This window comes from Bacillus sp. DX3.1 (genome assembly GCF_030292155.1).
Taxonomy (GTDB): Bacteria; Bacillota; Bacilli; order Bacillales; family Bacillaceae_G; genus Bacillus_A.
Genome location: NZ_CP128153.1, coordinates 3,767,308 through 3,824,978 on the forward strand (window position 1 = coordinate 3,767,308; position 57,671 = coordinate 3,824,978).

A 57,671-nucleotide genomic window follows, 5' to 3' on the forward strand; every position below is an offset into this window, starting at 1 on the left:
TATTGCATTATTGTACATTCTAACCATAAGTGTTTTATAGACTCCCGGCCTATAGGCTACACCATCCACCTCTGGACAGCTTTCGTATCTTTTCGATTTACGGTAGCTCTCAGCCGACTTCTTCGAACTTCATACGATTTGGTTCTTGCTAACTTCGTCGCATGTCGAAGGTTTAGAGAAAGCCCTTCAAGGCGTTACCCTATCATTTGACTTTTCAGAATGACAGTTCACTGTTGAACTGTTGTTCGACAGTGCCTAAGCTTTTCACTTAGGAACGTGTCGTACCTCCCCATGGATCAATAATAAGAGAGTGACCAGCAAACACATTATTCGGATCTTGCCCAGCTCTATTACACGCAACAACATAACATTGATTTTCAACTGCTCTCGCTTGAAGAAGTAAACGCCAATGTGCTAAACGCACAAGCGGCCATTCTGCTACAACGAATAATACATTTGTTCCTCTTGCGGTATGAACACGCATCCATTCTGGAAAACGAATATCATAACAAATTACACCTGCACACTGCACACCATCAAGTGTAAACTCTCCCGTTCCATCACCAGCTATTAAATAGTTGGGCTCATCCATCAATTGAAACAAATGCACTTTACTATACTCATGTTGCAGTTGCCCCTCACGATTGACTGTATACATTGTATTGGTAATACCTTGATCAGTCTGTTTCGCAATGGAGCCACCAACAATATTTACACCATATTGCTTCGCCCATTCTGAAAGAAGTTGTTTTGTTTGCACTCCGGCTTGATCAGCAATTTCGGTAAGTCTTTGTAAATCATATCCCGTTGTCCAAAGTTCCGGTAATACAATCACATCTGGATTTTCTTTCATCGCTTCTTCTATTTTCTTCTTTGCATTTTTAATATTTTTTTCCACAGAACCAAAAGCAATGTCCATTTGAACACAAGCTACTTTCATTTTGTCCGCCCCATTCTCTTTTATTTTTTTCTTTACAAAAAGTTGGAAAGGTTATATCATTTGTCACTAGAATTGTAACAACTTTCAAAAGAGGTGGAAAGTATGAAACATTTTCAACCTTCCGAGATTGTAACATCATTACCAACACAATTTTTTGCTTCACTCGTTGCTAAAGTAAATAAAGTGGTGCAAGCAGGACACGATGTTATTAATCTAGGACAAGGAAATCCAGATCAACCAACACCGCAACATATCGTAACAGCTTTGCAACATGCGGCAGAAAAAGCAATTCATCATAAATATCCACCATTTCGTGGACATGAAAGCTTAAAAGAGGCTGTCGCTACGTTCTATAAACGCGAATATGGTGTGGAAGTAAACCCAAAAACAGAAGTAGCTATTTTATTTGGTGGTAAAGCAGGACTCGTCGAATTACCACTTTGTTTCACAAATCCTGGAGATACGATTCTCGTGCCTGATCCCGGATACCCTGACTATTTATCAGGCGTCGCTTTAGCGAAAGCACAATTTGAAACCATGCCATTATTAGCAGAAAATGATTTTTTACCAGACTATACAAAAATCGACCACAACACTGCTGATAGAGCAAAATTAATGTTTTTAAATTATCCAAACAACCCGACTGGTGTTACTGCATCAAAAGAATTTTTTGAAGAAACGATTTCTTTTGCAAATGAGCATGATATTTTAGTTGTACATGACTTTGCTTACGGAGCAATTGGTTTTGACGGTAAAAAACCAACGAGTTTCCTACAAGCAAAAGGTGCGAAGGATGTTGGGATCGAGATTTATACATTATCAAAAACATTTAATATGGCTGGCTGGCGTATCGCTTTTGCCATCGGTAACGAAAGTGTAATTGAAACTATTAATTTACTACAAGACCATATGTATGTCAGTATTTTCGGTGCGGTGCAAGAAGCAGCTTGTGAAGCACTATTAAGCTCGCAAACTTGCGTGAATGAACTGGTAGAACGCTATGAATCACGAAGAAATGCACTCATTACAGCTTGCCGCTCTATTGGCTGGAATGTTGTCGCACCAAATGGATCGTTTTTTGTATGGCTTCCCGTTCCTGATGGATTTACATCGGCACAATTTGCTGACTTATTGTTAGAAAAGGCACACGTAGCAGTTGCTCCTGGCATTGGATTTGGTGAATATGGAGAAGGCTATGTACGCGTTGGATTATTACATACAGAAGAGCGGCTGCAAGAAGCTGTCCAACGCATCCAAAAATTAAAAATTTTTAAAAACCCATTGACAAATTAAATGCGATGTGAAAAAATTCAGATATCGAAAAAATTTAAACATTTCTAAATACTTCTTATCAAGAGCAGGTGGAGGGACGAGCCCGACGAAACCCGGCAACCGATCTACAATTGTAGACACGGTGCTAATTCTCGCAGCATTATGCTGACAGATAAGGAGCTGGTTGTAAAAAAACCTCTCCTTAGCTGAGAGGTTTTTTTATTTAACTAGGAGGTTATGAAAATGAGCGGAATAACAGCAACATATTTAATCCATGATGATTCTCACAATTTAATGCAAAAAGCAGAGCAAATTGCACTCGGTTTAACGATTGGTTCATGGACACATTTACCACATTTATTACAAGAACAATTAAAACAACATAAAGGCACTGTCATTGGTGTCGAAGAATTAGAAGAACAAGAACATGTTAATACTTATCTTGGTAAAAGAATTACACGTGGACTGATTAAAATTCATTATCCAGCGCTAAATTTCAGTCCTGATTTACCAGCAATTTTAACAACAGTATTTGGAAAATTATCACTAGATGGCGAAGTAAAACTTATCGATTTAACGTTTTCAGATGACTTAAAAGCGACATTCCCTGGTCCAAAGTTCGGTATTGAAGGAATCCGAAATCTTTTACAAGTTCATGATCGTCCTCTTCTTATGAGCATTTTTAAAGGTATGATTGGTCGCAACATCGGATATTTAAAAACACAATTACGTGATCAAGCAAACGGTGGTGTAGATATCGTAAAAGATGATGAAATTTTATTTGAAAATTCATTAACGCCACTCACACAGCGGATTGAGTCAGGAAAAGAAGTGTTACAGTCTGTATATGAAACATATGGTCATAGGACGTTATATGCGGTTAACTTATCAGGACGCACATACGATTTAAAAGATAACGCGAAACGTGCTGCCCTGGCTGGTGCAGATGTTCTTCTATTCAATGTATTCTCTTATGGATTAGACGTACTTCAATCACTTGCAGAAGATGATGATATATCAATCCCCATTATGGCTCATCCTGCCGTAAGCGGTGCTTATACTTCATCAAAATTATACGGATTCTCTTCTCCGTTACTACTTGGAAAACTACTTCGTTATGCTGGTGCAGATTTCTCTTTATTCCCATCTCCATATGGCAGTGTTGCACTGGAGAAAGAAGAAGCGCTTCTTGTCTCAAAAACACTCGTTGATGAGAATGAACCGTTGAAGAGTAGTTTCCCTGTCCCATCAGCCGGTATTCATCCTGGCTTTGTTCCCTTTATCCTTCGTGATTTTGGCACAGATGTTGTCATTAACGCAGGTGGCGGTATTCATGGTCATCTAGCTGGTGCACAGGGTGGCGGAAAAGCATTTCGAGCAGCTATCCGTGCAACATTACAAGGAACGCCACTACATGAAGTGGACGATACTGATTTACATGCAGCATTGCGATTATGGGGCAATCCATCTGACGAGGTGAAATCATGAACATTCGAATCTTTTGTGATTTTGATGGCACAATTACAAATAACGATAATATCATTGCCATTATGGAGAAATTTGCTCCACCAGAAGCGGAAACAATTAAACAAAAAATTTTATCACAAGAGATTTCTATTCAAGAAGGTGTAGGGCAACTATTTTCTCTCTTACCTTCTAATTTACGAGATGATATAACTACTTTCATAAAAGAAACCGCAGTTATTCGAGCTGGCTTTCAAGAGTTTGTACAGTTTGTCCAAATAAACCATATTTCATTTCATATTATATCAGGAGGAATGGATTTTTTCGTCCACCCTCTTCTTGAAGGACTAATTGCTTCAAATCACATTTATTGTAATACGACTGATTTTTCAGGTGAAACAATTAAGGTGAACTGGCCACATCCGTGTGATGAGCATTGTAAAAACGAATGTGGTCTTTGTAAGTCAACACTTATTCATCAACTCGGTTCACAAGGTGATTTTAACATTGTAATCGGTGATTCGATTACAGATTTACAAGCAGCAAAACTTGCTAACAAAGTATTTGCTCGTGATTTTCTCACTGCAAAATGTAAAGAACATCATATTCCCTATACATACTTTGAAACATTTTATGACGTACAAACAGAAATCCAGCAATTGTTGGAGGTGGTAAAATGAAACAACTTTTTCGTCAATGGCAAGAACTGAGTGAATTAAAAAAGGAATTAACTGATCGTAACTGGTTTCCCGCTACAAGTGGAAACATTTCAATAAAAGTGAGTGACACCCCGCTTACCTTTCTTATTACAGCAAGCGGTAGAGATAAAACAAAAACAACACCTGATGATTTTCTACTAGTTGATCACACTGGAAATGCTGTTTTAGAAACAGATCTACGACCTTCGGCAGAAACATTACTACACACTCACATTTACAACTATACAAAAGCTGGATGTGTCTTGCACGTCCATACGACTGATAACAATGTGATTACAAACGTATATGACAAAGAAGTCTTACTTTCTAATCAGGAAATTATTAAAGCACTCAACATTTGGGAAGAAAAAGCCTCTATCCGGATCCCAATTATTGAAAATCACGCTCACATTCCAACCTTAGGGGAGGAATTCCATAAACATATCCATGAAGATACAGGAGCTATATTAATTCGCAACCATGGCATTACAGTTTGGGGGAAGGATAGCTTTGATGCTAAAAAAAGATTAGAAGCATATGAGTTTTTATTCCAATTTCATATCAAACTATTATCAATTCAAGGAGGCGTTTCTAATGGCGCAAATTCGTATTCATGAAATCAACACTCGTATTGAAAATGAAGTGGAAGTTGAGCAATTTTTACAAGGAGAAGGTATTTTATATGAGAAATGGGATATTTCAAAGCTTCCAGCTCATTTAAAAGAAAACTACACCTTAACAGATGAAAACAAAGAAGAAATTTTAACAACGTTTTCTGAGGAAATTGCTGATGTTTCAGGGCGTCGCGGTTATAAAGCGCATGATGTCATTTCACTCTCAAGCGCGACGCCAAATCTTAATGAGTTATTAATCAACTTTAAGCAAGAGCACCATCATACAGATGATGAAGTTCGCTTCATCGTTTGCGGACATGGCATCTTTGCCATTGAAGACAAGGATGGTCGCTTCTTTGATGTTGAACTTGAGCCTGGTGATCTTATCTCTGTACCTGAAAATGCAAGACATTATTTTACATTGCAAGATGATCGCCAAGTTGTAGCAGTTCGTATTTTTGTTACAGCAGAAGGCTGGGTTCCTATTTACTAAGGTAGTTAGTTGAATAGAAGGAATTGGTACCCCTTTTCCAACCTTTTATTCACTCTACATATATATACATCCTCCTATAGAACAGGCTTATTTCACTGTAGTGAAATAAGCCTAATTTTTTGTTCTTTTCTTCGAAATAAAACATTTCTCTCACTTTTAATTTTATCAAGTGTATTTATCAAAAAAATTTGAACATTCTTTGAACTTTTTCTGAAAATTCTGTTTAAAATGTGCTATAATACAAATAATAGAAAAAGAAACTAAAATTGCAAATAGAGGGGGAAAAACATGAGTTTAATTATGGCACTTATAATCGGTGTTACTTGTGGTGCTGTTCCTGCAATTCTGGGGGCGATTATGGAGGAATTAGAAATCGGTATGATGGGTTTTGTCGCATCTTCTGTAAGCGCTTTACTTTTTGGTTTGTACGGTGCTATTCCTGTTGGTATACTCTTTGCATTTTATATATTACGCCACGCTCGCACAAAACAATTTAGCCGCAATCATATGGGCAAAATTATTCCATTTCCAATTGAAAGATCTCGCCGTGCTTCAAGCTTATAATAAACTGAAACTTTCACTGCTATTTTTCATATCCTCACAAATAATCTATCCTATAAATCCTACTATGACAAATCATTATCTTCCACCTATATGTAACGGTTACTGAGACCAAAATAAAAAGTCCTCAAACGAGGACTTTTTATTTATTCTCTTCTAAAAACTGAAATAGCTCTTGTAAATGAAGCGCGTCCTCTCCATAACTAACGGATACATAACACGTTTCCTCAATTTCAGCATGCATATATAAATCAATACTCTCACGATCGTACTTTAAAGCTAAATAAAATTCCATTTCTTCTAGCATTTTCTTTATTGTGCGAATTACATAACGTCTTGTCTCATCACGTCCATATTCAAATGATGGCTCAAAATCATATTTTTGTTTAAAGGCAGCTCGTTGCTTTTTATTAATCTCTATACACTTTGCACGTTGTACAGCATCAATCATTCCATCAAATTTTTCTAAGTTCATCATTTTACCCCTTTAAGACGATGTTCAAAAAGTCCGGTAAAGATAGCTATCACACTTCTTCGTTACGTCCCCACTCCGGTACTCATGTAGTTCAATCTACACTCCGTACCCTCCTGGCTTCCGCGCCTCGAACTACTCGGCTCTCTTTATCCTCCTTTTTGAACAATCACTTTATGTATTTTTTGTATAATACTTGCGTTCCACTGTTTTCCTCGCCTGCTTGTATTAATTGCTCATATAAATCTTTCGCAAGAGTTAAACCTGGTACAGATAAATCTAATTTCTCAGCCTCATCTAACGCAATCTTCATGTCTTTCATAAAGTGTTTTACATAAAACCCTGGTGCAAAATCTTCTTGCAGCATACGCGGAGCTAAATTACTTAAAGACCAACTACCAGCGGCTCCAGTTGAAATACTTTGCAAGACCTTATCTGGATCTAAACCTGCTTTCTTCGCATAAGCTACCGCTTCACAAACCCCTATCATATTAGAAGCAATTGCAATTTGATTACACATTTTTGTATGTTGTCCGCTTCCCGCAGCTCCTTGCAGCTTAATATTTTCTCCCAATCGCTCAAATAGAGGACAACATGCATCATATACTTCTTGCTCTCCACCAATCATGATTGCAAGTCGCCCTTCTTTCGCTCCAATATCTCCTCCGGATACGGGAGCATCTAGCGTATACACACCTTTTTTATTTCCCTCTTCATATATACGCTTTGCAAGAGTTGGTGTGGATGTTGTAAAGTCAATCGCAATAGTCCCCTCGCTTGCATGCTGCAGAATTCCTTCTGTTCCAAAATAGATTTCTTCTACATCATGCGGATAACCGACCATTGTCATGACAACATCCACGTTCTTTACCAGCTCTTTTGGTGTATTACACCAGTGTGCTCCAGCTTCTAATAAAGAAGCTGCTTTTTCTTTCGTACGGTTATATACATATACTGTATAGCCACCCTGTAGTAAATGATGTACCATACTTTTCCCCATAACACCTGTACCGATAAAACCAATCGCAGCTGATGACAATATTTGTTTCATCCACTCATCCCCTTTTCTCTAATAAATCACTTACCATCTTTCGGAATTCCTTATTAAAATCATCATTAATACCATCTTGCACATTTGAAAATAGAATTACAAATATTTGACGATCCCAATTAAAATTATTAAATGTGTTCCACCCAGCAACTACACCATGATTATGATAATAGTCAGGATTAATATAGAAACCAAATCCATAGTTTCTTCCTGATGGTGGTGTAATCATCTGCTGTAAACTTTGTGGTGAAAAAAGCTTTCCACTCATAATAGCTTCATCAAGTTTTTTCATATCCGTAGCAGTTGTATACATTTCACCACAACCATATAACCAATTCATTGCTAATCTTGGTGCTAGTACAAGTTTTTGTTCTTTCTGTTTATATCCTTTCGAAAAATTCACATCACCTGGCACTTGATTTCCCATACCTGTTTCATGCATACCAGCTGGTACAAAAATATATTCTTTTATATACTTGTCTATTGGTTGACCAGAAACCTTTTCTACAATATAAGCTAGCACCATATAATTATAATCCGTATATCCCCAACCTGTCCCCGGTGGAAAATCAACTTTTTGTTTCCCAATCCATGTCACTAAATCTAAACGCGATGCCGCATTTACTTTTCCCTTTCCTTTACTCGGCAACCCCGACGTATGTGTCAATAATTGTTGTAAGGTAATATTTTTTTCCATTGGGAAAGAAGGGATATATTTATTCACATTATCTTGAATATTTAATTTCCCTTTTTCTTGTAACTGCAAAATCGAGGTCGATATTGTCATTTTTGTAATCGAACCCGTTCTGTATTTTGTTTGCGGCGTATTTTCAATTTTATTTTGAACATCTGCATATCCATACCCTTTATTGAGTACAATATGATTTTTATCTGCAACAAGAACTGTTCCATTAAACCCTTTTTCTTTTAAATATTGATCTAATTTTTGTGCTACACTTGAATAATCAATTGATGGTTCCTTCTCTTTTTCTGTATTTCCTTGTACTTGTGCTTCAACAGAAGGGGCTATTTTTGAAGCGTGGAAATCTTTCTTTACAGTTTCTTTCCAAAATAGATATGTACTTCCACCTATGATAAAACAAATAAAAACCATAATTATCAATCTTTTTATCATTAATAAACCTCCAAGGTTACTTCATAATAAATGGTCCCCCTTCTTTCTATTATCGGTCAACAAAAAAAAATCGCAACACTTTGTTACGAAAAATTCACATTTTTGCTTTTCTATATATAAATCCATTTTGATTTTTCGACATATAAGCCGCGGCTATGAATAACCAAAGGTGGCCTGCACTCGTTTTCTCTCTTTGTTTTCACTATGTCTGAGCAGGAAAAGGATCTGACCGCTTCTATGCATGACCTGATGCTCTCTCCCACCTAAAAAGAGGGGTTTTATGTCGGTTTTTCAATTTGTATTTATATATAGTAAATGCAAGTTTCATTTTCTTATTGAATTGTTCATCGATAGTTAGAAAGTTTCCATCTTATAAAGCCTCTTAATCAACAAAGGTATTTTAGCTACTTATTAACTAAAATACCTTTATTTATTTCATCCTAATTTTATTTGTTCGTTATATCTTTATTACAAAAAAATCCATTCAAAATTCATTCTATATGAAACATAATAAAGGCTTTTGATTCTTTCTATCGAACTCTACCGGTATTTCAATGTAGAGAGAGGAAGTATCCCTATGATGAAACGACCTATATATTACCACGATATGGAAAAACGCTTACAGGAAGTTGAAAATGCCATGAAAAAGGAGAACAACCGCCGTTCTTTGTATCACTTTATAAATTCTTTAATGCGTTCTATATAACCGAACTTGATTCTTCCCATTTTTTTTTGCTTCATATAAAGCAATATCTGCTCGCTGTATTAACTCTTCTTTTGTGATCCCTTTGTCACATAAAGCAACTCCAAAACTAGCGGTTAACTTCGAAATCCCAGAAAATTGTTTTGTTTCAATAAAAAAACGTAGCGATTCTGCAATTTGAAAAGCCTCTTTTTCCGTTGTATCCATCACTAGCATAATAAACTCTGCTCCTCCCCACCTTGCAAAAGTATGGTGCGGTGCTAGTTTGGATTTCATCAGGTCTGCTAACTGAACTAATGCTAAATCACCAAAATCCCGACCATATGTGTCATTGACCTTTTTAAAATCGTCTATATCAAACAAAATAAGCGCTATTGTTTGATTCATTCGTTGTCCATTTTCCCACATTTCTTCCAATAGCTGTTGAAACTTCAAGCGGTTGTATATCTCTGTTAAAGAATCCATTGTCGCAAGACGTTCTTGCTCTTGATATACTTCATCCAATTCAGTAATATCCGTACACTTAACAATAAACCTGGACAAATCTTCTGGTAAAGAAGCAGCTCGCAATAAAAAGACAAACTCTTCCCCCGCATCATCATACATTTTAATCTTTCTTGCTTGAGATAAACAATCATCTAGCCAAGTGATATCATGACTTGCTGCATAGTATCCATTTTCTTGTACAAAATGTTCAGCAAATATAATATGATGCTCATGATACGAAAATAAGTCTTCATATCCAAAAAAGCGTAAAAAATTTGTATTACAGTCAACAATCTCATCATCTTCCACAATAAATAATAAATCATTTTGAAAATCAAACATCATTTGAAGCAGCTCCTGCTGTATCATCACTTGCTGTAGTAAAGATAATTGATAGACACTCTTGTTCACCTCTGCTAAGACAGCCTGAGGAGTAATAGGAGCTATAACAATATTTCGTATCCCAATTGTAAGCAATTCTAGAAATTTCGATGTAACTGGCTGATCCCAAATCACAATAAAAGAGCTCTGTGAATTATACATGCTTTTTATACACTCTACTTGCGCACCATTCGATACGTATATAATTACGATTTGCGGTTGCACTTTTTCAAACAATATTTTTCCTTCTTCGAAACTACTTGCTAAAAACATACATTTTGGTTGTACATTCGCAACAGTGTGTCGGTGATTACAACCTTCTTCTATATAAAGTACATTTACACGGAGATCCTGCAATACATTTTGAAATACCGTATTCTCTAACAAAAAATGTAGTATGTTCACCACTAGGCTTCACTCACTTCATATATCCTGTTCTACTCAATTCCCCACGATCCTTTTTTACAAAAGATAGTTATCAAAAAAAACCGATTGTTGAGGGCTGAGCATCAGCAGAAACGAAGAACTCTCCCACTGACGGGAGCTTTACTTTCAATACCGTTTCTTAGCTGCGAATCATCTTTTTATTGTATGACAACAATAATAACAATGTTTGTGCGAATGTCTTTTCTTAGAGGAAGTTCAAAAAATCCGGTAAAGATAGCTGCCCTATTTCTTCGTTACGTCGCCAGTCCGGTACTCATGTAGTTCCAGCTACACTCCGTATCCTCCTGGCTTCCGCACCTCAAACTACTCGGCTCTCTTTATCCTCCTTTTTTGAACACGTACTCTTATTCTATTCTTAAAAAACTTGACAATTAAAATGAAGATATTATATTCTTTTACAGTGATAACTTACAAAATGTAAGTAGAGAATATTTTTACATTTGAACTTTTACAAATCGAAGTAAAATCTGGAGGACATATTATGACACAGCAAGATTTCTTTACTGTTTTATACGAGCGCACATCCAATCGTGCATTCAACCCTGAGAAAGAAATTTCAAAAGAAGAATTACAAGAAATTTTAAAAGCAGCTGGACAGGCGCCATCCGCTTGGAACTTACAGCATTGGAAGTTTCTTGTTTTCCAAGGTGAAGATGTACAAAATCGTTTGCATCCAATCGCTTATAATCAACAACAAATTTTAGATGCTTCTGCAGTAGTTGCTGTTTTAGGTGACCTAGAAGCAAATAAAAATATTGCTCCTGTGTACGGACCTATTGTTGAGCAAGGGTTTATGAAAGAAGAAGCAAAAGAACGTTTAGCACAGAACATTGAATCTGCATACCAACGTGAACAATATCCACGTGATGCAGCTTTCTCTAATGCTTCCCTAGCAGCTATGCAACTTATGCTTGCAGCAAAAGCAACTGGCTGGGATACTTGCGCAATTGGTGGTTTTAATCCACAAGCACTAATGGAAGAATTCAATGTTTCTTCTCGTTATGTACCAATCATGCTTATTACAATTGGTGAATCTACATTAAAAGGACATCCAGCACCACGTATGAAGATAGACCAAGTAGCAGAATGGGCAAAATAGGGTGAAACTTTTCTCAATGGGGATTTTATTCATCCCCACTGAGAATTAGTTGAAAAAATCGGGCTCTTGTGGCCAGTTTTCCCCTTCAAAATTCTTTGCATCCTACAGAATTTTGAAGAGGTGTATTACTGCCCGTTAGTACGTAATCAGAGACGAAGGGGATTCACCTTCGTTTTTATTTCGTTTGTCATTTCCTTGTAATATTCCAATATATAAAGCGACATTTTATCACAAAAAACAAATAGTTCATTTCTTATTTATATCCAAAAATGACGTATTTTGTCGAACTATGTTCATCCCTTGAAATATAGGGATGTCTATTTGTTACATTTATGATACAATAGTAACAAATAGATAACAAGCGAGGGATTTTCATTGAATTCATATGGGAGCTTTATTGCACTTTTAAGCTATGTTGTAACTGTACTGCTTCTATACTTTATTGGAGATGCCACTAATATTTCAGTACTACAATTTCCTAAAGAAAAAGCACTACAGCTAGAAGAAGGACTACATACCTCACGATCTATCGTACCATTACTTCTGGCTCTTCCTGTGTATGCAATCGTTTTATATAAAAGTAAAAAAGCGTAAAAGACTACCTTTCTATAAATAAAGGTGGTCTTTTTTATATAAATACAAATTAAAAAACCGACATAAAACCTCTCTTTTTAGGTGAGAGAGCATCCGACCATGCATAGAAGCGACCATATACCGAAAAATCAAAATGGATTTATATAGTACATACACCCTTCTATCCGTCACACTCTAGGCATTTGTCTATCATAAGATTAATATGAAGTAATACACAACCATTTGGGCTACTAAAATGAGAAAATATCCCAGTAAAAATTCCACGCTCTGTCCAATCACCACATATGCAACTTACATACATTATAAGTGTGAAGGGGGTGATGAGAATTATGTTTGGATCATTTGGATGTCGTGATGATTTTAGAGATTGTCACTTTGACAGAGATTGCAAGAGAGATGATTTTCGTAGAGATGATTTCCGTAGAGATGATTCCCGCAAAAGATCAGCTGTTTGTAATGTGCTTGTTAATATTTCAATTGGAACAAAAATTTCTCTTCTAAAAATTAAAGATCACGGTACGTTCCGTGATGTAGTCTTTGAAGGATTTTCCTGTGGGGTCGCGCTTTTCTCCGATCAAGACCGTAGAAAAGATTGGGATCACGAAGATGATTGTAATAAAAACTGGCACAAAGACAAATTTAAAGGCTTATTACGCGTTTGCCCAGAGGATATAATTGCGATTGCAATTTAAGTAGTCTATTTCTAATCTTTTAAGTTAATATAATCAACCTGCATGTATTAATAAAAAAACCTGAGACCGATTTCAATTCGGCTCAGGTTTTCTTTTCATTAGATGCTTTTTACAAGTTCAACTACTTCTTCAGCAGTCGACATGTTTAAAGCTTTTTGTGCTAACTCTTCCATTTGTGCTTTTGACAACTTGCGAAGTTGTGTTCTTGCAGGAAGAATAGATGTTGCACTCATGCTGAATTCATCTAACCCTAATCCAAGTAATAATGGGATTGCAAGCGCGTCTCCTGCCATCTCACCACACATACCAACCCATTTTCCTTCTTTATGAGCAGCATCGATAACCATTTTTACAAGACGTAAAATAGATGGGTTATACGGTTGATATAGGTAAGCTACACGTTCGTTCATACGATCCGCAGCCATTGTGTATTGAATTAAGTCATTTGTTCCGATAGAGAAGAAATCAACTTCTTTCGCAAACTGATCTGCTAATACCGCAGAAGCAGGAATTTCTACCATCATACCTACTTCAATAGCGTCAGAAACAGTTGTACCCGCTTGAACAAGTCTTTCTTTTTCCTCTAACAGAATTGCTTTCGCTTGACGGAATTCATCAAGTGTTGCAATCATTGGGAACATGATTTTTAAGTTACCGTATACACTTGCACGAAGTAATGCACGAAGTTGTGTACGGAACACATCTTGTTCTTCTAAGCATAAGCGAATTGCACGGTAGCCTAAGAATGGATTCATTTCTTTCGGTAAATGTAAGTATGGAAGCTCTTTATCTCCACCGATGTCAAGTGTACGAACAACAACTGGTTGACCTTCTTTTACACCTTCAAGAACTGCTTTATACGCTCCGAACTGCTCGTCTTCTGTTGGAAGATTGTCACGGCCCATGTATAAGAATTCTGTACGGTATAAACCAACGCCTTCTCCACCATTGTCAATGATACCTTGTACATCATTTGGTGTTCCGATATTTGCTACAAGCTCAACATGATGTCCATCGCTTGTTACAGTTGCTTCATTTTTTAGTTTTGCCCATTCTGCTTTTTGGCCTTCGAATTTTGCTTTCTTATCTTCGAAAGTACGAAGTGTTTCTTCAGATGGGTTCACAATAACTGCTCCATCTAAACCGTCGATGATAACGATATCACCGTTTTGGATTTTTTCCATAACCACTTTTGTACCAACAACAGCCGGAATTTCCATAGAGCGAGCCATGATTGCAGAGTGAGATGTACGTCCGCCGATATCAGTTGTGAAACCTTTTGCATATTTACGGTTTAATTGTGCTGTATCAGACGGTGTTAAATCTTCTGCAATAATGATCACTTCTTCAGAAATTGTGCTCGGATTTGAGAAGTTAATACCTAATAAATGTGCAAGAACGCGTTTTGTTACGTCGCGAATATCTGCTGCACGCTCTTTCATATATTCATTATCCATGTTTTCAAACATACTAATGAACATTGATGCAACTTCATCCATTGCAAACTCAGCATTAATTTTTTCATTATTCACTTTATCTTTTACTGGATTTACTAGTTCTGGATCGTTTAATACTAGTAAATGAGCTTCAAAAATAGCTGCTTTATCAGCACCAAGCTCAGCAAAAGCGTGATCTTTAATTGCTTCTAATTCAGATTTTGCTTTCTCAAGCGCAGCGTCTAAGCGTGCGATTTCCGCAGCTTCGTCCGTAATCGTCTTCTTTTCAATGTTAAATTCAGGATTCTCAAGTCGGAAAGCCTTTGCAATAGCAATCCCACTTGATGCAGCGATCCCTTGAATGTTAAGAGTCATTATTCTCCTAATCCTTCATTTTTCATAGTTTCTTCGATAGCTGCTAGTGCTTGAGCTGCATCATCACCATTCGCAGTGATTTTAATTTCCGCGTTTTGTTGAATACCTAAAGACATAACACCCATGATTGATTTTAAGTTTACGTTTTTACCATTATATTCTAAGTTAATATCAGCACCAAATTTGCTTGCAGTGTTAACAAGTAAAGTTGCTGGACGAGCATGAATTCCTGAGTCACTAGTTACTTTAAAGATTTTTTCCATAATAATCTATCTCCTTTAAACACAGTATTTTTTAGGTTGTATAGACGTGAGTACTACACCCTCTATATTGTATATAATAGGCGATGCTCGGTCAACCACATCACCTATTATAATTATAAATATTTTGCGTCAAAATCTTACTGAATGTCAATAATAGATGTTTCACCTTTCTTGACATTGCCTTCTTTTTTCAACTCAATCTGTTGTCCTTGTTGTAAGTTTGTAAAAATAATTGGTGTAATAATAGACGGTGCATTATCTTTTACAAATGCTAAATCTACTTTTAATAACGGTTGTCCTTGTTTTACTTTATCACCTTGAGCGACAAGTGTTTCAAAACCTTCACCATTTAATTTTACAGTATCAATACCGAAATGAATTAAAATTTCTTTTCCACCTTCAGATTGAATACCAATTGCATGTTTTGTTGGGAATACATTAACAATTTCACCATTTACCGGAGAAACAACTGTTCCTTCTGTTGGTTCAATTGCAAATCCATCGCCCATCATTTTTCCTGAAAATACTTGATCAGGTACTTCTGTAATTGGTAAAAGTTTCCCTTCAATTGGAGATACAATTGTTTCATTTGTATCTGCTTGTTTAACTGGCTCTTCTACTTTTACAGGCTCTTCTTTTTCAATATGAACCGTACGACCTGACATAATATCATGAATTTGTGACTTTAACGTGTCAGATTTTGGTCCGAAAATTGCTTGAATATTATTTCCTACTTCAAGAACTCCTGCTGCTCCAAGCTCTTTTAAACGATCTTTATTTACATTGTTTTTCTCGTTTACTTGAACACGTAATCGTGTAATACAAGCATCTAAAGAAGCAATATTTTCTTTACCACCAAGCGCTGTTAATACTTCACGTGGTAACTCACCTGCCGTTGTTTTTTTCGCATCATCAGCAGCTGTTATTACTTCACGACCTGGTGTTTTTAAGTCCCATTTACGAATTGCAAAACGGAATCCGAAATAGTAAACCACTGCAAGTACAAGACCTACAACGATTACCCACCACCATGGTGTACGGTTTTGAAGAACACCGAATAACATAAAGTCAATTAAACCACCAGAGAATGTCATACCGATTTTTACACCTAAAATATGCATTGTCATAAATGAAAGACCTGCAAATACAGCATGAATTCCAAATAATACTGGTGCTACGAATAAGAATGAAAATTCAAGTGGTTCTGTAATACCTGTTAAGAAAGTTGTTAATGCAGCAGAACCTAAAATACCAGCTGCTAATTTTTTATTTTCTGGACGTGCTTCATGGTACATTGCTAAAGCCGCTGCTGGAAGCCCGAACATCATGAACGGATATTTACCTGTTGTAAATGTACCAGCTGTTAATTCTGCACCATCTTTTAATTGTGCCATAAAGATCTTCTGATCACCACGAATTAATTCGCCTGCTGCATTTGTATATTGACCAAATTCAAACCAGAATGGTGAATAGAAAATGTGATGTAGTCCAAATGGAATTAAGGAACGTTCAATTAAACCGAACACAAATGCCGCTAATGTTTTATTTGCATCAATCATTTGATGTGAGAACGTATTTAAACCACTTTGAATGTACGGCCATACGAAACACATTACAATCCCTAAAAGTAACGAGAATGTTGCAGTTGCAATCGGTACAAAACGCTTACCTGCAAAGAATCCTAAGTATGATGGTAATTCAATATTGAAGTATTTATTATAACAATATGCCGCTAATATCCCGACGATAATACCACCAAAAACTCCTGTTTGTAACGTTGGAATCCCTAATACATTTGCATAAGCAGGATCCGCAAAGCCAATTTTAACTGGATCTGAACCAGTACTTGTTACTTTCACTAGTTTGTCTACTTCCAAGACTACACTCATTGTCTTGTTCATAATTAAGTATCCAACGAAAGCTGCTAATCCAGCAACTCCGTCTCCGCCAGCGAGTCCAATCGCTACCCCAACTGCGAATAGCAATGCAAGGTTTGCGAAAATAATATCCCCAGATTGCTCCATTACTTTTGCAACCAATACAAACCAGTCGGCTTTTAATGCGGGAATGAAGTTTGTTAACGTTTCATTTTGAAATGCGTTACCAAATCCAAGTAAAATACCTGCTGCCGGTAAAATTGCTACTGGAAGCATAAGCGCTTTCCCGACTTTTTGAAGAACACCAAAGATCTTCTTAAACATGGAAACCCTTCCTCTCTTATATATTGATATTTTTCGACAAACGTCAAAAAGGCATGAGGAAAAAAAGATAGAACGGTAGCTATACAAAAGGTAGTATGTCCTTTTTTTTAGCTTACATTCCCAACTTTTCTCCACTCATGCCTGATCGCATCAGTAACACGTGTCAAAAATAGGTATACGTATAAGTTCACTATTTAAAGCAAACGGTTTCGTTTTTCACTTTAACTTGTTTGTCGAAATTTGTATAACTTTGCATGACTTATTATACATAACAATTGTAAGCGATTCAATCCTTTTTTTTAACGTTTTCATTTTCGACAAATTTTATTCTTGTTCGGCTTTTACTAATCTTTGCAAGTGCATCGTTAAATAAATACTTTCCGCTTCATATACGGGAAGTTGTAACTCTTTTTGCATAATCTTTACAAGCGTCCAGGCTAAACTATAGCACGCTGGGTACTCCGATTTTAAAAGATCCGCAAAGCTTTGTGACTCTTCCACTTTTTCCTTTCTTTTTACCCGCTCTATCGCATATTGTAAATGGCGGACAAGACGTAAATAATGGATACTTTTTTTATCTAATACAAGCTCTAAGCTGGTTTCGATTACAGAAACGAGCTGCGTAATGAGACGTGAATTTTGATTAATAGAAGATACTTCAGAATTTGTAATGGAGCTATAGATATGCAGTGCAATAAATCCAATTTCCCCTTCTGGAAGTGCAATTTTCAAACGAGAATTAATGAATTGCACAACTCCCTCGGCAATTTCATATTCTTTTGGATACATTATTTTTGTTTCAACTAAAAAAGGATAATCTATCGTAAATCCTTGTTTTAATCGTTTAATCGCAAAAGCAATATGATCCGTTAACGCAATATGAATATGTTCATTTAATGGAGACTCTACTCTTTCTTGAATATATAACATGATATCGTTCATTAGTTCAATTAACTTCTCACTTACATGTGGAACTAAACGTTTATATTGCTCCCGATTACGTTCGTTTTTTAAAACAAACATTTTTTCAATCTGTTTTGCTTCTAACATCTCTTTTGCTTTTTTCCCAAACCCAATTCCTTTTCCAATCACCACTACTTCCTCATGTTCTTGATGGGTAGCAATGATGACGTTATTATTTAAAACTTTTTTAATTTCTAGACAATTATTCATAGAACACCACCCTCGTACTTAAAAAGCTTGCTTTAATGTTACAGAACATTCTTCTTTTTCGTCAATGTAAAACATCTACCATTTTAGAAAATGTCGTTTTTTAGACATGATTGTATGAGATGCGTATAATGTAAGAACAGCTGTACATAGAAAGGGGTAACAACTATGATTAAAATGTTTGTTAGCGATATTGACGGTACCATGATGCAACACGGAGGTATCATTGACGATCAAGATATTACTGCACTGCGCAGCCTTGCTGAGCAAAATGTAATTCTTTGTTTCGCTTCCGGGAGACTTGATAATGAAATTGCCAAATTAATGAAAGAGGTCGGTACAAACTTCCATCGCATTAGTGTAAACGGTGTGTTTGTATATACCTATGAAGATAAACAATTATTATCAGCAACATTTGACTCCAATATTTTACCTGATTTATTATCTATAACAAAAGAGGCGCCTTACTTTCGTTATGTGAGTGATGAGCATAATTATTACATTGAAGAAAAAACACCTTTTATTCACGAACTGGAAAAGCAAGTCATGATGACTTCTGTTGAAGAACCAAACTTGTTACAAAAAATTGATGATACAATCTTTCCAAATAAAATTTCTGTCGGTGGTATAAAGGAAGACTTACAAGTACTACAGAAAAAAATTGATGAGAAATTCCATGGAAAAGTCAGTACTTTTATTTCTGCTGAACAATGCTTAGATGTCATGCCACCAAATATTAGTAAAGGTTCTGCTATCTCCGTTTTATTACAAGAATTTCAAATTCGTCCTGAAGAAATTGCTTGCATCGGTGATTCTTACAACGATATTCCCATGTTTTCGTTAACACCACACAGCTTTGCAATGTCACAAGCTGATCATGCTGTGAAAGAACACGCACAACATGTCGTTTCTTCCGTAAAAGATGCTGTAGGGTACGTTCTTTCTTACAATGCAAAACAACATAAAAATACGACTCACTCCTTATAAGGAGTGAGTCGTATTTTTTATTTCCTGAAAAGCCCGATGAATCGAAACTTCACCTTATTTCACAAAATAAAGTGTACTACTTATTTCGTGAAATATTTGTAATGAACTTATAACGATCACCGCGATAAATACATTTTACGTATTCTAACGGCTGTTCGCCGTCTGCATACGACCATTGTCTCATAACGAGTACAGGTGCTTTTTTCGGAATATGCAGATGTGCTGCTTCATCATCCGTTGCAATTGACGCTTCAATTGCTTGGGTAGCACGAACAAGTTTAAAGCCTAACTTCTTCTCTAAATGTTCGTACAGAGATTGTTGTAAAATTTCTTCGTTAATATCTTTTACAAGAGCTGGCGACAAATATGTCGTCTCAAAAGCAATCGGCTCTTCATCAGCTAAGCGTATACGCCTCACTTCATAAACCGATTCCCCCTCTTGTATTCTAAGCCGGTCTGCTAATCTAGCAGTAGCGGAAACCATGCGGAAGCTTAACAATTCACTGCTCGGCTTCATGCCACGGGAAATCATATCCTCTGTAAATCCGGTCATACCTTGCAGCTTCTGTTCTACTTTAGGAAGTTGGACGAACGTTCCAATTCCGCGCTTCCGATATAAATATCCCTGTTCCACTAAGTTATTAATCGCCTGTCTGATTGTCATACGACTTACTTCGAACTTATCACATAGTTCATTCTCAGATGGAATTTTATCTCCCGGCTTCCATTCACCGTCCTCAATTAGCTGTTTCACCCACTCTTGAATCTGATAATAGATCGGAAATGGTGAATACTTGTCGATGTTCATCAGCAATCGCCTCACTGCATAAAGATAGAGCTTCTGGATCTGCGATTACGATTACATTCGGATGACGTTGTAAAACTGTAGCAGGACACGCTTCGCTATATTCACCTTGCAATAATTCTTTGATTGCTTCTGCCTTTTTTGGACCCATAGCAACAAGTAGAATTTGTTTCGCTTTCATAATGCTTCCAATACCCATTGTAATCGCATGAGTTGGCACATCTTCTTCTTTTTCGAAGAAGCGAAGATTTGCTTGGCGAGTAGACTCTGTTAATTCTACAATGTTAGTTGGAGAATTAAATGATGTCCCTGGTTCGTTAAATCCGATGTGACCGTTTTCACCGATTCCAAGAATCTGTAAGTCAACTGGGTTAGCTGTTAGAATGCCTTCATAACGCTCGCACTCTTCTTTCAAATCACTTGCCATCCCGTTTGGTACATAAGTTTCTTTGAAAGGAAGATGATCAAACAACTGTTCTCGCATAAAGTAATGATAGCTGTTTTTATCTTCATGTGGTAAATTTACGTACTCATCTAAGTTTACAGTGGTTACATGACTTGTATCAAGTTTATTTTTTCTCATTTCTGCATAAATCCCAAGTGGAGAGCTTCCTGTAGCCATTCCTAATGTTGGATTTTTTTTAGAAGTCACAACTTGTTCAATTAATTTAAAGCCTGCTTCAGCTAATTCTTCTGGAGTTTTTACAACGATAATATTCATCTATTTATTTCCCTTCTTTCATATGAATTCCTAATCGAACTGTATCATATACATGTAAATCTTCAGACATCACAACAAAGTCTGCATCTTTTCCTGCTTCTAAAGCACCTTTATTACTTAATCCGAACTCTTCTGCTTGGTTAATAGATGTCATAAGGACAGCTTCTTCCACAGAGCATCCTGTGAATGCAATTACATTTCGGAACGCTTGATCCATTTTCAAAATGCTACCAGCCAATGTTCCATCCTCTAAGCGTGCACTTCCATCTTTTACATGTACAGGCTGTCCACCAAGTTCGTATAAGCCTTCTTCTAAACCTTTAGCACGCATCGCATCAGTAATGACACTTACTTTTTTAGGTCCTTTTAATCTGTATGCTAGTTTCACCATATCTGGGTGAATATGAATGCCATCTGTAATAATTTCAACCATTACATCTGGATTTAATAACACATGACCAACTACACCAGGTTCACGGTGATGTAAACCACGCATTTGATTGTATAAGTGAGTAGCATGCGTAATATTTCTATTTTTCAACTGCGCATCAATCGCATCTGTATGACCTATTGTGCCAACTACACCAGTTTCAGCAAGATATTGTTCAAATTGTTCTGCACCTTCTTCTGGTGCATATGTTACTAGTTTAATTAAATTACCACTTGCTTCTTGCCATTGTTTAAATTGCTCAATATTTGCCGGGACGATGTGTTCAAGAGGTTGTGCTCCTGCACGTTTTTTTGAAACATATGGTCCTTCTAAATGAATATATTCAAAATGCGCTCCTTTTTCTTTCGCTTCTTTTGCAGCACTTAAAGCTGCTTCAATCGCTTCTGGAGCTTGCGTCATTGTTGTTGGGAAGTAAGTTGTAACTCCTTCTTTTAACATTTCTTTACCAAGAGTTACTAAACCATCGCTATTTGCATCCATCGCATCAATATCATATCCACCATGAATATGAATATCGATCATACCCGGAATCACAATCTTTCCTTGTGCATCAAAAACAATTTCATTTTCTTGTGATACATATTGAGCCATCAAACCAATTTCTTCAATTTTTTCTGTGTAACGAATAAATCCACTTTCTATTACTTCGTGACCTGTATAAATGTTGGCATTGATGACAACTTGCGTTTTCATTTTCATCGATCCTTTCCCATGAAATACCTACTTATTATTATTACCTATTTGCCTATTCCCATCATAATATATACATGAGTAGTTGTCTAGACATTCAAAGTAAATTTACTTTTCTTTTCTAATTATAATATATGTGATTCACTTTTTCCAAAAGGAGACATTGAATCTTTTATCCCGCTATTCGTGGGCAGTAATTAATACCCCACCTCAAAGTTCAGCCAAAAGCAAAAAAGTTAGGTGGAGATGAAGAAAACCCTCGTTAAGTTTCACTTTATGAAACTTAACAAGGGTTCCTTCTCTCTTATTTATTCTCGTGTATTTTACTACATAATAAAAAAACTATATGCCAGTTACTTTAACAATGGGAGTGGCATATTTTCCCACATTGCAATATGATCTCCATCCGTTTCAATTTCTATCGTTTTTTTATCAGTTGTATACATCAGCACACCATGTCGTTTTAACCTTTTTACTACACTTTGATGTGGATGTCCGTACGGATTCTTTTTATCATAGGAAATAATAGCAATTTGCGGACTCACCTTTGCTAAAAAACGTTCTCCAGTCGAAGTATATGATCCATGATGCCCTACTTTTAAAACATCTGCATGCACATCATACTGCTTTATTATCTTATTTTCAGTCTGTACATCAGCATCTCCCATCAATAGAAAATCAGCTTTTCCATACCGAATTTTTAAAACAATAGAGGATTCATTGTTTTCCATCTTTGATTTCCCATCGTTTAATATCTGTATAGAAACATGGGGATCTAGTGGAATATGCTGTCCTTGTTTGACACGAACAAACGGAATTCCTCTCTTTTTAATACTTCTCCTATATGTATGATATGTAAAGGAACTATATAGTTTCCCACTATCTAATACGAGTGAAACTGGCATTTGTTCTATAATGGGAATCAATCCACCTATATGATCCATATCTGGATGGGTACCCATGACAACATCTAAATGCTTAATTCCTTTTTCAACTAATTTTTGAATAATTACCTCACCTGCTCCATAAGGTCCTCCATCGATTAACATTGTTTGACCATTAGGTAAAGAAATGAGTGTTGCATCTCCTTGGCCCACCTTAAAGAAACTAATCTTCATTCTCCCTACATGTGGACGTGGCATAGAAAAGGAAGCAGCAGTATGAACGGATGTCACATATCTTTTTGCAAATGCACTGTTTAATGTAAAGCACAATAAAACAGAAACTAACAATAGAATCATTCGTACACCTTTCATAGCTCGTCTCCTTTTTTCATTTAGTATAACGCTCTATGTATTTCATATACAAAAAAAAGCTTAGCAAAGTGCTAAGCTACGATTTTGACAATTCTTGTAAGGATCCAAAGAATAAATCTGCTTCATTCATTTCTTCATTTTCTTCAGAAAGAGAAGGCAATTCCTCTAACGTTCGCATTCCAAACGTATCTAAAAACTCTTTCGTCGTACCATATAAAATAGGACGACCTGGCCCTTCTGCTCTGCCTATTTCTTTGATAAGTAAATGCGAAACCAACGTTTGCAAGGCACGATCTGTTTTCACACCTCGAATCTCTTCCATTTCTGTTCTTGTAATTGGTTGACGATACGCAACAATCGCCAATGTTTCAAGAGCTGCCTGGGAAAGAGAGGCTGCTGTTGGTGTATCCATTAACTTTTGGTAATACATTGCATGCTCTTTTTTTGTAGCAAGGCGATACACCTTTGCATATTGCACGATCTGTAAACCTCGCTGCAAACTTTCACATTCTCTTTGCATTTCCTCAACAATCTCAATTACATCTTTCTTTTCAATTTCGAGTACTTTCACAATTTGTTCCGGATAAATTCCTTCATCTCCTGCAACAAATAAAAGTCCCTCAATAATTGCCATCTGTTCTTTTCTATCCAACGGACAATCTCCTTTCTCCTATCTTTTTCATACAAAATATACATACTAAAAACCGAATCACAGTATAGCGTGTCCGGTCCAACATTCCTTCTATTGTTCCAAGCAAGATACAGTGAAATTTCAATCAGTGGCAGTTTTTTCAGCTCCCACTGATTATTAGCCCCCACCAATCGGGCTTTTACGGACAGTCTATCCTCCACCTAACTGCTTTGCTTTTTGCTGAATTTTGAGGTGGGGGTATTACTGTCCCTTAATGCGGGATAAAAAGATTTCATCAAAATTGTGTTCTTGTTCAATGACAATTTGTTGATTTTTCATTAGTTCGAGCACTGCTAAAAACGTTACAATCATAACTTCGCGCTCTTCATCAGCAAATAAATCATAGAAGCTTTGGCGACCGCCCACTGTTTCTAACTGCTTTAAAATGTCGGTCATGCGTTGTTCAATCGGTATTTCCTGACGAGTAATCCGCGTTGTTACCGGGCGTTGTGTTTTTTTTCGACGTATAAGTTTTTGAAACGCTGCCAGCATATCATAAAGTGTGACATCAAGGGGCAGGTTTGTATCTTCGTCTTGCTGAAACGATGTAAAATCGATCGGTGGACGTGTATAAAGCTGTGCTCTTTCTTGTTCTCTCTCTTTTAATTCCGTAGCAACTTGCTTATATTTTTTATATTCAATTAACCGCTCCATCAATTCTTGACGAGGGTCATCTATAAAGTCTTCACCATTATCAGGTACATCTTCCTCTTGTTTCGGTAACAACATTTTACTTTTAATTTGTAATAGCGTTGCAGCCATCACTAAATACTCACTTGCAACATCTAACTGCAATTCTTTCATCGTATGGATATAGGATAAATATTGCTCTGTAATTTCCGCTACAGGAATATTATATATATCAATTTCATAGCGATGAATTAAATGTAACAATAAATCTAAAGGCCCTTCGAAAGCCTCTACTTTAAAATTATACTGCACAAAGCATCCCACCACATTTTTTCTATAACATCATAAGTATAGAGCATACTTATGTTCTATCCAACCTTTTTCAGAAATTTAGTTAAAAATAGACGCCTGCCTACGCAACAATGCCCACCCTCTTCATATGATAGCAGTGTAAGAAGTAGAATGTAGGAGGTTAAAAACTATGGGCCATGTTGATGGTTTTCACGGCGGCTTCGCTTTACTTGTCGTGCTATTTATTTTATTAATCATTGTAGGCGCGGCTTGCTTCTGCTAATGCAGAATATAATAAGCGACTAGAGAATACTCTAGTCGTTTATTATTTATGATAAACTGTACATAAGATTGTTTAGACAGGAGCGAAAAAGGATGTACCCTACAGCATACATACAATTTTTAATTCATTTTCATGGAGATTATGATTACTTTGAGTGTCATGAAGTACTAGAAGAATACTGGAAATTGAAACCACGTGGAGAGCGTGACGACTACTTGGTTGGTTTTATTCAAATTGCCGTTTCGTTATACCACCATAGACGCTCGAATTGGAACGGTGCAGTACGAATGATGAAAAGCGCAATCTCGATTTTAGAAAAAGAAGGTGACCAAATACATGCATATGGTCTAGACCATCGAAAACTAGTATCCTTGCTCAAAAATCACTTACAGTCCATCCAGAACGGCGAACCTTTCGCACACCTATTTTTCCCCTTTGCGGATGCTACATTAGAGCAAACATGCATACAATTATGCACAAAAAAGGGTCTACTTTGGAAAGATACTACCTCTATACAAACTGAATATATTGTCCATAAACATACGTTACGTAACCGAAGCGACGTAATCGCCGAACGAAACGAACAACTAAAAAAAAGAAAGCAGAGATAACATGAATCGTATCTCTGCTTTTACGAATGTATATTCTGTTCAAATCCCTTACATTTTTCACAAAAACTAGCGGTTTGTTCATTACCGCAAATCGTAACATCTTGAAACTTGAGTCTTAATTCTTGAACCATCTTCGTACCAATCCCCATATGACGATGCGATGGATTCACACTAAGATGTTGAATTTCTAAAACATTTCCTTCTTTCTTTATAACCCCGAGTATCCCGACAAAATCATCGTTCTGTTTCCATAAATACAATTGCCAACTATCATTTACGTCATATTCTTTCATTGTCAATTGTAATTTTTTTACATCCTTTTCGGTCGGCATAAAAGAAAGAAGCCCCATTGCAATCTTTTCATAACTTTTTTTAAAACGAATTAACATAAACCTTATCCCTTCTTACAAAAGTTACAAACCATGTATCCCCTCAACCACTATTTCTATACCATGTCTATTCTACAATATTTTCACTACAGTGAGAAGAGCTGCCAAAACAACTTGATAATCATACAAAGAGAATATAGGAAAGTCAAATGTATAAGAATTCCTGATTTCTCACTGATGAAAGTTTCATTGTATCATATGTCGTGTTACTAAAGACTGCTCTCATAATCAAAATACAATCCATCTGCAAAGACGCTTCGTTATCCTTCGTTATTTGCTCCCTCTACCTATTATTTACTTCATGATGCCTATAAATTCCTGTTTATTAAAGTGAAACTTTTCTCCTTGGGCGTTTTCTTCATCCCCTACTGATCGTTAGCCCTCGCCAATCGGGCTTTTACGGGCAGTTTATCCCCCATCTAACTTCTTTGCTTCTTGTAGAATTTTGAGGTGGGGGTATTACTGCCCGCGAATAGCGGGATAAATAAAAAAAGAGCGCATAACGCTCTCTTTAACTTATTCTTCCCAAACTTTAACTTCTTTCATTACATCGCCTTGACGCATGTTTAACACTGTTTCAATGCCACTTGTTGCTTTACCAAATACAGTATGAACGCCATCTAAGTGCGGTTGTGGCTCATGAACAACAAAGAATTGGCTACCACCTGTATTACGACCAGCATGCGCCATAGAAAGTGATCCAACTAAATGTCTATGAGGATTCCCATCAGTTTCACATGGAATGGAGTAACCAGGACCACCTGCTCCTGTTCCTGTTGGGTCTCCGCCTTGGCTTACAAAACCAGGAATAACTCGATGGAAAGTAACTCCATCATAAAAGCCCTCGTCTGCTAATTTTTTAAAGTTCTCAACTGTTTTTGGTGCTTCTTCTGGGAAAAATTCCAATTCGATTTTTTCACCATTTTCCATTAATATGTATCCTAAAGTTTTCATACGTATATGTCTCCTTTCAACTATCTCAGCACTATATTACCATATTCATGCCCAGAAACAAAAAGAATCCGACAATCTGCATACTTCTTTTTTAAAATCACCAAGAAGACGGATGACAAATTTAAAAAATATACTATAATTACTCTGTTGCCCGAAAATTTCATAAAGAGAAAGGGAGCGATTTTTCGTGAAAACGAAACTATTAGCTCTGCTATTAGCTGTTATGGTATTTATGATTCCAACAGCTTCATTTGCAGACGTGATTGAGGGAGAATCAATCGTCACACTAGGAGAAAATTTATCTGAACAACAAAAACAACAACTTTTAAAAGAAATGAAAGCACCACAAGATGCGCAAATCATTACAGTATCTAATGCAGAAGAACATAAATTTTTAGAGGGTGTTGTGCCAAAAGCACAAATTGGAACGAGAGCTATTTCCTCTTCTATGATTACGTATACGAAACCAGGATCTGGTCTTATTGTACGAGCAAATAATATTAATTGGGTAACAGATGCAATGTATACGAACGCATTAATTACAGCTGGTGTAAAAGATGCCGAAATCCAAATTACCGCACCTTTTAAAGTGTCAGGAACTGCTGCTTTAACTGGTTTGATGAAAGCTTACGAAACAACAGCAAACAAAGAAATTCCTGAAGAAGTAAAAAAAGTAGCAAATGAAGAAATGGTACAAACTGCAAAGCTTGGTGATCAAATCGGTGAGGAAAAAGCGGTTCAACTTGTAGCAAAAGTAAAAGAAGAAATTGCCAAAGAACAGCCTCAGACGACAGAAGACTTACGTGCACTTATTAAAAAAATTGCTGATCAACTTGGAATTACGCTAACTGATGAGCAATTAGATAACTTAGTTGCACTGTTTGACAAAATGAAAAACTTAAATATTGACTGGAATCAAGTAGGTGACCAGTTAAATAAAGCGAAAGAACACGCTTCTGCCTTTTTAGGATCTGAAGAAGGACAAGGTTTCTTAGAAAAGCTAAAAGGTGTATTCTCTAGCTTTATTGATTTTATTAAATCATTATTTAATTAAAAAAGCTCGTCAATGACGAGCTTTTTTCTTATACAAGTAACGGTAGTTTCATAATTGCTTCCTCTACAGAACGAACAACATGCTGCGCCTGTTTCTTCACATACGGATGCGCATGATGAAGCGTAAAAGAATGCGGCGTTACTGTAAACATGGAAACATCATTGAAAGAATCACCTATGCACGCCACTTCATGTGACTCTAGCTGCAAATGTTCCATTAAAAGCTTCAGCGCACTTCCTTTACTAATACCAATTGGCATAATATCTACATACCGTTTGCCGGAAATAAAAACTTCAGCCTTCTCACGAAATGCTTCTCTTAACTCTTGATCTAACGAAACAATTTTTTCTTCTTCCCCGTACACAAATAACTTTGCAGGATGAATCGTTTTGCCAAATTCTTTTTCTAACGTCTCCATTTCGGCAATTTGTACGCCCATATATTCTTCAAATAAATGATGATGTTCATTTTTCTTTTTCGTATATCTTTGCTCTTTTGCACATACAATATCAGCCAGTCTTTTTTCATGTATATATCGATATATTTCCTGGGCAACATCGTCATTAAACGTCGATTCATGTAGCATCTGTCCGTCTGGTAATAACATAATCGCTCCATTTAGTCCCGTTGTATAATACGGAAACGAAAATTGTCTAACCACATCATGAATACGGTGTGTAAAACGACCCGAAGCAAAACAAATATTCGTCCCTTTTTCCGCTAGCCAACTGAGTGCTTTTTTATCTTCTTTATGAATACGGTTCATATTATAAACGAGCGTATCATCTAAGTCACTTACGAATAATTTAATCATGCCCTTTCCCCTCCCTATACAATGTCTACTCTAATTGTACGAAAGAATTGTTAGGTTTTTGTTAAAAAACAATAAATTTATAACAAAAAATAAGCAGGAATAAAATCCTGCTTATTTTTGTCTACGAATATTTTGTGGATGCACGATGCTAGGACGCACTTTTAAGCTAGATATTGTTGGGCGAATTAAAATTTTCGTTAACGCTCCCCAATCAAATGGTAAGAACGGCCATAAATATGGTGTTTGTAAACTTTTAATAGATGTTAGAAATAAAAGTAACATGGTCATACCGATTACAAAACCTATTTCATGAAATAAACCAGTTAATATGATTACAAATAATTTACCTAGCTTATTCCCTAACCCTAATTCGTAACTTGGTGTCGCATACGCCCCAATCATTGACAAAGCCGTATACAAAATAACTTCGGGAACAAACAACCCGACATCAATTGCAATTTGGCCAATTAAAATTGCTGAAATGAGACCCGATGCTGCCGCTAAAGGGCTCGGTGTATGAATGGCTGCCATCCGTAAAAATTCAATCCCAATATCCGCCATAAGAATCTGCAATAAAATAGATAGGTGCGTCATTTTATTCGGTCCTATAAAAGACAGCTTCTCCGGTAATAATGTTGGATCTAAAACAAATACGAGCCAAAAAGGCACCAAAAACAGTGAAAATATGATACCAATAAATCTTATCCAGCGTAAAAATGTACCAACCGCTGGATTTTGCCTAAACTCTTCTGCGTGCTGTACATGATGAAAATACGTTGTTGGCGTAATCATAGCACTTGGAGATGTATCAACCATCACTAACACATGTCCTTCCAATAAATGATTGGCTGCCACATCTGGCCTTTCTGTGTAACGAATAAGCGGGAAAGGATTATAACCTTGCCTTACTAAAAATTCTTCCACTGTTTTATCTGCCATTGTAATCCCATCAACCTCGATATTGTCTAGCTCTTGTTTTATAATTTTAACTAAATCGGGATTTGCAACATCCTGTACATATGCAACACAAATATCAGTTTGTGACCTTTCTCCTACCCGAATGATTTCGTGACGAAGACGTGGATCACGAATACGCCTTCTTATTAATCCTGTATTCACAATAATATTTTCTACAAAACCATCTCTTGCCCCGCGAACAATTTTTTCTGTATCTGGTTCTGTCGGCGTTCGTCCCGGATAGCTACGGGCATCAATAGCAAAAGCTTCCGTTTCACCTTCTACAAAAATAATAAGAAGCCCCGACAATACTTGTACAATCACATCATCCATCGTGTTTACTTTACTTACTTGTTGATGAATAAGACGATTTTCTAACAGCTTAACCGTATCTTCTGTGACATTTCGAATTTCATTTGTATCCACTGCCTCTTCCAAAATTGGAATGATATAATTTGTATCACATAACCCATTTACAAATAAGACACCTATTTCTTTATCAAGAATTTGAAACTTACGAATCCCGACATCAAATGTAACGCCAAGTCCCACTGTTTGTTTTAAATAATTTTCATTATCACTCAAAAAGGAAGAAATCGGGATATTAACTTTTTTCTGTTTCGTCATAAAATCCACTCCTTTCTAAAATTAATTGAATCGCTTTTTTCGTAATTGGTGATCCTCGTTTCCACTCATCATTTCCACACATTTTCCCAACATCACCAATCCCAACAATAATCGGTACCTGTAACTCGTCTAGACAATAAATTGTATCTCCGTTAATCCTGCCAATTTCACCATCTGGAAGACCAAATTTATCAACACCGTATTCTGTTAATCGGCCCTCCCGATCCACACTTACATCAACACGTGCCCACTCCCAATGATGCGTATTAGAAGCAACAGCTAAAATGCCAAGTACATCAATTTGTTTATGTGTCGCTACATACTTTAACGCCCGTTCCCCTGAACCTTCTCCAATATATCCACTATCATCAAACATGACAAAAACAGGGTCATATGGCGTTTGCATAATGAGCTCAACAATCTTTTTTCCCGTTAATTTTGTTGGATTGCTTTGCGATGCTGAAATACATCGACCTCCGAACTCTTTTGCCAAAAATGCGATTGTTCGCTGTGCATATTCGTCTCCATCTGTCACCAAAATAACCCTTCGTCTCATTTAATTTATCCTTTCGGTTTACATATAAGTGCTACTAAAAATGCAAATAGTATTGCTGCTGAAATACCTGCGGAAGTTAATGTAAACATTCCAATTCCTATTCCTAGATACCCATGTTTTTCAGCAGCTGCCAATGCTCCATGTAAAAGGGAATGCCCAAAGCTTGTAATGGGAACCGTTGCACCTGCACCTGCAAATTTTATGAGCTTGTCATATAATCCAAAGCCATCTAAAATGGCCCCAGCTACTACAAAAGTCGCCATCAAGTGTGCAGGCGTTAATTTTGCGAAGTCTAACAAAAGTTGTCCGACTATACAAATTGCTCCTCCAACAATAAATGCATATACAAAATCCACAATTCACACCCCTTTTACTCTTTCAAATACAACACCGTGTGCAATCGTTGGAATCGTTTCTTTTTGCTGTATCATAGTTGGACTTAATAAGGCTCCTGTTGCCACTACAAAAATGCGCTGCAAATTTCCTTTTTTCATCTCTTGTAATAAATGACCATATGTAACAACTGCCGAACAAGCGCATCCACTTCCCCCCGCAAAAACTTGCTGCTGCTCACTATAGATCATTAAGCCGCAATCATTATATACATTTCCCAAATCATACCCTTCCTCTAGTAGAAGCTGCCGCGTAATAGGTGCCCCGACCCCTGACAAATCTCCTGTAACAATGAGATCATAGTCAGCCGCACTTCTCTGTAAATCTTCAAAATGCTGTTGAATGGTATGTGCAGCAGCAGGTGCCATCGCTGATCCCATATCAAAAGGGTCTGTAATTCCTAAATCTTGCACTTTTCCAATGGTTGCCGCCGTTATTTTAATACTGCTCTGCTCTTTACTAATTAAAGCTGTTCCCGCTCCTGTAACAGTTGATGTCGCTGTCCCTGGCCTTTGACCACCATATTCTGTTGGATAGCGAAATTGACGTTCTGCCGTTGCATTATGACTACTTACCGCAGCTATCACACGATTCGCAAATCCTCCATCAATAAAGGTCGCTCCAACTGCTAATGTCTCCATCGATGTGGAACAAGCACCAAACATACCTAAAAAAGGAATTCCGAGATCCCGAGCCACATAATTTGCTGTAACTGTCTGATTTAATAAGTCTCCTGCTAAAAAGAAATCAATTTGCGAAGGCTTTACATTTCCCTTTTGCATCACTTGCTGAATCGAATCATTCATAAGCCTTCTTTCAGCAAGTTCCCAGTTTTCTTCCTCACAGTGCAAGTCACCATACGAAACATCAAAACAATCTCCAAGAGGACCTTCCGCTTCTGTTGGACCGACAGCTGTACCTGTTGCATTCACAAATACATTGTTTTGAAATACCCATGTTTGCTTCCCTGTCAATCTCATATCCATCCTCCTTTGGCTACATCAAAAGTTGAAATGTGTATCGAATGAGTCCAACAATATATGCCCCGACAACCCCAAACACAATTACACTTCCGGCAAGTTTAAACATATTTGTAGCAACGCCAAGTACAATTCCTTCACTACGGTGCTCCATTGCTGCACTTGCCATTGAATTTGCAAATCCTGTAACTGGAACAGCAGACCCAGCTCCTCCAAATTGACCGATTTTATCATACACACCAACCCCCGTTAACAGAGCTGATAATAATACAAGAGTTGCTACAGTAGGGTTTCCGGCCTCTTGCTCACTAAAGTGAAAATAATGCATATAAAACTTCATCAATACCTCACCTACTGTACAAATCAGTCCCCCCACTACAAAAGCCTTCACACAGTTCATGACATAATTTGATTTCGGGTGATAATCTTTTATTTTATTTGTATAATCATCTTTTAATTTATTTTGTGTCATATTATACCCTCCTACCTTGCGAAATAAATCCAATGAAATAAAGAACCGATTACTTTTCCAAGTACAAGTGCAACAAGTAAAATGACAATTTTCCCATCAACACCAACTCTTTTTGCCAATATCGGCAAAACATTTAATACTTCTGTTAAAGCAGCAGCAAGCATTCCAACAAACGTACCGCAAAATAAACCAAGTATAATGAGCCAGTACTGTGATGCTAGAAACGTTATATCCCTCAAGCTGCACCATGCACCGAGTAGAGAACCTAAAATAACAGCCCATTCAAAAAATTGAATACGATGACCACTTCTCGTTAATTGAGCTAACCGTGGAATGACACCAAGCACGGCTAAAAATGCGACATATCCTCCTCCAACCGCAATCCCACCAGCCAAGCCAATGATCATTACCACTCCATACTCAATCATCTGCAAGTTGTTTTGCACTCTCCTTATTCTCGTTTATCATGACATATTGATCGAGAGACTGTTGATACTGAAACATTTCAACTTCTAACGGACTCGGCTCTTCATTAATTCGTTTTTGAAATACATGATTAAAAAACAAAATCATCCCGAGGCCAAGCCCTAAAGAATATGGAATTTGAAAAAGTAACGGCTTGTTGCTGAACTCTCCTGTAACCATGTAATACAACCGTTGATGTACTTGCTGCATGCTTACATCTTCATGAAAATAAATAATAGCAAGAGCCGCCCCGATAAAAAGTAAAATCCAAACTATCGCAAAGAAAAAAGGATTTACTTTCTTTTTTTCATAGACAATTTCAACAAGGGTCTGCGCAGGTCCAAACAAATTAATTTGTACATGCTGCGTGGTTTGTTGAATCATTTGAATAACTTTCATAGCATCAATTACTACATGTGTTTTATCACGCTGTGTAATTTTATATACAAGCTGCTTTTTTATTTTTTCTACAACACCGTTATCTCCGACTACTTGTGCAATATCCTCAATCTTCACTTCATATGAAGGGGATACTTGCAGACGATTTCGCATTTTGAGATAGATTGTTTGTTCCACTCAGAGCTCACCTCTTCACTATTCCTCGTAGTTGTAGTATGGTTTCTGGAAAATTTTCTAATACAACTTTTTTCACAAAAAAAACATCTGCACCAGAACGGTGCAGATGTTTTTGATTTACGCCTTCTTTTTCCTAAATAAATTTGCAATACTTAAAACTAAGCCACCCCAAATGATAACTATTCCAATTATCATCATCATAATTGCTGATCCACTCATTACGAAGCACCTCGCTCTTTCCATTCTTTTTCAAGCTGAGCAGAATCTGAATGAATTTGTGAATTCCACTTTTTTAGACTAATAATCAATCCGACTACAAGAAATGCTGCTGCAAGCACCCAGCCGTAGGTCACTACAAATTCTGTTGGATAATCCCCATAGTTCTTTTGAATATTTTGAATGAATCCATCGATTAGCATATACCCTAACATAAGCGGTGTAATAACGAGTAAACTCACTCTCCAAAACGTTCCTAGCTTAATATCTGATGTAAAGTTCGCATGATTTTGATAGACTGGCAAACGGCGAAGAATTAATCCAACAGTCACAACCTCTACCAATGCAATTACAATCAACCCAAAATTATTGGCAAAGTAATCGACAACATCTAAGAACATAAGTCCACCACGCGTTGCGAACACAAGCGAAACAAGTACGAGAAGTGTTCCCATAATCCCAATTGTTTTTTGACGGCTTAAACTAAATTTTTCAGAAACAGCTGCAAAACACACTTCCGCTAACGAAATTAGCGATGTAATTCCAGCTACAGTTAACGACAAGAAGAATAAAACGCCAAATAGTGGTGACAGAGGTAACTCGTTAATAATTTGCGGAAATACAACAAATGCGAGTCCCACTCCAGCACTTGCTACTTTATCAACCGGAACCCCCATGTTATTTGCCATAAAGCCAAGTGCAGCAAAGACACCGATTCCAGCTAACAGCTCGAACCCTGAGTTCGCGAACCCAGTAATAAACGCATTATTTGTTGTATCAGAGTTTTTCGGCAAATAACTAGAATACGTAATCATAATTCCAAATGCTAAAGATAAACTAAAGAAAATTTGTCCGTAAGCAGCAAGCCATACTTTTCCATCTAAAATACGGTTCCAGTCTGGTTTAAAAAAGGCATCAAGCCCTTGCATAGCACCTTCCATCGTAACAGCACGAACAACAATAATGAGGAACATAACGACAAGAAGAGGGATAAAAATACGATTTACTACTTCGATTCCTTTCTTAACCCCTTTAAACGCAACACCTAGCACAATAATCCATACAAGCGCAAGTGGAATCAACACTTCGGGCACAAGGCCGCCAAATTGTCCTGGTTTGTCCGCAACATGTAAATACTCTTTAAATAAAAATGCTTCCGTGTCTTTCCCCCACGCTCCAGTAAGCGAAAAGTACGTATAGGAAATGGACCAAGCAATAATAACCGCGTAATAGGTTGAAACAATAAATGTAACCGCCATTTGCCACCAACCAATAAATTCAGCACGCGGACTTATGCGAAAGAACGTAAGTGGCGCTGATCCACGGTGACGATGTCCAAGAGCAAATTCAAAAGCTAATAATGAGATACCAGTCGTTAATAACGCAAATAAGTACGGTAAAAAGAATGCTCCTCCCCCATTTTCATACGCCGTGTACGGAAAACGCCATATATTCCCTAGTCCAACGGCAGAACCAATTGCTGCAAAAATAAACCCAGCTCTCGTTCCCCATTGTTGTCTCGTTTCCATGTTTTCTTCCCCCTTTATGACAAGTTATACTTGGATTATATTTCAAATTTAGTAAATATTCAATAAATTCAGTAAATATTTTCTAATGATTGAAATTTTTTCATTATGGAAAAGATAAAAACAATAGCATAAATTGATATTCCTATTGGTATTAACTTCATCCCTATTTATGGAAGAGAAACTCTTCCATATCTTGCTCCCATCAAAGCTTGAACTGAGTGATTACTGTTTCTTAGAAAAAATAAAAAAAATCGAATAGATGGCTATTCATCTATTCGATCTTTCATCTGCTTCAATATTTTCTTTTCAAGCCTTGATACTTGCACTTGCGAAATCCCAATTCGCTCAGCTACTTCTGATTGTGTCTGGTCTTTGTAATAACGCAAATATACGATTAATCGCTCGCGCTCATCTAATTCTCGAATTGCTTCTTTTAAGGCGATTTTATCAAACCATTTCGTTTCGGTCTGATCCGCGATTTGATCCAATATCGTAATTGGATCTCCATCATTTTCATAAACTGTTTCATGTATGGAGGATGGAGTGCGACTGGCTTCCTGCGCCAAAACAACCTCTTCCGGCGTAAGTTCAAGCGCTTCTGCTACCTCTGTAATTGTTGGAGCCCGTCCATACTCTTTAGAGAGCTCATCTTTCATTTTTCGAATTTTATTTCCGGTTTCTTTTAAAGATCGACTGACCTTTACTGAACCATCATCACGTAAAAATCGCTGAATTTCTCCAATAATCATTGGAACTGCATATGTTGAAAATTTCACGTCGAAAGATAAATCAAATTTGTCCACCGATTTCAAGAGGCCAATACAGCCGATTTGAAACAAATCATCTGGTTCATATCCCCGATTTAGAAATCGCTGTACAACCGACCATACAAGACGCATATTGCTTTGGACAATGACATCTCTTGCTTGTTGATCTCCACTTTGACTTTTTTGAATTAACGCTTTTAACTCGTGGTCCTTTAACTGAGCCTTCTTCTTCTCATTTCTGACCTCTATGTCCATAGGCAATTCTCCTTAATTGCATAGAGCGTTACTATTTGATAAGTACTTCGTCAAATGGATTGTTGTCCCGAAAGATTCGTTTGAAATAACTTCTACTTCATCCATAAAATTTTCCATGATAGTAAATCCCATTCCGGAACGCTCTAATTCAGGTTTAGTTGTAAAAAGAGGTTGCCTTGCCTCGTCTAAATCAAAAATGCCAACCCCTTCATCTCGAATCGTGAGTTTCACCATTGCTTCTTCCAAAATCACTGAAATGTGAACAACGCCTTTTGCATTTCCTTCATATCCGTGAATAATTGCATTTGTGACCGCTTCAGACACAACTGTTTTAATTTCTGTCAATTCTTCCATCGTTGGATCCAATTGTGCAATAAAAGCAGCAACTGTGACGCGAGCAAACGATTCATTTTGACTTAATGCTGAAAATTGAAGGTTCATTTCATTTCTCATCTATGCCACCCCCAACGTCGCGAGCGCATGCGCTTCACTTTCTTCTAACCGAATAATTTTAAACAGGCCCGACATTTCAAACAAACGCTTCACAGGGGGAGAAATTGCACAAACGACCATTTCTCCTCCTAAACCTTTGATATGTTTATATCTGCCTAATATAACGCCAAGACCAGAGCTATCCATAAATGTCAATTGCTCCAAACTTAATACAATATGATGAGTACGATGCGTCTCAATCATATCCGTTACTTTCGCTCGCAACTCTTCAGCAGTATGATGATCTAGTTCACCCGCTAGCCGAACACATAAGACGTCACGCTTTACTTCTAAATGTATGGAAAGACTCACACGATTTCCTCCTTATGCTCAAACTTTACTCATTTACATAAGTTTTCGAGAAAATAAAATAAGAATCCTTCCCCTTGACAAAAGAAGTACTATTTCGTCATAATGTGAATCTTTCAGCAATTATTCTACTTTTTTCATGTATGCAATAGGAAAGCGGCAATGCATTTGCCGCTATTTTGATGTTGAAAACATCCCAAAACTTCTCTTAAATAATTCCCACCAGCTTGCTGCGGCAACATCTTCTTTTGCCACAATTGTTTGCTTTAATAAAACATCCTTACCTTTTTTGACGACAAGTGTACCGAGTGCATCGCCTTTTTTAATTGGCGCCTTTACTTTCTTCTCAGCAATAACTTCTTGTTTTACCTTATCCATACTTTCGCCCTTTTTCATTAGAAGAGATACATTTTCGGATGCAACTAAATCTACCTTTTCTTTCTTACCTTTTCCCACGTTTACAGTCTTAATTTTTTCGCCTCTCTTATACAACTTCTTCGTTGTATATTGGCCAAATGCATAATCAAGGAGCTTTGTTACCTGATTATTGCGCTCTTTTGAAGTGGGTGCTCCCATCACAACAGAGATAACACGCATTCCATTTTTTTCTGCTGAAGCTGTTAAACAATATTTCGCCTCTGTCGTAAACCCTGTTTTTACCCCGTCCACGCCCGGATAAAAACGAACTAATTTATTTGTATTCACAAGCCAAAACTTTTTCTCTGTATCCTCTCGTAAATAATCCTCATATTTCCCTGTATATTTTCGAATTAATGGATACTTCATCAGCTCTTTTGCCATAATTGCCATATCATGTGCTGTTGAGTAATGATCTTTCGCTGGAAGACCGGTTGGATTTTTGAAATGTGTGTTTTTAAGTCCTAAATCCTTTGCTTTTTTATTCATCATGTCTACAAAACCTTCTTCTGAACCAGCGATATGCTCTGCAACAGCAACAGATGCATCATTTCCAGATGCAATGGCAATTCCTTTGAGCATTTCATTCACTGTCATTTCTTCACCAGGCTCAAGAAAAATTTGTGATCCTCCCATTGAAGCTGCATGTTCACTCGCTCTCACTTTATCTTGCAGCTTTAACTTTCCCTTCTCAACTTGTTCCATAATAAGCAGCATCGTCATAATCTTTGTCATACTAGCAGGCGGTAACTTTTCATTCGGACTTTTCTCAAACAAAACTTTACCTGTATCTTGCTCAATGACAATTGCTGACGATGCTTGCTCCGCTAACTTTGGCTTCGTTTCTACCGCTGTTTTTTCAGGCTGCGTTTTCTCAGACTGTGCAAAACCAACTGGAATAGCGGAAAGAAACAACATGAAACAAACAAGTATTCCAACAACTCGCTTCATGACTAACCCTCCATTCTATATCACACCTATTTTTTCCAATTAATACGTTTTTATACCATATTTTTCTATAAATTCATATTGACAAACCATTTGACTGCATATATTGTATTAAGTGTATTACATCGTATAGTACACCTAAATTTTATCAGGAAGGAGACATTGCTCTTGCACATTCAACTTGACCCAAGAAGCAACACTCCGATATGGGAACAAATTGTTCAAAATATAAAAGAACTGGTGTTAAAAAAGATGTTAGCACCAAACGATAAATTGCCATCTGTACGTGAACTCGCTTCATTACTTGTCATTAATCCAAATACAGTCAGCAAAGCTTATCAAGAATTAGAACGACAGGGAATTATTGAAACATTGCGGGGAAAAGGCACATTTGTTTCCCAATCGATTACACCAACATTGGATGAAAGGAAAATCGCTATGGTTGAAAAACAATTTCATCAATTATTACTAGAAGCTTCTTACCTCGGTATTTCAAAAGAAAAAATTCATGATTGGATTGATTCATACTATAAAGAACTAGGAGGGCATGTACATGCTGAAGGTGAAGAACATCCAGAAAACAATTGATAATCAAGTCGTATTAAACAATATTTCTTTCACATTACAAAAAGGAAGTATTGTTGGATTACTTGGCAGAAACGGCGCTGGGAAAACAACTTTACTGCGGACTCTTGTCGGTATTTTAGACGCAGATGAGGGAACTGTTACATATGACGATATGGATGTTCATAAACACCCAGAAGTCAAACAAAAGGTCGCCTACGTACCGGATTCTACTAATATATTGAACGGATATACAGTAAAAGAAATTGCGAAGTTTTATAAAGCCGTTTATGAAAACTTTAATGAAGAATATTTTTATCAACTGTTAGAGCGCTTCAGCCTACCTGAAAAACGTATTCGTAGTTACTCACGCGGTATGAAGGCACTGCTTGCTATCATTTTAGCTTTTTGTACAGGCGTAGAATATATTATTTTAGATGAACCAACAAATGGACTTGACCCCATTGCAAAAAGACAAGTCCTTCAATTTGTAATTGAAGAAGTAGCAGAACGAGAGATTACAATTCTCATTTCTACTCATCACTTAGATGAAGTAGAAAAAATCGCAGACACAATCATCATTTTAAAAGATCATACAATTGCATCCATCACAACATTAGAAGATACAAAATCTTGCTATGCGAAAATCCAAGTGGCATACGAACGATCGCTACCACAAAAACTAGAGAATTTATGTAATATAAAAATATTAAATCAAACAGGGAAAGTGTACACCATCTTAATCGAAGGCAATGTGGCAGTTACATTAGAAAAATTTCATAAAGAACAGCCTCTCTTAATAGAAGAGTTGCCAATGTCACTTGAGGATGTATTTGTGACGACGTTTGAGGAGGGGTCACATGTTTCATAAAGCGTTATGGATGCGGCAATGGAAACAAGGAAAATATATTATTCTACTGTTTTGGTTAAGTAGTTTATATTCGTTTCCTTATCAATATTACAATGACGCACAATCACAGCTTAGACAATCAAAAATGCAATTTGAAGATTATCTGTACTACTATTCTTATTCATTCACAGCACTCGATGGTATTGTAATACAGATCATCATTCTCATTGCACTCGCTTGTCTCTTAATTGGCTGGGAACGTAACAATCAATCTACTGATTTTTTGTTATCGATGCCTTTTAAGCGAAAAGATATCTTTTTAACAAAATGGTTATTTGGCGTTTTGAATATCATTATAGTAAATATCATTTGCTGGATAAGCATGTATGGAATAAAGAACGTATCGTTTCACGATCAGTATCAAACCTTTACTTCGTTCCACACTTACTTTTTATATGCTACGGTTGTACTTATTACAATCTATACATTCGGTTTATTTGTCGGTACTATTACCGGAAATATTATCTCTCAAAGTAGTTTAACTGTAATTTTATTATATCTACCATATGGTTTAATACTATTGATATCCGGATTTATTTATACTCATACGAGGGATTCAGTGGAAGCATTAGGAGAAATAGAACGGAAAACTCATGAATACTTACAACATGTAAGTGCTTTTGCACCATTAGATCGTTTCAATATCAATTATAATTATCATCCTATAGAGTTCGATGAGCAAGGGAATAAAATTCCTCCATTACCGCAGAAAAATCCAATGGAACATACATTTATTCCTTCTGCATGGAAACTATTAACGCCATTTACTTATATTATTATCTTTTTACCGATTGCAACTTTTCTATACACACGTGCTCCAAACGAACAAAACGGAAAAATATTATTGTTCCCTGGATTACAGAAATGGTTCATGTTCTGCACAGTCCTTTGTTTCGCTTTATTTGGTGGGAGGTTACTCGGTGGAAGAGATGCATTTCTTTCCTATTACGTTGGCTTTTTCATAGCCAGCATTATGAGTTACTTCGTTTTTACTCGCCTACTAAAATTGAAGTTTTCTTTTGGCGGAAAATAACGCTTGTGATGAAAGTAAGAAAAATAAGTATTAATTGAGGTGACCTACATGTTTCATAAAGCATTATGGTTTAGAAACTATAAACAAGGAAAATATGTTATTTGGCTCTTTTGGCTAAGCATTTTATACGTGTTGCCCTATAAATATTATACACACGCACAGCAAATGGCTGAATATTTCCGTCTAAAAACAGATGATCCTTATTATATGTATCATTTAGGAGGAGCTGACACCATACTGTTTCCTGCTCTTCTATTAATTGGATTAGCCATCCTATTAATAGGATGGGAACGCCATAATCAAACAATCGATTTTCTTTGGTCTATGCCATTTAAACGGTCACACCTATTTTTATCCAAATGGTTGTTGGGTACTGTTCATATTGTGAGTGCACTTAGCTTCAGTTGGCTTCTTATGTATATCATCTACAGGAACACGATACATGCTCAGTATCAATCATTTTCGCCGTTTCATTCATACTTTGTATATACAATCATTACATTAATTGCAGTCTATACGTTCACACTCTTTATTGGAACAATTACAGGAAACATCATCTCGCAAAGTGCGTTAAGTTATATTCTCATAGTTTTCCCATTATATATTTTCCAGCTAGTGTTCCCTTTCTTTGCATTACATGTAGATTTATCGCAAAAAGAATACAATTATAATTATAATAAGTACGCAACTTATACAGAAAATACAAGTATTGTAGCTCCTCTTAATCATTTTCGCATTGACTATGATTCACAAAGGGAATCTATAGAAGATGAATTCGGAAACATACAAGAAGGACCTACTTACCATCATATCTCGTCTGTTTGGACACTGATAAGCCCTACTATCTATATACTCATTTGTCTTCCACTAGGAGCCTATTTATATACACGCGCTCCAAATGAGCATAACGGAAAAATATTGCTATATCCAAAACTTCATGCATATTTCTCAATATGTACTTCTATTTGTTTCGCACTTTTCGGCTGTGCTATTTTTAATAACGGCAGTGATTCTTTACCGCTTAACTATATTTATTTTATAGGATCTGGCATGCTGACATATGCTATCTTACACCGACTGTTAAAGCATAAGCTTTCTTTACATGTGAAATAACCTCCTCACCCCGAGGAGGTTATTTCACATTCTCCCTTCTTTCTCCATACTGCTTTTCTTCCATCATCCCAAAACCATCACCATTCTCGACAATTTGATCTGTCGGGGCCACAACACTTTCAGCAATTTTCCACTCTCCACGTTCTTTTACAAACACTTGTAGAAAATAGTTCATTCCATTTAATTGGTATGGATTTTCTTTTTTTACATTGTAACGCACCGCAACGTAGTAAACTTGAATGTTTTCTTTTCCTGCTCTTGAAATGTATTGAGATAATCTTGGAATGTATACCGATGCTTTTGCAAATGGTAACTGCTTCGTTTTTACAAGGGACGAACTTGTCACATTGCGCAGCGTATCTTGATGACGGATGTTATCACTATGGTGGAATAACACTGTATTTTGCATAGAACGAACCCATAACTTTGAATATAATACCGGCTTATCATTCGCAATGTATTGCACTTCTTTTTGCACAACTTGAATGGGCGTATCAGCATACATCAATTTACTAAAGCAAAAAAAACTTCCTATAATGATTATAAGCGAAACAATCTGTTTCATTATCTTTCCTCCGATACTTTTTACTTAAAGTATCGGAATTTCAAAATAGTTTTATTCAAAAGAAAAAGGATAGGAAAGCACTTTGCTTCCTATCCTCATTTATTATAATACGCGACCAAATAAATCTAACACCATTTCAATCTCTTGATCGCTCCACCCTTGAAATTTCTCTCTATAATATTCTTTTCGTACATTTTCAAGCTTTTCAGCAACTTCTTTTCCACGATCTGTAATTTCTAGGTACACAATGCGGCGGTCGGAATCAGAACGTTTTCTCGTGACAAGGCCTTTACGAACAAGACGGTCTGTTACCGCTGTAATATGACTAGATGTAACGTTGACTTCATTTGCAATTTGCGATGCCATTTGTGGACTTTTCCAGAACAATGCACGTAGTACAGAAAACTCATTCCATGGCATATACTCTGAAAAAAGTTCATTAATATCATTTTGTAATAGACGTATCATTTTTCGAAATGATGTAGATAAATCTAAAATCAGTGCTTCTCTTTTTTCGTTCACTAGCCTCGACCCTTTTTTATAATATTTACACATATTATAATCTATAAATACCTACATTGTATATGTTTTCTTTCCTCATGATTTTCAATTCTGTAACTTATTTCATAAAATTTTCTTTCCTTTCGTTCATATACATATAGAAAGGACGGTGAGCGAGAATGCAAGTTGGTATGAATCCATATTCACTTGATATCCGCAATGCAAAAGAAGCTACCATCACTGTGCAAGGAGAAGGAATTGTAAAAGTCAAACCAAATGTCGTCGTGTTAACCATCGGCGTTAGAAGTGACAATAAAAATGTGAAACAAGCGCAGGAAGAAAATGCGATCCGATCTCAACAACTACTCGCCGCACTCAAACAGCTTGGCATTGCCGATAAGGATATAGAAACAATCTCTTATACAATTACACCGCAATATGAATATATAAATGAGAAACAATTATTACAAGGCTACCGAGTTGAACATTTGTATGAAATTACCGTTTTAAATGTTCAAAAAGCTGGGGAAGTATATGATATAGCAGTTACCAATGGAGCAAATGTCGCAAAAGGATTACGATTTCGTGTATCCCATCCAAATGCGTACTATCAGCAAGCACTCTTACAAGCGGTGCAACATGCACAGGAAAAAGCTCGTGCCATTGCGAGTACATATAATCTAAACATCAATCCAGTCCCTCTCTCTCTCGTTGAAGAATCAGCACAATCACCGCGTGAAGTTGTTTCTTATGCTACGTTACAGGCACAAGCCGCTCCACCAATTCAATCAGGGGAACTCGAGATTATTTCTTCCGTTCGCGCTATTTTTACTTATTTGTGACGCGATAACAATTTAAAAAGTAACCGTTCTCATTTTCACTGTTGTAAAAACATTTTGTTTTGATATAATAAAGAACGGTGAACCCTTACAGAAGGGATATCACGGGCGGGAGAGGGATACGAAAAAGAAGGTTTAACATGAAAGGAATACTTGATAAAACATTTAATTTAGACCTACACCACACATCACCAAAACAAGAAATACTGGCTGGAGTGACGTCATTTTTTACAATCGTTTATATTATGATTGTCAATGCGTCAATTTTATCAGATGCCGGCATTCCGCTGGAAGCTGGAATTTTGGCAACTGTTTTTAGTTCATTTGTTGGATGTCTACTGATGGCATTTTGGGCAAATGCACCTGCAATTCTTGTACCAGGTATGGGTGTAAATGCGTTCTTCACGTACACAGCTGTGCATACGCTAGGATTAACTTGGCAAGAAGCATTAGCAGCCGTCTTTATCGCTGGTATTATTTTTGCAATTGCCGCGTTTACACCAATTGCTCGTACGCTGTCGGTATCGATTCCAAAATCATTAAAAGAAGCAATCACTGTCGGTATCGGTCTATTTTTAGCATTTATCGGTTTGCAAAAAGGTGGTCTTGTAGTTCCACATGAAAATACGGCTGTTGCATTAGGAAAATTAAGTAGTCCAGTTGTTCTGGCAACACTGCTTACCCTTATTATTGCATTAGTTTTATTTACTCGTAACGTACGTGGAAACTTTTTATGGACGATTGCAATTGGAACTGGTATTGCATGGCTATTCGGTCTTGTTGATACAAGTCAAGTTGGCAATAGTTCATTTTCATTTGCTAGCTATGGCGATGTATTTGGAGCTATGTCATTCGGAAAGCTATCTTCCTTACCGTTTTGGATTGCAACATTCTCATTAAGCATGGTGCTTATTTTTGAGAACATGGGACTTTTACACGGTTTATTAGAAGATGATCGTAAATTCCCACGTGCTTATCAAGCAAATGCAATTTCAGCAATGACATGCGGTCTATTTGGCACAAGTCCTACGGTTTCAACAGTAGAAAGTGCTGCTGGTATTACTGCAGGCGGCAAGACAGGTCTGACGTCTATCGTTACTGGGATGTTATTCTTTGCATCATTGTTTGCTCTTCCGTTTGTGAAAATAATTCCGGATAGTGCCATTGCACCAATCTTAATTATTATTGGCGGATTGATGATTACAAACATTCAACAAATTCCTCTGAACGACTTTTCAGAAGGATTTCCAGCATTTTTAATCATCGTTATGATTCCACTCACATATAGCATTGCTGATGGCATTGCGTTCGGATTTATTGCTTATCCAATTTTAAAAGTAGCACTTGGTAAGCATAAAGAAGTTGCCACATCGATGTATATCATTACATGCCTTTTCTTAGCAATGTTTGTATTACATGCTATTGGCTAAATAAAAAACGTCGGGATCTCCCGACGTTTTTTATTTAAACCAACCTTTTTTATAAAACCACACCATCATGCCTCCACCTATGAATGCCATGACTGCTAAACAAATAAAATAACCATACTCCCACTTTAGCTCTGGCATATTCTCGAAGTTCATCCCATATACACCAGCAATAAATGTTAGTGGCATAAAAATGGTCGAGAACACGGTTAATGTTTTCATTATGTTGTTCATATGATGAGAGTTTAATGAAAAGTAACTATCCCGAATATCGGCTGTTAATTCCCGGCTTGCTTCAATCATTTCAGATAGCTTTAATAAGTGATCATGAATGTCTTTAAAATAAATTTCATGATCGCTCACACCGTAAAAGCGCGTCGAGTTTAAGATGCGATACAATAAATCACGCATTGGAATAATGGTACGGCGAAGTCTTGATAAATCAGAGCGAATATCAAACACTTCTTCTAATACCGTACTCGTTGTATCCCCTGTTAAATTATCATCAATTGCATTTAAATGATCTTCAATATAATATACAGGAGCAAAGTAATCATCGACAATTTGGTCAATAATTGTATGTGCGACATGAAGAGGCCTCTTCTTAATTCGCTGTCTCTCACCAAGCTTCGTCCACGCTCTTTCTATCGCATTATTATGTGAAAAATGAAATGATACAATATAACGATCACTCACAAACAAATCAATTTCATGTGGCTCTAATCCATCTTCTCCAATAGCATGAAGAACTAAAAAGTTATATCCGTCATAAAAATCAACTTTTGGTCTCTGTACATATTCTATACAATCTTCAATCGCAAGAGGATGGAATTTAAAATACTCTTGTAAAATATATGTATACTCTTCTTTTGTCGGTTTACATAAATCAAGCCAATACCATGCGACATCTTCTCGCCCTGTATCGTCTAACGAAACATCATATAATACTTCATCTTCTTTCGTTACTGCACAAATTTTAATCATAATTTCACCCATTATTATTCCGCTCTAACGGGTAGTAAGCCCTCCTTTAAAAGAATCAAAGAAGTTAGGTAGGGAATAACTTCCAGTTAGAGTCCGATTGGTTTAACTAACTATCAATGGAGAATGTCACCACTGATAGAAGTTTCATTTTATTATAAACATAAAATAGCAAAAAAAGCCAAGGAGAAAACTCCTTAGCTTTTTAACCTTATTTCGTTACAATACCGTGCACTAATTTTGGCGCATCAACATGTGCTGCTGCTATTTTCATGTTCTCATAAATTTTTGCTTTTACATCTTCTACATTTTCACGATTTGCGTAAATCGTAACAAGTGAGTCACCTTTTTTCACGATTTCGCCTACTTTTTTACGAAGCATAAGTCCAACTGCTAAATCAATCTCAGATTCTTTCGTTGCACGACCTGCACCTAAAAGCATCGCTGCTGTTCCAATTTCATCGGCAACAATTTCAGATACATATCCATCTTCTTTCGCTTCTACTTCAATCTTATATTGTGCTTGTGGCAGCTTAGAAGGATCATCAACAACAGAAGCGTCGCCGCCTTGTGCTGCTAGGAACGTTTTAAATGATTCTAGCGCTTTTCCATTATTCATCACTTCTATTAACTTTTCACGCGCATCTTCTAAAGAGGAAGCTTTTCCAGCAAGATACACCATTTGACTTCCAAGTGTTAAACACAGCTCTTCTAAGTCTTTCGGTCCTTTACCTTGCAATGTATCGATTGCTTCTTTTACTTCTAGTGCATTACCGATTGCTTCACCTAGCGGTTGACTCATATCTGAAATAACTGCCATTGTTTTACGGCCAACGTTATTACCAATGCGAACCATCGCTTCTGCTAAACGCTTCGCATCCTCATCCGTTTTCATAAATGCACCCGCACCTGTTTTTACATCAAGTACAATTGCATCCGCACCAGCTGCAATTTTCTTACTCATAATAGAGCTTGCAATAAGCGGGATTGAGTTTACTGTTGCTGTTACATCACGAAGTGCATATAGCTTTTTATCAGCAGGTGTTAAATTTCCGCTTTGTCCGATAACAGCAATTTTATTTTCATTTACAAGACGAATAAATTCATTGTTTTCAATTTCCACATGGAATCCTGGAACTGCCTCTAATTTATCAATTGTACCACCTGTATGTCCTAGGCCTCGACCTGACATTTTTGCAACTGGTACATCCAAAGCAGCTACTAATGGACCTAACACAAGCGTAGTCGTATCACCAACACCGCCTGTTGAATGCTTATCTACTTTTACCCCTTCAATCGCTGATAAGTCAATTGTATCGCCGCTATTTACCATTGCCATCGTTAAATCAGCACGTTCTTGTTCATTCATATCTTGGAAGAAAATTGCCATCGCAAATGCGCTCATTTGGTAATCTGGAATATCACCATTTGTATAGCCTTCTACAATAAAGTTAACTTCTTCTGTCGTTAATGTATGTCCATCACGTTTTTTTGCAATTAGGTCCACCATTCTCATTGTGAATTCACCCCTTCATTTGTTTTACGATTTCTTTTACTAATGCTAAGAAATTAGATTTTACACGTTCTGTCGTTTCAATTACTTCATCATGATGAAGTGGTTGATCTAAAATACCAGCTGCCATGTTTGAAATACAAGAGATACCAAGTACTTTCATACCTGCATGACGTGCTACAACAACTTCTGGTACAGTTGACATTCCAACTGCATCTCCGCCAAGTGTACGAAGCATACGGATTTCCGCAGGTGTTTCATATACAGGACCTGTCATCGCGACATATACGCCTTCTTGTACTTTAATATTTAAATCAGCTGCAACTTGTTTCGCCATTGCGCGAAGTTCTTTGCTATATGATTCAGACATATCAGGGAAACGTACACCCATTTCGGAATCATTTGGTCCAATTAATGGATTATGACCCATGAAATTAATATGATCTGAAATAAGCATAAGATCGCCTGGTTCAAATGCTGTATTTACACCACCAGCTGCATTTGTTACAACTACTGTTTCTACACCTAGTTCTTTCATTACACGAACTGGGAATGTTACTTTTTGCATATCGTATCCTTCGTAATAATGGAAACGTCCTTGCATTGCAACTACTGTAACACCTTGAAGTGTACCAAATACAAGTTGGCCAGCATGACCTTCTACAGTTGATACAGGAAATTCAGGAATTTCACTATATGGTACTGTTACTGCATTTTCAATTTCATCTGCTAATACACCTAATCCAGAACCAAGAATTAGTCCTACCTGTGGCGTTTCTTGAAATTTACCTTTTAAATATGAAGCAGATTTTGTAATAAGCTCACGATTCATCCTATTGTCCCCCTTATTTCTTTAGCTCGTTTAAGAAGCTTGTTCCGTATTTTGGCATCGTTACACCGAAGTTCTCAGCTACTGTTGCACCAATATCAGCAAATGTTTGGCGAAGTGCTAATTCTTGTCCGCCATCTTTCATACTTGGGCTATATGCTAATAATGGTACATATTCACGTGTATGATCTGTACCATGGTGAACTGGATCATTACCATGATCTGCTGTAATAAGTAACAAGTCATCTTCTTTTAGTTTTTCAAATACTTCTGGAAGACGTGCATCATATTCTTGCAACGCTTCTCCGTATCCTTGAGGATCACGGCGGTGACCAAACAGCGCATCAAAATCAACAAGGTTCAAGAAACTAAGGCCTGTAAAGTCCATATTTAATGTATCAACAAGCTTGTCCATTCCATCCATGTTAGATTTTGTACGAAGAGATTCTGTTACCCCTTCTCCGTCATAAATATCAGAAATTTTACCGATTGCAATAACATCATAGTCACTATCTTTTAATTCATTCATTACCGTACGACCAAATGGTTTTAATGCATAGTCATGACGATTTGGTGTACGCTTGAAGTTTCCAGGCTCTCCAACGAACGGACGAGCAATGACGCGACCTACCATATATTTTTCATCTAATGTTAACTCACGTGCAATTTTACAAATTTTATATAACTCTTCAAGTGGTACCACTTCTTCATGAGCTGCAATTTGTAGTACGCTATCTGCTGATGTGTACACGATTAAGGATCCTGTTTCCATTTGCTCTTTACCAAGTTCATCAAGGATTTCAGTTCCTGAAGCTGGTTTATTCCCAATAATTTTACGACCTGTTTTCTCTTCTAACTCATCAAGTAGTTCTTTCGGGAATCCTTCCGGGAACACTTGGAATGGTGTATCAATGTAAAGACCCATAATTTCCCAGTGTCCTGTCATTGTATCTTTTCCAGTAGATTTCTCTTGCATTTTCGTATAATAACCAAGTGGTTTCTCTACTTTTGAAATCCCTTGCATTTCCCGAATGTTACCAAGGCCTAATTTCACCATGTTTGGCATTTGTAATCCATTCATATGTTCAGCGATATGACCAAATGTATCAGATCCTAGATCACCAAATGCTTCGGCATCCGGCGCTTCTCCAATTCCTACGGAGTCCATTACCACTAGGAAAATACGTTTATATTTATTCACAACTGTAACCTCCTATATGTTCAATTCCACTTAATGTAGTATGTTCAAAACGATGTAAAAACTTCCCTTTTCTTCTAAGTCAGATGTCAGACATCTCATATGGGTATCATAACATGTTTACGCTTTCTTTTTAAGTGATTTTCGAAGAAATTCTTTTTTCTTTCACATTTTCTATTGTAATCCATTCTGTACCGAAGTGCTAATGAAATTATTATTTATTTCCTTATATAAAAATAAAGAGCAGCTCTAAGAGCCACTCCTTATTTTACTTCTACTGTTTCGTCTGTATGTTCGTGTAGTTTACCTTTTCTTACATGAACTTTCACTTTATACGCACCAGCTTCTTTAAAAGTATGTGTACTTACATACTCGCCTTGATTACCTTCCTTAGCTGGAATAAATTCATGCTTTGCTACTCCGTCTTTCGAAATTTCAAGTTGTACTTCAGCACCAGTTAACGCCGCATCTTTTTGTTTTAAATGTACTTTCATTGTAGATTCAGCATTTGCTTTGACATCGCCCGCCATAAGATGAATCATCGTGTCGCTTTTATGATCACCATGGCCTGCTTCATGTCCACCGCTTTCTTTTTTCGTATCTTCTACTTTCGCATTACCTACAGCCACTTTTACTTCTGGCATCACGTGCATTTCACGTGCATTTGTATGTGCGATAACATGATACACACCGTCGGATGGGAATGTTTTATCTACCGCATAAACCCCTTTACCTTTATGCTTCCCGTTTAACATTTCATGTTTTTCTTCGCCATCTTTCCAGATTTCAAATTTCACATCATCGGCATCTGTTACGTTTTCTTTCCCTTGTGTAACAAGTGCCTGTACTTCTACTTTTTCATTCGGCTTAAGTTCTTTCGGGTTTGTTTTTACTTCTACCTTTACTTCCTCAATCTTTTTCTTTTCTTTTGGCTGTTCATCTGCTTTTGTATTGCAGCCTGCTAATGCTAGCATCGCGATAAATAAAGTAATTACTAATTTTTTCATCATAACTTCTCCCTTCATACTTTCATTAGTATAGAGGAAATGGCTAGTCATATTCTAGCTTTTTGCTGAAAACAATGTACGAAATGTTTGTGAAGTTTTTGTGAAGTGCATTGTGATTTATATTTTCAAATAATAAAAGAGCATAGCTGGGACTATGCTCTCGGGTGAAACTGTTTATATACATCTTTTAATCTAGTTTTTGAAACATGCGTATAAATTTGCGTCGTTGAAATATCTACATGTCCAAGCATTTCTTGTACAGCACGCAAGTCCGCGCCATTTTCTAATAAGTGCGTTGCAAAAGAATGACGGAGTGTATGCGGCGTAAGTTCTTTTGCAATATTTGCTTCTTTCGCTAGTCGTTTTAAAATTTTCCAAAAACCTTGACGGGATAAGCGATTACCATGATGGTTTAAAAAAAGTGCATCTACAGTTTTTTTTCCTAGCAGTTCTGTTCTTCCTTTTTCAATATAACGTTGAATTGCTTCTGTTGCTAAACTTCCAAGAGGAATGATTCTCTCTTTATTTCCTTTCCCAATGCAGCGAACAAATCCCATTGTTAAATGAACATCATCTAAATTCAATGCAATTAATTCCGAAACACGGAGTCCCGTGGCATACAATAACTCTAGCATCGCTTTATCACGGATACCAAATGCACTTGTCTCTTTTGGCGTTTGTAGTAACGCTTCTACCTCACTTACCGACAACACTTTCGGTAACTTCCGCTCGCCTTGAGGTGTTTCAATATGTACAGATGGATCATGTTCAACCACTCGTTCACGTAATAAAAACTGATGAAACGAGCGTATGGACGCAATATGACGAGCTAGTGTTTTTGATGATTTCCCGTTCTCTTTTAAATACTGCAAAAAATTCACAATGTGTATCCGTGTTACCTCATGATATGTTTTTATTTGCTCGACATGTTGTAAATATTTCATATAACTTTTCAAATCTCGCTCATATGATACAATCGTATTTTTTGCTAGTCCTTTTTCGACAACCATATAATGAATAAAATCTTTTAATTGATCTTCCAATCTACACTACTCCCCATTTTCATAGAAAAAAATTATTCTATTTACAAAAGCATCTTTTGCCGGTTCTTCATTCCCTGATACTTTTTCTACTGTCTCTTCTTTTGGTTTTTCATAACGATGATAACTCTCATATTCTTCATTTACCCATAGTATAGCGAAATAAAACATAATCGTACAACCCGTAAATAATAAAAATACTTTCATTCCATCAAAAGTCAGCTTCAGAGCTCGGCGCATTGTAAACTCCTCCAAAATATATGTTATTACAACATATGCCAAGCTCTCTATGATTTATACCTAGATTCAAATAAAAAACCTCTCCCTAGCTAAATAGGAAAAGGTTATTTTTCATTCGTTTCATTTTCTTGACAATTTTTACAGATTCCATGGAAAGTCAAACGGTGGTCTTTTACTTTAAAGCTCCAGTCTCGTTCTACTTTTTTCTCTACTTCACCGAGTAGATCTTCTTGGATTTCTTGTACAGCACCGCATTGTGTACAAATTAAATGATGATGGAAACGCTGTGCACCTTCTTGACGTAAGTCATAGCGTGAAACACCGTCACCGAAGTTAATCTTATCGACAACTTTTAACTCGGATAATAACTCCAAAGTTCGATAGACGGTTGCAAGTCCGATCTCTGGCGACTTTTCTTTTACAAGGAGGTAAACATCTTCTGCGCTTAAATGATCTTCTTCATTTTCTAGCAGCACACGAACTGTTGCTTCACGTTGTGGTGTTAATTTATAGCTCGCTGCATGTAATTGCTTCTTAATTCGTTCAATTCTTTCTTCCATTCGGTACTACTCCCTCCTCGCCACTCTTACACCATTATATCAGAAGAAGGGCTACTGTCAAAAGAAAAAACAATCAAAATAACTTGATAGTTATTCTCAAGTAGTATTTATTTTTTATTAATAGTCTCCACGACTTCTTTCATTAAAACTGGTGAAGCATACGCTTCTATACTAGAAGCAATCGCTAACACAATACCGATGATAAGAAAAAAACAAGTGTAGCGAATTAACATTGGCAATAGTGATTCATTTACTTTTCGAATAAATTGATGCCTTATCATTCGTAAGGAAAAACTTGCGGCAATTGTCGTCATCACAAGAAACGTTGGAATAATGATTAAGTTTTGCGGCAACACAGATACAAATGCTAACAACAATCCATTCCAACCGTGCTGACTGACTAAAAAGCCTACTGTAAATCCAACGACAACACCTTTTAGAAATAATAAAATAAAAATAAGTGGTAATCCAATAATAGAAATGCCTAAAATCCAAATAAATCCAATATATTTCAATTGAGAAAAGTAACTTTCTTGAAACATTTCACCAGCATTTGCAAATTCCCCTTTGGAAACTTGTCCAAAAAAGCGGCTCAAGTAAAAAGACAAATCTTGCTTTTGATTTACCTGCAAACTATTTACAAGAATCGCGCCAAATACAACGCCCATTAATAACAAGACAGAAACAAATACGTATAGTGAAGAATTTTCTTGTATATGAGAGATTATACGATCTTGCCAAGTTGATTTTCGTAACATTTTTCTTCCCTCCGTTCACACTCTTACTAAAATGTATGAAAGAAAGAAAAAAGTATGACGAATTAACATTGAAATTCTGCTCTACTTTGCTAAACTTAAAAGTAGAGAATAGGAGGGATTTTTCTTGAAACCATTATTATTAGATTTTCCAACATTATTTCAAACTGAGCGCCTGCAAGTACGTAAACCGTTCCCAGGCGATGGAACAGAAGTATATGAAGCAATTCAAACTTCTTTAGAAGACTTACAACCTTGGATGCCAATTACATCCGAAACAGAAGAAACTGCCGAGGAAGCGGTTAGAAAAGCACACGGACAATTTTTACTTCGTGAAACTTTAGCTTTCCACTTATACGATAAAGTAACGGGTACATTTATCGGGGCCCTTACTCTTCATCCAGAAAACTGGGATATTCCAAAGTTTTCTGTCACCTTCTGGCTGCATAGTTCTTATACAAAACAAGGTTATATGACAGAAGCATTGAAAGGTGCTGTTCAGTTCGCTTTCGACAAACTTGGTTCTAGACGCATCGAAATTCGCTGTGACGCTACAAATGCAAATGCATGTGCCTTAGCAGAACGTCTTGAGTTTATTTTAGAAGGTACATTAGAAAATGACTTTCTTGCTCTAGACGGTAGCTTACGCGACACACGTGTATATGCCAAAATTAATTAAAACACTCGCCTTAGGCGAGTGTTTATTTTTGCAATTGTAAATATTGTAGTGCAAATATCGTCTTCGCATCATGAATACGTTGTTCTTGCATAAGTGAAATTGCTTCTTCCAATGACAATTCCATTAATTCCACAAACTCATCTTCATCTAAAGCTGCTTTATCTTCTTTTTTCTTTAATCCTGTTGCTTTATATACATACAAAATTTCGTCCGCAAAACCAGGTGATGTATAAAACGATGTAACAAATTCCATGCTGTCACACACATAACCTGTTTCCTCTTCCAACTCACGAACCGCAGTTATTTCTGGTTTTTCCCCTGGTTCTAGTTTCCCAGCTGGAATTTCGACAATCTCTTTTTCCAACGCTTTGCGGTATTGCTCGACAAGTACAATCTTTCCTTCATCTGTAACAGCAATAATTGCAACTGCGCCAGGATGATTTACAATTTCACGTTTACTTATTTCTCCATTTGGTAATACTACTTCATCAACACGAACTTTAATGACTCTTCCATCAAAAATCGGTTCAGTTGCAATCGTTCTCTCTGCAAGATTACTCACAAGACTTCATCTCCTTGTTCTATTTCCTAATCGTTCTTCATACATTTTACCACATTGAAAGGAGCGTGATAAAAATGAAGGTTTATATTTTGTCAAATCGTATCACACTGGTCGGCAAAGCTTGGCAAATTAGACATGCACTCAAACAATATGAAAAACGATATCACACTGTTCAAGACTGGATAACAGGTAACGAGAAGTAAACTGTTTGTCAACCTCTTTACGCTCTCGTACAATAAGAGTAAGGAGGTTGACCTATGAACAAACGACAATTAGGAAACTCAGATTTATATGTTACTGAAATGGGACTAGGTTGTATGTCTCTCGGCACCAATGAAACAGAGGCCATCCGTATCATTGATGAAGCAATTGATTTAGGAATTAACTTTTTAGATACAGCAGACTTGTACAACTATGGCCAAAATGAAGAATTTGTTGGCAAAGCACTTCGGGGGAAACGTGATCAAATTGTTCTCACTACGAAAGTAGGAAACCGCTGGACAACGGATAAAAATGGATGGTCTTGGGACCCTTCTAAAGCCTACATAAAAGAGGAAGTAAAAGAAAGCTTACGCCGCTTGCAAACAGATTATATTGATTTATATCAATTACACGGCGGTACAATTGAAGATCATATCGATGAAACCATTGAAGCATTTGAAGAATTAAAACAAGAAGGTATCATTCGGTATTATGGCATTTCTTCTATTCGTCCAAATGTCATTCGTGAATATGCAAAGCGTTCTAGTATCGTTAGCGTATTAATGGAGTATAGTCTATTAAATCGCAGGCCAGAAGAATGGTTTTCGCTGTTTCAGGAGCATCAAATTAGCGTTATTGCTCGCGGCCCACTTGCGAAAGGTTTGTTAACTGACAACAATGAAAGAAAGCTAGAAAAAGTGAAAGAAAAAAACTACCTTTCCTATAATTACGACGAGTTAACAAAAGCAGTAACTGCTGTCAAAGAGATTACTAAAAAACGTTCCTTAACAGAGACGGCTATTCAATATTGTTTACATGATCGGGCTGTTGCTGCTGTTATTCCAGGTGCTAGTTCCGCCCAGCAACTGCGTGAAAACGTACAAGCTGGAAATCGCACGCCGCTAACAACTGAAGAGTATGAGCGTATTCAATCCGTTGTAAAACGTGACACATATGCACTGCATCGTTAAAAAGAGCTACCCTTCGGTAGCTCTTTTTTACATTGTGTCGTATTTATCAGGATTTGTCCCAACATGTTTATTACGATTAAGTGTGTCAATTTGCTTTATCTCTTCTTCTGTTAGCGAGAAGTCAAAAATAGTAAAGTTTTCTTCAATGCGAGAGGCTGTAACAGACTTTGGAATCGTAACAATACCACTTTGAATATCCCAACGTAAAATAATCTGTGCAGGTGTTTTTCCATATTTCCCAGCAATTTCTTGAATAATTGGATGCTGAAATACTTCCCCACCTCTCATTAACGGACTCCATGCTTCCATTTGAATTTGTTCATTTTGACAAAAATTACGCAGCTCAAACTGTGCAAGCATTGGATGAAGTTCTACTTGGTTCACCATCGGCTTCACGTTACAATTGGGCAACAACTGTTCTAAATGGTGCTGATGAAAGTTAGAAACGCCAATTGCACGTACTTTTCCTTCTTCATATAGCTTTTCAAGAGCACGATATGTATCTACGTATTTTCCACGTATAGGCCAGTGAATTAAATATAGGTCCACATAATCCATTTGCAGCTTTTCTAAACTTCTTTCAAATGCTTGAAGCGTTGTTTCATACCCTTGGTCATCATTCCATACTTTTGTTGTAATAAAAAGTTCTTCACGTGCAATCCCGGATTCACGAATTGCTTCTCCGACACCGCTTTCATTTTCATATACAGTAGCTGTATCAATGGAACGATAACCAACCTCTAAAGCTTTTTTCACCGCTCGCTTTACTTCTTCACCTTCTTGCGCTTTATACACGCCTAAACCGAGCATTGGCATTTTCACGCCATTATGAAGCGTAGTTGTTGGAATATTCATAACAGTTCCTCCTTCTTCTACCTTGCACCTTACATGCAAGCAGATGCCATTCGTTTTCAATAACCATCACTTTATTTGAACAAGAAAAAAATAAAAAGTCAAAAGATACACCTAGTTTACATAATATTTTTATAGAGATTCACTACGATTATACTCCGTAAAAAATTCAGCTACTTCCGCTGACGAATGAAAAAT

General features: G+C 36.8%; 65 protein-coding genes, 1 pseudogene and 1 riboswitch. Of the genes and pseudogenes, 22 read left to right on the plus strand and 44 right to left on the minus strand.

The genetic code is table 11. The annotated features are described in order from the left end of the window. Positions 1 to 268: 268 nt before the first annotated feature. Positions 269 to 1,028 (minus strand): annotated as a pseudogene (locus QRE67_RS18725) (carbon-nitrogen family hydrolase). Between the two features lie 14 nt (positions 1,029 to 1,042). Between QRE67_RS18725 and QRE67_RS18730 the strand changes: the two are divergent. The 6 genes from QRE67_RS18730 to QRE67_RS18755 all read left to right on the plus strand — a co-directional run bounded on the left by QRE67_RS18730 (position 1,043) and on the right by QRE67_RS18755 (position 6,045). Beyond that, a complete protein-coding gene (locus tag QRE67_RS18730; RefSeq protein WP_286121723.1) occupies positions 1,043 to 2,233 on the plus strand; it encodes a pyridoxal phosphate-dependent aminotransferase in 1,191 nt (396 codons plus the stop codon). A 52-nt stretch (positions 2,234 to 2,285) separates the two neighbouring features. Next, positions 2,286 to 2,391, plus strand: a riboswitch (SAM riboswitch). Between the two features lie 64 nt (positions 2,392 to 2,455). Next, a complete protein-coding gene (gene mtnW / locus QRE67_RS18735; RefSeq protein WP_286121724.1) occupies positions 2,456 to 3,700 on the plus strand; it encodes a 2,3-diketo-5-methylthiopentyl-1-phosphate enolase in 1,245 nt (414 codons plus the stop codon). Next, the gene (locus tag QRE67_RS18740) at positions 3,697 to 4,356 is read left to right on the plus strand and encodes a 2-hydroxy-3-keto-5-methylthiopentenyl-1-phosphate phosphatase (protein ID WP_286121725.1); all 660 of its coding nucleotides are present in this window, start codon (positions 3,697 to 3,699) and stop codon (positions 4,354 to 4,356) included. The genes mtnW and QRE67_RS18740 overlap by 4 nt, the downstream gene beginning before the upstream one ends. Beyond that, positions 4,353 to 4,991 (plus strand): methylthioribulose 1-phosphate dehydratase, encoded by a 639-nt coding sequence (locus QRE67_RS18745; protein WP_286121726.1) that lies wholly within the window; start codon positions 4,353 to 4,355, stop codon positions 4,989 to 4,991. Before QRE67_RS18740 ends, QRE67_RS18745 begins: the two co-directional genes overlap by 4 nt. Beyond that, complete coding sequence (gene mtnD, locus QRE67_RS18750; protein ID WP_286121727.1) at positions 4,969 to 5,481, plus strand: acireductone dioxygenase; 513 nt, start codon at positions 4,969 to 4,971, stop codon at positions 5,479 to 5,481. The genes QRE67_RS18745 and mtnD overlap by 23 nt, the downstream gene beginning before the upstream one ends. A gap of 288 nt (positions 5,482 to 5,769) precedes the next feature. Then, the gene (locus tag QRE67_RS18755; protein ID WP_286121728.1) at positions 5,770 to 6,045 is read left to right on the plus strand and encodes a hypothetical protein; all 276 of its coding nucleotides are present in this window, start codon (positions 5,770 to 5,772) and stop codon (positions 6,043 to 6,045) included. Between the two features lie 139 nt (positions 6,046 to 6,184). Here QRE67_RS18755 and QRE67_RS18760 read toward each other — a convergent pair whose 3' ends face one another. The 4 genes from QRE67_RS18760 to QRE67_RS18775 form a co-directional block, all read right to left on the minus strand. Further along, positions 6,185 to 6,517, minus strand: a complete 333-nt coding sequence (locus tag QRE67_RS18760; RefSeq protein WP_286125323.1) for a DUF3909 family protein — start codon at positions 6,515 to 6,517, stop codon at positions 6,185 to 6,187. Between the two features lie 166 nt (positions 6,518 to 6,683). Then, complete coding sequence (locus QRE67_RS18765; RefSeq protein ID WP_286121729.1) at positions 6,684 to 7,565, minus strand: NAD(P)-dependent oxidoreductase; 882 nt, start codon at positions 7,563 to 7,565, stop codon at positions 6,684 to 6,686. A gap of 4 nt (positions 7,566 to 7,569) precedes the next feature. Then, positions 7,570 to 8,700, minus strand: coding sequence for a serine hydrolase domain-containing protein (locus QRE67_RS18770; RefSeq protein ID WP_286121730.1), 1,131 nt, complete (start codon positions 8,698 to 8,700; stop codon positions 7,570 to 7,572). 688 nt (positions 8,701 to 9,388) lie between these two features. Beyond that, positions 9,389 to 10,675, minus strand: a complete 1,287-nt coding sequence (locus tag QRE67_RS18775; protein ID WP_286125324.1) for a GGDEF domain-containing protein — start codon at positions 10,673 to 10,675, stop codon at positions 9,389 to 9,391. Between the two features lie 523 nt (positions 10,676 to 11,198). Here QRE67_RS18775 and QRE67_RS18780 point away from each other — a divergent pair. The 3 genes from QRE67_RS18780 (at position 11,199) to QRE67_RS18790 (ending at position 13,102) form a co-directional block, all read left to right on the plus strand. Next, positions 11,199 to 11,816 (plus strand): nitroreductase family protein, encoded by a 618-nt coding sequence (locus QRE67_RS18780; RefSeq protein ID WP_286121731.1) that lies wholly within the window; start codon positions 11,199 to 11,201, stop codon positions 11,814 to 11,816. Between the two features lie 375 nt (positions 11,817 to 12,191). Then, positions 12,192 to 12,410: a hypothetical protein gene (locus QRE67_RS18785; protein ID WP_286121732.1), complete on the plus strand. Its 219-nt coding sequence runs from the start codon at positions 12,192 to 12,194 to the stop codon at positions 12,408 to 12,410. A 329-nt stretch (positions 12,411 to 12,739) separates the two neighbouring features. Further along, positions 12,740 to 13,102 (plus strand): DUF3915 family protein, encoded by a 363-nt coding sequence (locus QRE67_RS18790; RefSeq protein ID WP_286121733.1) that lies wholly within the window; start codon positions 12,740 to 12,742, stop codon positions 13,100 to 13,102. Between the two features lie 98 nt (positions 13,103 to 13,200). Here the strand turns inward: QRE67_RS18790 and ptsP are convergent, their stop codons facing one another. From ptsP to glcT, 4 genes are all read right to left on the minus strand, one after another. After that, a complete protein-coding gene (gene ptsP / locus QRE67_RS18795) occupies positions 13,201 to 14,913 on the minus strand; it encodes a phosphoenolpyruvate--protein phosphotransferase (protein ID WP_286121734.1) in 1,713 nt (570 codons plus the stop codon). After that, complete coding sequence (gene ptsH, locus QRE67_RS18800) at positions 14,913 to 15,176, minus strand: phosphocarrier protein HPr (protein WP_286121735.1); 264 nt, start codon at positions 15,174 to 15,176, stop codon at positions 14,913 to 14,915. The genes ptsP and ptsH overlap by 1 nt, the downstream gene beginning before the upstream one ends. Positions 15,177 to 15,313: 137 nt before the next feature. Further along, positions 15,314 to 17,377: a glucose-specific PTS transporter subunit IIBC gene (gene ptsG / locus QRE67_RS18805; RefSeq protein WP_286121736.1), complete on the minus strand. Its 2,064-nt coding sequence runs from the start codon at positions 17,375 to 17,377 to the stop codon at positions 15,314 to 15,316. A 324-nt stretch (positions 17,378 to 17,701) separates the two neighbouring features. Further along, positions 17,702 to 18,550: a glucose PTS transporter transcription antiterminator GlcT gene (gene glcT, locus QRE67_RS18810; protein WP_286121737.1), complete on the minus strand. Its 849-nt coding sequence runs from the start codon at positions 18,548 to 18,550 to the stop codon at positions 17,702 to 17,704. Between the two features lie 165 nt (positions 18,551 to 18,715). On the opposite strand from glcT, the gene QRE67_RS18815 reads away from it, so the two are divergent. After that, positions 18,716 to 19,534, plus strand: a complete 819-nt coding sequence (locus tag QRE67_RS18815; protein WP_286121738.1) for an HAD family hydrolase — start codon at positions 18,716 to 18,718, stop codon at positions 19,532 to 19,534. Positions 19,535 to 19,610: 76 nt separating this feature from the next. On the opposite strand, the gene phnF is transcribed toward QRE67_RS18815, so the two are convergent. From phnF to QRE67_RS18845, 6 genes are all read right to left on the minus strand, one after another. Next, positions 19,611 to 20,342, minus strand: coding sequence for a phosphonate metabolism transcriptional regulator PhnF (gene phnF / locus QRE67_RS18820; RefSeq protein WP_286121739.1), 732 nt, complete (start codon positions 20,340 to 20,342; stop codon positions 19,611 to 19,613). Beyond that, on the minus strand, positions 20,272 to 21,060 hold the full coding sequence (locus tag QRE67_RS18825) for a glucosamine-6-phosphate deaminase (protein ID WP_286121740.1): 789 nt from the start codon (positions 21,058 to 21,060) through the stop codon (positions 20,272 to 20,274). Before QRE67_RS18825 ends, phnF begins: the two co-directional genes overlap by 71 nt. A 4-nt stretch (positions 21,061 to 21,064) precedes the next feature. Beyond that, positions 21,065 to 22,204 (minus strand): N-acetylglucosamine-6-phosphate deacetylase, encoded by a 1,140-nt coding sequence (nagA, locus tag QRE67_RS18830; RefSeq protein WP_286125325.1) that lies wholly within the window; start codon positions 22,202 to 22,204, stop codon positions 21,065 to 21,067. Between the two features lie 350 nt (positions 22,205 to 22,554). Next, a complete protein-coding gene (locus QRE67_RS18835) occupies positions 22,555 to 23,457 on the minus strand; it encodes a ComEC/Rec2 family competence protein (RefSeq protein ID WP_286121741.1) in 903 nt (300 codons plus the stop codon). 76 nt (positions 23,458 to 23,533) lie between these two features. Continuing rightward, complete coding sequence (gene scpB / locus QRE67_RS18840) at positions 23,534 to 24,109, minus strand: SMC-Scp complex subunit ScpB (protein WP_286121742.1); 576 nt, start codon at positions 24,107 to 24,109, stop codon at positions 23,534 to 23,536. Between the two features lie 240 nt (positions 24,110 to 24,349). Continuing rightward, the gene (locus QRE67_RS18845) at positions 24,350 to 25,090 is read right to left on the minus strand and encodes a segregation/condensation protein A (RefSeq protein ID WP_286121743.1); all 741 of its coding nucleotides are present in this window, start codon (positions 25,088 to 25,090) and stop codon (positions 24,350 to 24,352) included. A gap of 169 nt (positions 25,091 to 25,259) precedes the next feature. Here QRE67_RS18845 and QRE67_RS18850 point away from each other — a divergent pair, with 169 nt between their 5' ends. Together QRE67_RS18850 and QRE67_RS18855 are read left to right on the plus strand one after the other, a co-directional pair. Further along, positions 25,260 to 25,352, plus strand: coding sequence for a YjcZ family sporulation protein (locus QRE67_RS18850; protein WP_286121744.1), 93 nt, complete (start codon positions 25,260 to 25,262; stop codon positions 25,350 to 25,352). 92 nt (positions 25,353 to 25,444) lie between these two features. Continuing rightward, entirely contained in the window at positions 25,445 to 25,963 is a 519-nt protein-coding gene (locus tag QRE67_RS18855; RefSeq protein ID WP_286121745.1) for a DUF309 domain-containing protein, read from the plus strand. Positions 25,964 to 25,983: 20 nt separating this feature from the next. On the opposite strand, the gene QRE67_RS18860 is transcribed toward QRE67_RS18855, so the two are convergent. Further along, on the minus strand, positions 25,984 to 26,352 hold the full coding sequence (locus QRE67_RS18860; protein ID WP_286121746.1) for a GNAT family N-acetyltransferase: 369 nt from the start codon (positions 26,350 to 26,352) through the stop codon (positions 25,984 to 25,986). Positions 26,353 to 26,868: 516 nt separating this feature from the next. Continuing rightward, complete coding sequence (locus QRE67_RS18865) at positions 26,869 to 27,306, minus strand: peptidylprolyl isomerase (protein ID WP_286121747.1); 438 nt, start codon at positions 27,304 to 27,306, stop codon at positions 26,869 to 26,871. A gap of 187 nt (positions 27,307 to 27,493) precedes the next feature. Between QRE67_RS18865 and QRE67_RS18870 the strand changes: the two genes are divergently transcribed. Continuing rightward, a complete protein-coding gene (locus QRE67_RS18870) occupies positions 27,494 to 28,360 on the plus strand; it encodes a DUF1002 domain-containing protein (RefSeq protein ID WP_286121748.1) in 867 nt (288 codons plus the stop codon). A gap of 28 nt (positions 28,361 to 28,388) precedes the next feature. On the opposite strand, the gene QRE67_RS18875 is transcribed toward QRE67_RS18870, so the two are convergent. The 14 genes from QRE67_RS18875 to QRE67_RS18940 all read right to left on the minus strand — a co-directional run bounded on the left by QRE67_RS18875 (position 28,389) and on the right by QRE67_RS18940 (position 39,136). After that, a complete protein-coding gene (locus QRE67_RS18875) occupies positions 28,389 to 29,174 on the minus strand; it encodes an HAD family hydrolase (RefSeq protein ID WP_286121749.1) in 786 nt (261 codons plus the stop codon). Positions 29,175 to 29,285: 111 nt separating this feature from the next. Next, entirely contained in the window at positions 29,286 to 30,758 is a 1,473-nt protein-coding gene (locus QRE67_RS18880; RefSeq protein WP_286121750.1) for a spore germination protein, read from the minus strand. After that, positions 30,736 to 31,314: a stage V sporulation protein SpoVABEA gene (gene spoVAEA / locus QRE67_RS18885; RefSeq protein WP_286121751.1), complete on the minus strand. Its 579-nt coding sequence runs from the start codon at positions 31,312 to 31,314 to the stop codon at positions 30,736 to 30,738. Before spoVAEA ends, QRE67_RS18880 begins: the two co-directional genes overlap by 23 nt. Before the next feature lie 5 nt (positions 31,315 to 31,319). Continuing rightward, positions 31,320 to 31,670 carry a stage V sporulation protein AE gene (gene spoVAE / locus QRE67_RS18890; protein ID WP_286121752.1) on the minus strand — a complete coding sequence of 117 codons (351 nt, stop codon included), beginning with the start codon at positions 31,668 to 31,670 and terminating at the stop codon, positions 31,320 to 31,322. Between the two features lie 3 nt (positions 31,671 to 31,673). After that, the gene (gene spoVAD, locus QRE67_RS18895) at positions 31,674 to 32,687 is read right to left on the minus strand and encodes a stage V sporulation protein AD (RefSeq protein ID WP_286121753.1); all 1,014 of its coding nucleotides are present in this window, start codon (positions 32,685 to 32,687) and stop codon (positions 31,674 to 31,676) included. A 16-nt stretch (positions 32,688 to 32,703) separates the two neighbouring features. Further along, positions 32,704 to 33,159 (minus strand): stage V sporulation protein AC, encoded by a 456-nt coding sequence (gene spoVAC, locus QRE67_RS18900; protein ID WP_286121754.1) that lies wholly within the window; start codon positions 33,157 to 33,159, stop codon positions 32,704 to 32,706. 11 nt (positions 33,160 to 33,170) lie between these two features. Then, the gene (locus QRE67_RS18905) at positions 33,171 to 33,587 is read right to left on the minus strand and encodes a stage V sporulation protein AB (protein WP_286125326.1); all 417 of its coding nucleotides are present in this window, start codon (positions 33,585 to 33,587) and stop codon (positions 33,171 to 33,173) included. Next, a complete protein-coding gene (locus QRE67_RS18910; protein WP_286121755.1) occupies positions 33,580 to 34,200 on the minus strand; it encodes a stage V sporulation protein AA in 621 nt (206 codons plus the stop codon). The genes QRE67_RS18905 and QRE67_RS18910 overlap by 8 nt, the downstream gene beginning before the upstream one ends. Before the next feature lie 117 nt (positions 34,201 to 34,317). Beyond that, positions 34,318 to 34,419, minus strand: coding sequence for a methionine/alanine import family NSS transporter small subunit (locus tag QRE67_RS18915; protein ID WP_286121756.1), 102 nt, complete (start codon positions 34,417 to 34,419; stop codon positions 34,318 to 34,320). After that, positions 34,419 to 35,945, minus strand: a complete 1,527-nt coding sequence (locus QRE67_RS18920) for a sodium-dependent transporter (protein WP_286121757.1) — start codon at positions 35,943 to 35,945, stop codon at positions 34,419 to 34,421. The genes QRE67_RS18915 and QRE67_RS18920 overlap by 1 nt, the downstream gene beginning before the upstream one ends. Before the next feature lie 263 nt (positions 35,946 to 36,208). Continuing rightward, complete coding sequence (gene sigF / locus QRE67_RS18925; RefSeq protein ID WP_286121758.1) at positions 36,209 to 36,967, minus strand: RNA polymerase sporulation sigma factor SigF; 759 nt, start codon at positions 36,965 to 36,967, stop codon at positions 36,209 to 36,211. A 12-nt stretch (positions 36,968 to 36,979) separates the two neighbouring features. Further along, complete coding sequence (gene spoIIAB, locus QRE67_RS18930; RefSeq protein ID WP_286121759.1) at positions 36,980 to 37,420, minus strand: anti-sigma F factor; 441 nt, start codon at positions 37,418 to 37,420, stop codon at positions 36,980 to 36,982. Further along, entirely contained in the window at positions 37,421 to 37,771 is a 351-nt protein-coding gene (gene spoIIAA, locus QRE67_RS18935) for an anti-sigma F factor antagonist (protein WP_286121760.1), read from the minus strand. 171 nt (positions 37,772 to 37,942) lie between these two features. Then, positions 37,943 to 39,136, minus strand: a complete 1,194-nt coding sequence (locus QRE67_RS18940) for a D-alanyl-D-alanine carboxypeptidase family protein (protein WP_286121761.1) — start codon at positions 39,134 to 39,136, stop codon at positions 37,943 to 37,945. A 165-nt stretch (positions 39,137 to 39,301) separates the two neighbouring features. On the opposite strand from QRE67_RS18940, the gene QRE67_RS18945 reads away from it, so the two are divergent. From QRE67_RS18945 to QRE67_RS18960, 4 genes are read left to right on the plus strand one after another with little or no spacing between them, the layout of a single operon-like run. After that, a complete protein-coding gene (locus QRE67_RS18945) occupies positions 39,302 to 39,721 on the plus strand; it encodes a GntR family transcriptional regulator (RefSeq protein ID WP_286121762.1) in 420 nt (139 codons plus the stop codon). Next, positions 39,687 to 40,568 (plus strand): ABC transporter ATP-binding protein, encoded by an 882-nt coding sequence (locus QRE67_RS18950; RefSeq protein WP_286121763.1) that lies wholly within the window; start codon positions 39,687 to 39,689, stop codon positions 40,566 to 40,568. The genes QRE67_RS18945 and QRE67_RS18950 overlap by 35 nt, the downstream gene beginning before the upstream one ends. Next, a complete protein-coding gene (locus QRE67_RS18955) occupies positions 40,558 to 41,640 on the plus strand; it encodes an ABC transporter permease subunit (RefSeq protein ID WP_286121764.1) in 1,083 nt (360 codons plus the stop codon). Before QRE67_RS18950 ends, QRE67_RS18955 begins: the two co-directional genes overlap by 11 nt. A gap of 48 nt (positions 41,641 to 41,688) precedes the next feature. After that, complete coding sequence (locus QRE67_RS18960; RefSeq protein WP_286121765.1) at positions 41,689 to 42,753, plus strand: ABC transporter permease; 1,065 nt, start codon at positions 41,689 to 41,691, stop codon at positions 42,751 to 42,753. Between the two features lie 19 nt (positions 42,754 to 42,772). Here QRE67_RS18960 and QRE67_RS18965 read toward each other — a convergent pair whose 3' ends face one another. Beyond that, positions 42,773 to 43,318 (minus strand): hypothetical protein, encoded by a 546-nt coding sequence (locus QRE67_RS18965; protein WP_286121766.1) that lies wholly within the window; start codon positions 43,316 to 43,318, stop codon positions 42,773 to 42,775. Between the two features lie 102 nt (positions 43,319 to 43,420). Further along, a complete protein-coding gene (locus QRE67_RS18970; RefSeq protein ID WP_286121767.1) occupies positions 43,421 to 43,840 on the minus strand; it encodes a MarR family winged helix-turn-helix transcriptional regulator in 420 nt (139 codons plus the stop codon). Between the two features lie 158 nt (positions 43,841 to 43,998). Here QRE67_RS18970 and QRE67_RS18975 point away from each other — a divergent pair, with 158 nt between their 5' ends. Next, entirely contained in the window at positions 43,999 to 44,661 is a 663-nt protein-coding gene (locus QRE67_RS18975; protein WP_286121768.1) for an SIMPL domain-containing protein, read from the plus strand. A 137-nt stretch (positions 44,662 to 44,798) separates the two neighbouring features. Continuing rightward, on the plus strand, positions 44,799 to 46,088 hold the full coding sequence (locus tag QRE67_RS18980; RefSeq protein ID WP_286121769.1) for an NCS2 family permease: 1,290 nt from the start codon (positions 44,799 to 44,801) through the stop codon (positions 46,086 to 46,088). Positions 46,089 to 46,118: 30 nt separating this feature from the next. Here QRE67_RS18980 and corA read toward each other — a convergent pair whose 3' ends face one another. The 9 genes from corA to spoIIM form a co-directional block, all read right to left on the minus strand. Continuing rightward, the gene (corA, locus tag QRE67_RS18985) at positions 46,119 to 47,081 is read right to left on the minus strand and encodes a magnesium/cobalt transporter CorA (RefSeq protein WP_286121770.1); all 963 of its coding nucleotides are present in this window, start codon (positions 47,079 to 47,081) and stop codon (positions 46,119 to 46,121) included. 196 nt (positions 47,082 to 47,277) lie between these two features. Beyond that, positions 47,278 to 48,582 (minus strand): pyrimidine-nucleoside phosphorylase, encoded by a 1,305-nt coding sequence (locus QRE67_RS18990; RefSeq protein ID WP_286121771.1) that lies wholly within the window; start codon positions 48,580 to 48,582, stop codon positions 47,278 to 47,280. Positions 48,583 to 48,589: 7 nt separating this feature from the next. Beyond that, a complete protein-coding gene (locus QRE67_RS18995) occupies positions 48,590 to 49,411 on the minus strand; it encodes a purine-nucleoside phosphorylase (RefSeq protein ID WP_286121772.1) in 822 nt (273 codons plus the stop codon). A 13-nt stretch (positions 49,412 to 49,424) separates the two neighbouring features. After that, positions 49,425 to 50,609, minus strand: coding sequence for a phosphopentomutase (gene deoB / locus QRE67_RS19000; protein WP_286121773.1), 1,185 nt, complete (start codon positions 50,607 to 50,609; stop codon positions 49,425 to 49,427). Between the two features lie 260 nt (positions 50,610 to 50,869). Next, entirely contained in the window at positions 50,870 to 51,616 is a 747-nt protein-coding gene (locus tag QRE67_RS19005) for a FixH family protein (protein WP_286121774.1), read from the minus strand. 149 nt (positions 51,617 to 51,765) lie between these two features. Then, positions 51,766 to 52,656 (minus strand): site-specific tyrosine recombinase XerD, encoded by an 891-nt coding sequence (gene xerD, locus QRE67_RS19010; protein WP_286121775.1) that lies wholly within the window; start codon positions 52,654 to 52,656, stop codon positions 51,766 to 51,768. A 6-nt stretch (positions 52,657 to 52,662) separates the two neighbouring features. Next, positions 52,663 to 52,893 (minus strand): YqzK family protein, encoded by a 231-nt coding sequence (locus tag QRE67_RS19015; RefSeq protein ID WP_286121776.1) that lies wholly within the window; start codon positions 52,891 to 52,893, stop codon positions 52,663 to 52,665. A 104-nt stretch (positions 52,894 to 52,997) separates the two neighbouring features. Next, positions 52,998 to 53,453 (minus strand): ferric iron uptake transcriptional regulator, encoded by a 456-nt coding sequence (fur, locus tag QRE67_RS19020; protein ID WP_017150998.1) that lies wholly within the window; start codon positions 53,451 to 53,453, stop codon positions 52,998 to 53,000. A gap of 107 nt (positions 53,454 to 53,560) precedes the next feature. Then, a complete protein-coding gene (gene spoIIM, locus QRE67_RS19025; RefSeq protein WP_286121777.1) occupies positions 53,561 to 54,211 on the minus strand; it encodes a stage II sporulation protein M in 651 nt (216 codons plus the stop codon). Positions 54,212 to 54,335: 124 nt separating this feature from the next. Here spoIIM and QRE67_RS19030 point away from each other — a divergent pair, with 124 nt between their 5' ends. After that, entirely contained in the window at positions 54,336 to 54,887 is a 552-nt protein-coding gene (locus QRE67_RS19030) for a GNAT family N-acetyltransferase (protein ID WP_286121778.1), read from the plus strand. A 22-nt stretch (positions 54,888 to 54,909) separates the two neighbouring features. Here QRE67_RS19030 and QRE67_RS19035 read toward each other — a convergent pair whose 3' ends face one another. After that, positions 54,910 to 55,449 carry an NUDIX domain-containing protein gene (locus QRE67_RS19035; RefSeq protein ID WP_286121779.1) on the minus strand — a complete coding sequence of 180 codons (540 nt, stop codon included), beginning with the start codon at positions 55,447 to 55,449 and terminating at the stop codon, positions 54,910 to 54,912. Positions 55,450 to 55,523: 74 nt separating this feature from the next. On the opposite strand from QRE67_RS19035, the gene mciZ reads away from it, so the two are divergent. Together mciZ and QRE67_RS19045 are read left to right on the plus strand one after the other, a co-directional pair. Then, on the plus strand, positions 55,524 to 55,652 hold the full coding sequence (gene mciZ, locus QRE67_RS19040; RefSeq protein ID WP_286121780.1) for a Z-ring formation inhibitor MciZ: 129 nt from the start codon (positions 55,524 to 55,526) through the stop codon (positions 55,650 to 55,652). A 54-nt stretch (positions 55,653 to 55,706) separates the two neighbouring features. Further along, a complete protein-coding gene (locus QRE67_RS19045) occupies positions 55,707 to 56,621 on the plus strand; it encodes an aldo/keto reductase (RefSeq protein ID WP_286121781.1) in 915 nt (304 codons plus the stop codon). 27 nt (positions 56,622 to 56,648) lie between these two features. On the opposite strand, the gene QRE67_RS19050 is transcribed toward QRE67_RS19045, so the two are convergent. After that, on the minus strand, positions 56,649 to 57,476 hold the full coding sequence (locus QRE67_RS19050) for an aldo/keto reductase (RefSeq protein ID WP_286121782.1): 828 nt from the start codon (positions 57,474 to 57,476) through the stop codon (positions 56,649 to 56,651). Positions 57,477 to 57,671 lie beyond the last annotated feature (195 nt).

What these genes read in the sequence shown, in the direction of transcription:
- mtnW (WP_286121724.1), top strand. Translation starts at nt 2,456, where the DNA reads ATGAGCGGAATAACAGCAACATATTTAATCCATGATGATTCTCACAAT.
- QRE67_RS18760 (WP_286125323.1), bottom strand. Translation starts at nt 6,517, where the DNA reads ATGAACTTAGAAAAATTTGATGGAATGATTGATGCTGTACAACGTGCA.
- QRE67_RS18975 (WP_286121768.1), top strand. Translation starts at nt 43,999, where the DNA reads ATGCAAGTTGGTATGAATCCATATTCACTTGATATCCGCAATGCAAAA.
- sigF (WP_286121758.1), bottom strand. Translation starts at nt 36,967, where the DNA reads ATGGACATAGAGGTCAGAAATGAGAAGAAGAAGGCTCAGTTAAAGGAC.
- QRE67_RS19050 (WP_286121782.1), bottom strand. Translation starts at nt 57,476, where the DNA reads ATGAATATTCCAACAACTACGCTTCATAATGGCGTGAAAATGCCAATG.
- QRE67_RS18865 (WP_286121747.1), bottom strand. Translation starts at nt 27,306, where the DNA reads ATGAAAACTTTAGGATACATATTAATGGAAAATGGTGAAAAAATCGAA.
- QRE67_RS18920 (WP_286121757.1), bottom strand. Translation starts at nt 35,945, where the DNA reads ATGGAAACGAGACAACAATGGGGAACGAGAGCTGGGTTTATTTTTGCA.
- spoVAEA (WP_286121751.1), bottom strand. Translation starts at nt 31,314, where the DNA reads ATGAGACGAAGGGTTATTTTGGTGACAGATGGAGACGAATATGCACAG.
- QRE67_RS18755 (WP_286121728.1), top strand. Translation starts at nt 5,770, where the DNA reads ATGAGTTTAATTATGGCACTTATAATCGGTGTTACTTGTGGTGCTGTT.
- QRE67_RS18730 (WP_286121723.1), top strand. Translation starts at nt 1,043, where the DNA reads ATGAAACATTTTCAACCTTCCGAGATTGTAACATCATTACCAACACAA.
- QRE67_RS18770 (WP_286121730.1), bottom strand. Translation starts at nt 8,700, where the DNA reads ATGATAAAAAGATTGATAATTATGGTTTTTATTTGTTTTATCATAGGT.
- QRE67_RS18765 (WP_286121729.1), bottom strand. Translation starts at nt 7,565, where the DNA reads ATGAAACAAATATTGTCATCAGCTGCGATTGGTTTTATCGGTACAGGT.
- ptsG (WP_286121736.1), bottom strand. Translation starts at nt 17,377, where the DNA reads ATGTTTAAGAAGATCTTTGGTGTTCTTCAAAAAGTCGGGAAAGCGCTT.
- QRE67_RS18825 (WP_286121740.1), bottom strand. Translation starts at nt 21,060, where the DNA reads ATGAATATTATCGTTGTAAAAACTCCAGAAGAATTAGCTGAAGCAGGC.
- QRE67_RS18965 (WP_286121766.1), bottom strand. Translation starts at nt 43,318, where the DNA reads ATGAAACAGATTGTTTCGCTTATAATCATTATAGGAAGTTTTTTTTGC.
- spoIIAB (WP_286121759.1), bottom strand. Translation starts at nt 37,420, where the DNA reads ATGAGAAATGAAATGAACCTTCAATTTTCAGCATTAAGTCAAAATGAA.
- spoVAC (WP_286121754.1), bottom strand. Translation starts at nt 33,159, where the DNA reads ATGACACAAAATAAATTAAAAGATGATTATACAAATAAAATAAAAGAT.
- QRE67_RS18855 (WP_286121745.1), top strand. Translation starts at nt 25,445, where the DNA reads ATGTACCCTACAGCATACATACAATTTTTAATTCATTTTCATGGAGAT.
- QRE67_RS18955 (WP_286121764.1), top strand. Translation starts at nt 40,558, where the DNA reads ATGTTTCATAAAGCGTTATGGATGCGGCAATGGAAACAAGGAAAATAT.
- QRE67_RS18960 (WP_286121765.1), top strand. Translation starts at nt 41,689, where the DNA reads ATGTTTCATAAAGCATTATGGTTTAGAAACTATAAACAAGGAAAATAT.
- phnF (WP_286121739.1), bottom strand. Translation starts at nt 20,342, where the DNA reads ATGAACATCGACAAGTATTCACCATTTCCGATCTATTATCAGATTCAA.
- QRE67_RS18980 (WP_286121769.1), top strand. Translation starts at nt 44,799, where the DNA reads ATGAAAGGAATACTTGATAAAACATTTAATTTAGACCTACACCACACA.
- QRE67_RS19045 (WP_286121781.1), top strand. Translation starts at nt 55,707, where the DNA reads ATGAACAAACGACAATTAGGAAACTCAGATTTATATGTTACTGAAATG.
- QRE67_RS18940 (WP_286121761.1), bottom strand. Translation starts at nt 39,136, where the DNA reads ATGAAGCGAGTTGTTGGAATACTTGTTTGTTTCATGTTGTTTCTTTCC.
- spoIIM (WP_286121777.1), bottom strand. Translation starts at nt 54,211, where the DNA reads ATGTTACGAAAATCAACTTGGCAAGATCGTATAATCTCTCATATACAA.
- QRE67_RS18790 (WP_286121733.1), top strand. Translation starts at nt 12,740, where the DNA reads ATGTTTGGATCATTTGGATGTCGTGATGATTTTAGAGATTGTCACTTT.
- spoVAD (WP_286121753.1), bottom strand. Translation starts at nt 32,687, where the DNA reads ATGAGATTGACAGGGAAGCAAACATGGGTATTTCAAAACAATGTATTT.
- QRE67_RS18950 (WP_286121763.1), top strand. Translation starts at nt 39,687, where the DNA reads ATGCTGAAGGTGAAGAACATCCAGAAAACAATTGATAATCAAGTCGTA.
- ptsH (WP_286121735.1), bottom strand. Translation starts at nt 15,176, where the DNA reads ATGGAAAAAATCTTTAAAGTAACTAGTGACTCAGGAATTCATGCTCGT.
- QRE67_RS19005 (WP_286121774.1), bottom strand. Translation starts at nt 51,616, where the DNA reads ATGATGAAAAAATTAGTAATTACTTTATTTATCGCGATGCTAGCATTA.
- QRE67_RS18745 (WP_286121726.1), top strand. Translation starts at nt 4,353, where the DNA reads ATGAAACAACTTTTTCGTCAATGGCAAGAACTGAGTGAATTAAAAAAG.
- QRE67_RS19015 (WP_286121776.1), bottom strand. Translation starts at nt 52,893, where the DNA reads ATGCGCCGAGCTCTGAAGCTGACTTTTGATGGAATGAAAGTATTTTTA.
- QRE67_RS18835 (WP_286121741.1), bottom strand. Translation starts at nt 23,457, where the DNA reads ATGAAAGGTGTACGAATGATTCTATTGTTAGTTTCTGTTTTATTGTGC.
- nagA (WP_286125325.1), bottom strand. Translation starts at nt 22,204, where the DNA reads ATGAAAACGCAAGTTGTCATCAATGCCAACATTTATACAGGTCACGAA.
- QRE67_RS18880 (WP_286121750.1), bottom strand. Translation starts at nt 30,758, where the DNA reads ATGACGAAACAGAAAAAAGTTAATATCCCGATTTCTTCCTTTTTGAGT.
- QRE67_RS18860 (WP_286121746.1), bottom strand. Translation starts at nt 26,352, where the DNA reads ATGTTAATTCGTTTTAAAAAAAGTTATGAAAAGATTGCAATGGGGCTT.
- corA (WP_286121770.1), bottom strand. Translation starts at nt 47,081, where the DNA reads ATGGGTGAAATTATGATTAAAATTTGTGCAGTAACGAAAGAAGATGAA.
- ptsP (WP_286121734.1), bottom strand. Translation starts at nt 14,913, where the DNA reads ATGACTCTTAACATTCAAGGGATCGCTGCATCAAGTGGGATTGCTATT.
- QRE67_RS18815 (WP_286121738.1), top strand. Translation starts at nt 18,716, where the DNA reads ATGATTAAAATGTTTGTTAGCGATATTGACGGTACCATGATGCAACAC.
- mciZ (WP_286121780.1), top strand. Translation starts at nt 55,524, where the DNA reads ATGAAGGTTTATATTTTGTCAAATCGTATCACACTGGTCGGCAAAGCT.
- QRE67_RS18915 (WP_286121756.1), bottom strand. Translation starts at nt 34,419, where the DNA reads ATGAGTGGATCAGCAATTATGATGATGATAATTGGAATAGTTATCATT.
- QRE67_RS18990 (WP_286121771.1), bottom strand. Translation starts at nt 48,582, where the DNA reads ATGAGAATGGTGGACCTAATTGCAAAAAAACGTGATGGACATACATTA.
- fur (WP_017150998.1), bottom strand. Translation starts at nt 53,453, where the DNA reads ATGGAAGAAAGAATTGAACGAATTAAGAAGCAATTACATGCAGCGAGC.
- glcT (WP_286121737.1), bottom strand. Translation starts at nt 18,550, where the DNA reads ATGAATAATTGTCTAGAAATTAAAAAAGTTTTAAATAATAACGTCATC.
- QRE67_RS18780 (WP_286121731.1), top strand. Translation starts at nt 11,199, where the DNA reads ATGACACAGCAAGATTTCTTTACTGTTTTATACGAGCGCACATCCAAT.
- QRE67_RS18740 (WP_286121725.1), top strand. Translation starts at nt 3,697, where the DNA reads ATGAACATTCGAATCTTTTGTGATTTTGATGGCACAATTACAAATAAC.
- mtnD (WP_286121727.1), top strand. Translation starts at nt 4,969, where the DNA reads ATGGCGCAAATTCGTATTCATGAAATCAACACTCGTATTGAAAATGAA.
- QRE67_RS18875 (WP_286121749.1), bottom strand. Translation starts at nt 29,174, where the DNA reads ATGATTAAATTATTCGTAAGTGACTTAGATGATACGCTCGTTTATAAT.
- QRE67_RS18850 (WP_286121744.1), top strand. Translation starts at nt 25,260, where the DNA reads ATGGGCCATGTTGATGGTTTTCACGGCGGCTTCGCTTTACTTGTCGTG.
- QRE67_RS18995 (WP_286121772.1), bottom strand. Translation starts at nt 49,411, where the DNA reads ATGAATCGTGAGCTTATTACAAAATCTGCTTCATATTTAAAAGGTAAA.
- QRE67_RS18905 (WP_286125326.1), bottom strand. Translation starts at nt 33,587, where the DNA reads ATGATTGAGTATGGAGTGGTAATGATCATTGGCTTGGCTGGTGGGATT.